This window comes from Rothia sp. HMSC078H08 (assembly GCF_001808955.1).
Lineage (GTDB): Bacteria > Actinomycetota > Actinomycetes > Actinomycetales > Micrococcaceae > Rothia.
The window spans coordinates 76,944-134,614 of record NZ_KV795253.1; the positions used below are offsets into that span (position 1 = coordinate 76,944).

Genomic DNA, 57,671 nt, shown 5'->3' on the forward strand with positions numbered 1-57,671 from the left:
GGGGGGGGGGGAAACATTTAATAAATATTTTTTGTATTTAATTGAAATTCAACTCATAGAAGTTTATTTTTACTCAAATGATTCACTAAGTGAAAATATGCTGATACTTGAGTGTGTTATATATGATAATTTAACTTGTTTTGGGTAGGGTCCATAGACCCTACCCAAAACAAGTTTTGATAGTTATATATCTATGAGGCTCTATGCATTAGAGAGCTCGGATTGCACTCTCCAGCTCCTTCAGACTGGTCTCCAGGCGGATCATAGAAGTATCAAACCAATGGATGACACCGCGCAAGCCGACAGTGGCATTGCCATAGCGAGCCTTAGCGAGGTCGCCCTGGCGAACAAAAGGCTCATCAAAAATTGCATTCATCGCATTCTTAGCCGCGCGGTAGATAACCTCTTCTTCGTTCACTTCTGCCGGGGGACGATAAATCGTAATTGCCGGACCACCGTTGTACGACCAAATGGTGTCGTGCGGATTAATAGAAATACCATTATGGCCAGCGTTGCAATGGATAATCGTGTCGTGGTCATCATAGAAAATGCCGGTGTGACCAGCTGCACCGTTGGTGTATCCACGGCGACCCCAGATAAACACGTCACCACGTCGTGCCGGGTAATTACCCGATGCATCCGGTCGAACCTGAGTCCAGCCGTTACTCTCCAAATCGTGGAAGAGCGTTTCGGTATTACCAATAGCAATATTCTGCGGGAGCAGGCCAGCATCTCGCAGTGCAAAGTAAACCGCAGATGAGCAGTCATAAGAATGCGGGCCAGTTCGATAATTCATCGAATAGGTCACCTTGCCCTTACGCTGCTCCATCCATGCAATCGCCTGATCAATCTTGGACATAATAAAATCCTTTCGGAAAGGCAGTAGCCCCGCACTATGAACCTCCCGGGAAGTCCATAGTGCGGGGCTACCGCAAATGAATTGGACACTAAAAACGCCGACCAGCTTTATCTTGGTCGGCGTGACTGCTCGGTAGGCACACTCCTGCCGAGGTGATATTCACTTTACGTGGGTTGGGTGCGAAAGTCCTGTCGCGCATTTTTGAAATTACAAATTTCTTTATCGCTTATGAACTGACTGGGGTTGGTGCTGGAGGTGTCCGTCCGCTATTACTACTTCAAACCTTGGGAACTTAGGTAACCCTATGGAAAACAGGCGGTCCGCTCCCTACACTGGAAGGGCACATTAATGACCGAGGGGTTGCCCGCCCCGCACCACCCGCCAGGTGTACCACCGAAGGAGCCGCGCATGAGCCGCCGCACCGACGCGCCCGCCCGATCACCACGACGAGCTGCCCTCGCCAGCTGGATAGGCTCCGCCCTCGAATACTACGACTTCGCCGTCTACGGCACCGCCGCAGCCATTGTGCTCAACCGCATCTTTTTCTCCGAGGACACCGCCGCCATCGGCATCCTCAAGTCCATGGTGGTTGTGGGCGTCGCCTACGTTGTGCGCCCCTTCGGCGCCATGATCGTTGGACCCCTCGGTGACCGTTACGGCCGCCGATTCGTCCTGATGCTCACGCTCTTCCTGATGGGTAGCGCGACCTTTGCCATCGGCTGCCTGCCGACCTATAGCCAGGCGGGTATTCTTGCACCCATCCTGCTGGTGGCCTGCCGTATGCTTCAGGGCCTTTCCGCCGCCGGCGAGCAGGCAAGCTCCATCTCCATTTCTTTGGAGCACGCCCACAAGCACCAGCGCGCCTTCACCACCAGCTGGACCCTGCAGGGCACCCAGTTCGGATCTCTGCTGGCGACCGCCGTGTTCATCCCCTTCGCGGCCCTGCCGGATGAGCACCTGCTCACCTGGGGCTGGCGCGTGCCCTTCTGGCTCTCCGCATTCGTGGTGATTACCGCCTGGCTGATTCGCCGCACCCTCTCCGAGCCGCCCGCCTACCTGCAGCGCGAGAAGCTCACCGAGTCCCCGCTCGTGCTGGTCTTCAAGCACCACAAGCGTGCCGTGCTCACCATTGCCGTGTGCGCCATGGTTAACACCGTGAACATGGTCTTCACGACCTTTGCGCTGTCCTTCGCCACCAAGGGTTACGGCCTTGACCGCAGCACCATGCTGTTGGTGCCGGTCGCCTCCAACACCCTCGGTCTGATTGCGATTCCGCTCGCCGCCATGCTTGCCGACCGGATCGGTCGTAAGCCCGTGTTCATTACCGGTGCGGTTGCTTCGTCCCTGGTGATGTTCCCGTACCTCGGCGCGATTACCGAGGGTAACTGGGTGGGTATCTTCACCTACGGCGTGCTCATGCACGGTGCGCTGTACTCCATGGCGAACGGCGTGTGGCCCGCCTTCTACGCGGAGATGTTCCCGACCCGCGTGCGCGTGACCGGCCTGGCGTTGGGCACCCAGATTGGCTTCGCAATTTCTGGAGGCGTTGCCCCCGCCGTGGCGACGAGCCTCGCCGGTGCCGACCTGCATAACGCGGTACTACCCGCCGTGTTTACGGTCGCCATGTGCGTGCTCGTGGCGCTGGGCGCGCTGACCGCTCGCGAGGGTTACAAGAAGTCCCTGACCGAGCTGGATGCATAGCCCACGCAATATATTCTGTATATAGAATAAATACGGGTGGGGCTGGATAGTTAGCTATCCAGCCCCACCCGTATTCTATGTTCTGGCGTTTCAGGCGTTAGTTACCCCCTGCTGGGCTGCAATCAGCGCCTCAAAATGCGCCGCCATACGCTCGGCGTTCGGTTCCAGTCCGGTGAAGAGGCGGAACGCATCCACCGCCTGACCGACCGCCATGTAGCCACCCGTCAGCATCTCGCACCCGGCGGCACGCGCCACGCGCACCAGCTGCGTCTCTTGCGGCAGGTAGATGACATCCGCGACCCACAGACCTTCGCGCAGCACCCCGGCGCTCAGTGCCGACTCGCTCAGCGGCATGCCCGGATGCACGTGCATGCCCACCGGGGTTGCGTTCACCAAACCCTGAGCTTGTAGTAGAGCTTCAATCAAGCGCTCATCGTCGGTCAGCACCTCGATTTGAGTCTGCGGGAAGAGCCCGCCCAGCTGCTCCGCCAGCCCCTGAGCCTTCGCCGCGTCATGCTCGAAGAGGCTCAGGCGGCGCACCCCCAGGCGGCACAGAGCGTACGCCGTGGCGCTACCGGCACCGCCGGCACCCAGCTGCACCACGTGCTCCAGGCGCGCCGGATCCTCCGCCACCTGCGGTAGGCCGCGCTTCAGCCCCGCAATGAATCCCGAATAGTCCGTGTTGTCCCCGTAGAACGTACCGTCCTCGCGAATCACCACGCAATTGACCGCGCCCAGGGCGCGCGCCGCATCCGAAAGTTCGTGCAGGTGCTCCATGACGGACTGCTTGCACGGGTGCGTGATGTTGAAAGCGTTAAAGCCGAGCAGTGCCGCCGCATCCAGAAGCGCCGGTGCGGATGCGCCGTCCAGGTTCAGAGCGTCCAGGTCGACGGGGCGGTACAGGTAGCGCACTCCGTGCGCGTCGGCCTCGGCCTCGTGCATGGGCGGGGTGAGGGAAGAGGTGATGCCATCGCCGATGAGGCCCACCAGGAAAGATTCAGTACGTAAACTCATGGTTTCACTCTACGAGTCGGCGCCGGGGGAGGGGAACCGGGGGCCGGACAATTTCACGGGTAACCCCGCCGAACAAATTCAACGGGTAACCCCGTCTAGCCGCCCCGTCGAGCCGTCGGGCGAGGGGGCAGAGGTGCGGAGCGAGTATTTTTCGATAAGATTTTGGGCCCGTCGAGCGAATATGGCGAATATATCTGACATCTTCACCGTAAGGGTATAAGCTGGATATAACCCATTTGGGTGGTGCCGTCCGCGCGACCCGCGTGGAGTTGCACAGACACCGTCACAGTGAAGTGATACCTACCTTCGGAGGATAGATTGTCAACGACTGACAAGGCTATGGCACGCTTCGCTGGCGCCGATGCATGGATCGAGCAGTATTTTCTGAACAGTCCTGACGATGAGCGTGAAGAATTCACCTCGGCAGAATTAGAGGATTTGGCTCGCACCCATCGTGCGCTAGCTGAAATCCGCGCCCCCAAGACGTCCGTCGTTGCCGCGCGCAATGATGACTACAACACCACGCTGTACGTCGCCACGGACGACATGCCCCATATCGTAAGCTCCCTGACCGCCTACCTTTCGGCGCATTTCGGCGGATTCCTCGCGATTTTCCACCCCATCTTCCTTGCCGAACGCAATACGGATGGCAAGCTCATCAGCCTGCGCGGCACCGGCACCCGAGCCAACCTGGCCAGCGGCGACACCGCCGCCGTCGGTATGCCCTCCCTGCAGCTTTCCGAGGGCGCTCCCGAGGGGTCCACGGTCACCATTGAATCCTGGATTGCGATTCGCCTGACCCGCTACCTGAACGAAGACGACCTGCGCCTGCTGGAGCACGATGTGCGTCGCGTGCTCGCCGATGTGCGCGCCTGCTACACCGACCTGGAGGGCATGGTCACCGCGGTCTTCGACATCTCCCAGGCCATGTACGAGTTGCGCGGCGCCACCCTCGGCCACGGCGAGGAATCCTACGCCGCCAACCCGCGCGGTGTGGAGCCCGCCTCCCGCGTGGAGGTTGCGCAGGACTTCCTGCGCTGGCTCACCCGAGGCAACTTCGTGTTCATGGGCGTTAAGGAGCGCGTGCTTGACGGCACCTCCGGCGCTATCGCCCTGGTGGACCGCCCCGGTTCGGCGCTCGGCATCCTGCGTTCGACCGAGGGCAAGAGCCGCATCCCGCTTTCCGGCGACACCCTGGACCGAGCTCTCTTCCCCCGCCCCGTGTACATCACGAAGGCTAACTCCCGTTCCACGGTGGCCCGCAACGACTACCTGGACTACATTGGTGTGCGCCGCTTCGATATGAGCGGCCGCGTCATCGGTGAGTACGTGATTCTGGGCCTGTTTACCCGGCAGGCCTACTCGCTACCCGCTATTGAGACTCCCCTGGTGCGTGAGCGAATCGCCATGGTGCGCCGCCGCCTGGGTTACCACCCCGGTTCCTACTCGGATAAGGCCCTGCTCGGGGCGCTGGAAGATTACCCGCGCTTGGAGCTGCTGCAGGCCTCGGTCAACGAGCTGACCGAGACGTTCAGCGGCATCATGGGCCTGGAGGAGCGCCGCAAGACCCGTCTCTTCCTGCGCGCGGATCGATTTAATCGGTTCATTACCGCCGTGGTGTACCTGCCCCGCGATCACTACAACACTGACGTGCGGTACCGCATCGAGCGGGTGTTCCGACAGGAATTTGATTTGAGTGCCATCGACTACGAGGTGTACCTGTCCTCCTCGTCGCTGGCCCGCCTATTCTTCCGTATTCGGCTCACCAACCCCAACGATGTGCCGACCACGGATCATCAAGCTCTCGAAAAGCAGATGCAGCAGGTCACTCGCTCCTGGGTGGAATCCACCGCAGCTGCCATTGAGGCATGGAAACCCGGTGCGGAAGGCCGCCGACTCGCGTCAGCCTGGGCCGACGCAAGCAGCGCAGCTTACCGAGCCGATTACACAGTAGAACAAGCAATCGAGGATATCGTGATTCTTGAATCTCTCTCGGGCAAGAAGCCCGCCGCAATCAAGGTTGAAGCCGGCGAAGCCAACACTACCCGACTGAAGACCTACCTGTCCGCACCTCACACTCTCACCGAGCTCCTGCCGGTGATGCAGAACATGGGCCTGGTCGTTGTGGATCAGAAGCCCTACGAGTTCAAGCCTGAGGACGGCGAAGAGTACGGCTACCTCTACGACTTCGGGGTCGAGTTCCCCGAGGGCGTGGACCCCAACGCCGTCGCATCCCTCTACGAGGACGCCCTGAACGCCTACCTGCTCGGTGAGCGCGAGTCCGATACTCTGGACCGCCTGATTCTCTCCGAGGGCCTCACCTGGCAGGATGTACGCCTGTTCCGCGCCCTGAACCACTACCTGATTCAGCTGGGCCTGGGCTACACCCCCTCGTTCATGTCGAACACCCTGCTCGCCAACCCCGGCATCACCAAGCACCTGGTGGAGTTCTTCAACGTCAGCTTCGACCCGAACAACGGCCTGAACGACGAGCAGCGCAACGCACGCCGCGAAGAGATTGAGGTGGCCCTGGTTGAGGAACTGAACAAGATTCCCACCCTGGACGCCGACCGCTACCTGCGCTCCCTGAGCAAGGTTATTCGCGCCATCCTGCGCACCAACGCCTACCTGGGCCGCGAGGCATTCGCCATCAAGGTTGCACCGCAGCAGATTGATTTCGCACCCCTGCCCCGCCCCAAGTTCGAGATTTTCGTATACTCCCCGCGCGTCGAGGGTGTCCACCTGCGCTTCGGCGACGTCGCACGAGGCGGCCTGCGCTGGTCCGACCGCCGCGACGACTTCCGCACCGAGGTTCTGGGCCTGGTCAAGGCTCAGATGGTGAAGAACGCTGTCATCATCCCCACCGGCGCAAAGGGCGGTTTCTACCCCAAGCAGCTGCCCGACCCCGCTGTGGATCGCGACGCCTGGATCACCGAGGGCCGCGAGTCCTACAAGGTCTTCATCCGCTCCCTGCTGGATGTCACCGATAACCTTGAGGTTGGCACCGACGGCTCCGAGACCGTCGTTCGCCCCGAGGGCGTCATCGCACGCGACGAGAACGACTACTACCTGGTGGTCGCAGCGGACAAGGGTACCGCCGCATTCTCCGACACCGCGAACGCTATCAGCCTCGAGCGCGGCTTCTGGCTGGGCGACGCCTTCGCATCCGGCGGCTCCGTCGGTTACGACCACAAGGCAATGGGCATCACCGCACGCGGTGCCTGGGAGTCCGTCAAGCGTCACTTCGCCGAGCTCGGCCACGACGCTCAGACCGAAGAGTTCACCGCCGTCGGTATCGGCGACATGTCCGGTGACGTGTTCGGCAACGGTCTGCTCCGTTCCAAGGCAACCCGCCTGGTCGCAGCGTTCGACCACCGCGACATCTTCCTGGACCCGAACCCGGACGCAGCCGTCTCCTTCGAGGAGCGTCAGCGCCTGTACAACCTGCCCCGTTCCTCCTGGCAGGACTACAACCGCGAGCTAATTTCCGCCGGTGGTGGCGTGTACTCCCGCGGCCTGAAGTCCATCGAAATCACCCCCGAGGTGCGCGAGGTTCTGGACCTGGACGAGTCCGTCACCGAGCTCGCACCGACCGAGCTGATTGCCGCCATCCTCAAGGCACCGGTCGACCTGATTTACAACGGCGGTATCGGTACCTACGTGAAGGCCTCCACCGAGACCAACGCACAGGTTGGCGATAAGGCTAACGACGCCCTGCGCGTCAACGGCAAGGATTTGCGCGCCAAGATTGTGGGCGAGGGCGGTAACCTCGGCTTCACCCAGCTGGGCCGCATCGAGGCCGCACGTAACGGCGTCATCCTCAACACCGACGCTATCGACAACTCCGCAGGTGTGGAGACCAGTGACCGCGAGGTCAACATCAAGATCCTGGTGGACCGCCTCGTGGCTCGCGGTGAGCTCTCCAGCGAGGAGCGCGCCTCCTTCATCGAGTCCCTGCAGGACGAGGTTGGCGGCAAGGTCCTCGAGACCAACGTCAACCAGAACGTACTGCTGCAGGGCGAGTTCCACGGTTCCTTCCTGGGCACCAACCTGTACAAGCGCCTCATGCACGACCTGGAGGAGCACGCCGGCCTGAACCGCGCCGTCGAGTTCCTGCCCACCGACGAGGAGCTGGACGAGCGCCTGGAGACCACCGGTGACCGCCTGACCCGCCCCGAGCTGGCTGTCCTGGCTGCGTACGTGAAGATTTACCTCACCCACGCCCTGGAGCAGACCGACTTCGCGGACGACCCCTACCTGGAGGGCGTGCTGCGCAGCTACTTCCCGGCAGCACTCGTCGAGCGCTTCGGTCAGCACCTGGACTCGCACCCGCTGCGTAAGGAAATCATCTGCACCCGCGTGGCCAACGAGCTGGTCAACATTGGTGGCATCACCTTCGCGTACCGCATCATGGAGGAGTTCAACGTCGGTATCGACTCCGTCGCCCGCGCCTTCATCGTGGCCCGCGAGCTCTTCGAGCTCGGCACCGCCGCTAAGCTGCACAGCGAGCTGTCCCCGAAGACCCCGCTGGATGCATGGTTCACCGTGCTGCGCGACAACCAGCGCGTTCTGGATCGTGCGGTCCGTTGGTTCATCACCGAGCGTGGCGTGGTTGCCGGCACAACCATCTCCGAGCTGCTCGAGAACTTCGGTTCCGTCGTCGAGATGCGTCGCAACCTGCCCGAGTACCTTTCCGGCATCTCTCGCGCTCGCGTCCGTGCAAAGCGCGACGCAGGCGAGGCATGGGGCCTGCCCGAGGATCTCATTGTCATCTGGATCCGCGGCTTCGAGGGCTACGCCCTGCTGGACGTGATTCGTTCGGCCGCCGATCACGACTTCGAGGCAACCTCGCTGGCACCGGTCTACTTCGCCACCTACGACCGCTTCAAGGTGGACGAGCTGCTCGGCCTCATCACCGAGTTGCCCCGTAGCGACCGCTGGGAGATTCTGGCACGCCAGGCAATGCGCGGTGCCCTCTACGAGACCGCCGCAGAGCTGGCACTGTCCGTGGCTGAGGGCGCGAAGGGTGACTTCTCCACCGTGGACGGTGCACAGCAGGCTCTGGCTGAGTGGATTGAGGAGCACCCGACCCGCGTGGGTAACATCGACCGCATCCTCGACGAGATTGCTGAGGCAGCTCCGGATGCAACCGGTCACCCGCGACTGGCTGTGGTCTCCGTGGCCCTGCGCACCCTCGCTAGCGCATCCTAAACGCGAGGCGGTAGCCGCGCCGTACCGTCGCACAGCGGTGAATGCGGTACGGTAACCGTACATTGAGCATCCCGGCTTCCTCCTGCTGGAGGGGCCGGGATGCCTTGCATATGCACCTAACGGCATATGAACATGAGAGCAAAATGTGTTCCAAATCGCCTAAAATTCAAGTTAGGGTTGAATAAAAGTTCAACATTTTGCTTGACGCGTACAGTATATTGATGACGGCAGCATCGTTGCGTGCGCAAGCCCCGCGCTATATTAGGCGTAGGGGAGGGGCTCCACACGCGATGTCTTGGATGCTTGCCCGGCCAAATAACCCCCTCGGGTGGATGAGGCTGATCCGGCTTGCATTGACGGTACGAATCCGATGGCCCACCTGGCCGCCGCGAGGGGTGCCATCTCTGTACGACATAACGCACGACACCATCACTCACTCAACGTTAATCTCCGGCCCGTTTGCGGGCCGGGCCCGCATACTCTCTATTTCGACTGAAAGTCTTCAACGTTGTCCACCAACCACGGTAGCGAGGAACAGCGCGCTAGCGCGTGGCGCCTCCTCATTAACTTTCTGCTATACGTTTCCCCGGTCGCGCTGCTGACCACTGTCTTCCCCATCGTCACGCCCACCATCAACAGGTACAACTTGGGTGGCGTGCCCCTGATTCAGGTGATTCTGGCTGCATCCATCACCGTGCCCTGGCTTAGCCAGGCCGCCTGCCTGCCGCTCTATCGAGCCATTCAGATGGAGCATAAGAAGATTGCGGATGCCCGCGAAACCCTGCGCATCCAGGCTGAGACGCTCGAGAATCAGCTCAAGCGTGCCGAGGCGAAGGCTACCCGCGAGCGTCTGAACGAACCCCAGTTCCAGGACATTACCGACCTGGCCGCGTTCAGCCGCAACTGGATTTACCTCTTCTTCGTGACCATGCCGCTGGTGTTGCTTTTCGCAATTCCGGTTGCCCTCGTACTGAAGTGGAACGCGACTGCCGTCGGTGCCTTCTTCGTACTCGGCGTGCTCAACATTGCCTTCGCGCAGCTGCTGGTCATCCCCAACCTCGCGAAGAACCGCGTTATCTGGTTCATCGCCTGGCTCGGCTACACCCTGGCCCTGTACTTCTTCCCCATCATCTGGTTCCTGCCGCCGCTCGTTGGCTCGCTTATCCTGCTGATTGGCCTGGGTAAGAACTTTGTGCACCTCTTCCGCTTTGCGCATATTCCGCTCAAGGACGTCGCAAAGGATGCTCTGCGTGGCTTCCTGACCGGCTCCATCATCTGGGCCGATAAGTACATGCTCTTCCTGGCCACCTCCGGTGAGATTAACGTCGTGGCCATTTACATGAGCCTGATTCCCGCCGTGATCGCTTACAACTACTTCTTCGTGGTAGAGGCCGATCGCGTCAACGACGCAATTCAGTACCTGTGGACCGTGTTCGAGCGCCTGCCCTACAACCGCGTTCGCGAAGAGGCTCATAAGGCCACCCGTGCCTCCGACCGTTCGATTCGCAACTCGCTACTCGTCTACATCGGTAGCGGCATCATTACCGGCATCCTGATGTTTATCTTCATGCCGGATTCCTTCCCGCTGGCGCTGATGGGTCTGGTCGTCGCGTTCCTCTTCGTGGCCGTCGCCCTGCTTATCTACCAGATTGAGTACATGACCATGTTCAAGACCGTGCAGGTGCTCTCCGCGGCGCACCTCATTCTGCTCATGATCTGCTTCGCAATCCTGCCGAACGAGACCGGATACCTGCCCATCATCGTGGGCGAGGCAGTCCTTGCGTACGCCTGCTACCGGGTGTACCGTCAGGCTTGGCAATCACCCGAATACTCTCTCTTCTGGCGCCGCGCACTCGCCTGGTAACGCCTGCCCGCACACCGGGTCCGCAGACATCGTTCTGCGGGCCCGGCCAAGAACACACCACGTAGCACGGCCCGCGAAAGACACAACCAATGACTGAACAGATGTACCGAAACCACTATGCTCCCCTGCAGCTTCCGGAGCCCGGAGAGCACTACACCGATCCCGAGTACCCGGATGTCGATGTCGCCATCATCATGGAGTCCACCTACCCCTACCTCAAGGGTGGCGTCTCCGCGGTGGTGCACGATATCGTCTCTGAGAACCCCGACCTTTCCTTCGGCATTATCCACATCGCGTGGGATAAGAACTCGCCGCACGAGGATCTCTACGGCATGCCCAAGAACGTCAAGTGGGTTAAGGTGATCTACCTGAGCCTCGACGTCAACCGTGCTGCCTTCGCCGCCGAGTGCGATCCCGACAGCCTGCACATGAAGATGCCGCAGCGTCGAGAGCTGGCTGATCGACTCATCCAGGGCTTCAACGCGCTCATCGCCGGCGACGTCAACCCCCTCTGGAAGCTCTACGACGAAGGCATCAACCCCGCCACCCGCACCTACAACCTCTTTGGGCTCTTCGGTACCCGCGAGTTCATGCAGGTTATCGCCAACCTCGGGTTCTTCAGCGAGGTTCCCTTCGGCGAGCTCTTCTGGAAGGTGCGCGACTTCGTCTCCATCCTCTTCGCGCTGCTGCACGAGCGGATGCCCCACGCCCGCGTGTACCACGCCCACACCACCGGCTACGCGGCTCTCATCGCTGCCGCTGCCGCCCGTGACCACGGCACCAGCTTCCTGCTGACCGAGCACAACCTGTACATTCGCGACACCATCAACACCAAGCTCGAGCGCAACATGGCGAAGCCGATTACCACCGACTACGCTTTCCTCGCTGAGGAGCGTGAGCACCCGGGCCTGGGCCCCATCACCCTTGACGAGCGAGCCTGGTCCGTCTGGTTCCTGGAGATGGGTCGCTTCTGCTACCCGAGCGCCGACATGGCCACCTACCTGTACCCCAAGGCACTGGAGGAGGCGCGCGGCATCGGTGCGCCCATCGACCAGATGAACGAGGGCGAGAAGGACCGCGCCATCATCCTGCCCAACGGCATGCTCATCGAGTCCGTGGCTGAAGCCTACTACGCCCGCCAGGCGGCGCGTGCGCGCATCCTCGCCGAGGGACGCGGCCACGTGTGGCGCTTCGTGTTTATCGCCCGCGTGGTGCCCATTAAGGGCCTCACCGACCTGATTCGCTCCCTCGCGGTGCTGCGCGATCAGGGCCTCGTGAACTTCCACCTGGATGTGCTCGGCCCCAAGGACCACCTGCCCGAGTACTACGAGCTGTGCCTGCGCACCATCGAAGAGCTCAACATGGGCGAGTACATCACCTTCCACGGAACCGTGAATGTGCGCGCCATGCTGGACCGCTTCGACCTGCTGCTCATGCCCAGCTACAATGAGGGTCAGCCGATTGTGGCGCTCGAGGCGATGGCTGCGTCCATCCCGCTGGTCAGCACCGACGTGGGCGGTATGTCCCAGCTCATCGACGATGTGCTGGTCGCCCCCGACGGCCACGAAATCGGTAACTGCGGTATCTTGACCATCCCCGGCGATATTCACGGCTTCGCGGCGGCGCTGCGCACCCTCATGGAGGAGCCCAGCATCTACGAACGTTACTGCGTGAACGCCTACGACCGTATCGTCAGCTTCTTCCAGCTGCGCCTGGTCATGGACCGCTACAACACGATCTACCGTGAGCTGGGCAAGCTGCCCCCTCGCGCCCCCGAATTCGACCCGGAGTACGATGGCGACGAGTAAGTTCGAACGGCTCGGCGGCCCGGGAAAGTTTGGTGCCTGGGTCCGCTACGGCGGAAAACCCATCACCCAGCAGCAGCTCGACTTTGCGGTCAAGAATTACTCCGTGGCGATTCTGCAGCCCTGGGAGCTGGAGGCTGCCCGCTACCTCAAGAAGCACGCCCCGCAGATGGTGGTCCTGGCCTATAAGTGCCTGTCCTCCACCCGCTCCTACGAGCCGGGTCCCATCTACTCCTCGGGTCTGTCTTTCGCGCAGGCCGTCTCGCTGGCGAATTCCGGTAAGGATTTCTTTGCGCATCGCCTCAACGGCGACCGCATCGAGTGGAAGGGTTATTCCAAGCACTATCAGATGCAGGTGTGGAACCCCGGCTACCGCTGGTACTGGGTGGATTCAGTGGTGCGCGAGATGCGCGACTCGCCCTTCGACGGCGTTATGGGTGATAACGACGTGGAGAACGACTACTACGGTCTGAATCTGCCCATTCAGGGCGTGCAGTCTATGACCACGATTCGTGAGGGCCTGGACCGCCTGGTGGCTTCTGCCGGCGCCGAACTAAATGGCATCGGCAAGATTCTGGTGCCCAATATTGCCGAGTCGCGCCTGCGCTGGGGCAAGTGGGAACGCCACAGTGCCTACGGCGGCGGTTTCGAGGAGGTGTGGCTTGGCTGGGGCCCGAACGATTACCTGGCTTCGCCCTACGCCGTGATGCAAGGCCGCGATATTGCGCGCGGTTCCGGTGGCGACGTGTCGCTCGGGGTGTACCTCACCGGCCTGAAGCGCGGTGCCTCCACGCAGAAGAAGGTGACGATTCTGCGCACCCCCCTGAGCGGCCGGAAGTCGCCTCTGACCGGTACGGACGAGAACTTCCTCTACGGCCTGGCCGGCTTCTGGGTCTTTGGCGGGGGAAACTTCACCGGCATTAGCGCGACCCACCATGACGCCTACGATGAGATTCCGCACGCCCCCGAGCTCACCTTTGATCTGGGGGACGCCGCGGGTGGCATCGTGGTTCAGGGAACGGTTCAGACCCGCACCTTTACGCGCGGCTGGGCGGCGCTGAATACCGGCTCGAAGGATGTGACCGTGAAGGTTCCCTCTAATCTGGTGGATGCGGCAAACCGCCCGGTGCCTTCGAGCTTCACGCTGCGGGCGCATCAGGGTGTGGTGTACCGCCGTAAGGCGTAATTTACCGTAAGCGGTAATTTTAAGGGCTGATTCACAGCGTAGTAGCCCTGTACTATGAAACAAGCGGCTGGAATATAGCCAACCGTTCTCGCGGTGTTGAGTTTAAGGAGTGAACTACAGTGAATATTCTTTTGATTGACGGCGGTAAAGCATTCGCCCACTCGGCGGGTCGCCTGAACCACACCCTGCATCAAGTAGCCCGTGATACGTTATCGGCGCTCGGTCATCATGTGCGAGAAACTGTGATTGACGACGGGTACGATATTCACCAGGAAGTAGAAAAATTCCAGTGGATGGATGCGGTCATCTGGCAGATGCCCGGTTGGTGGATGCACGAGCCGTGGACCGTGAAAAAATATATGGACGAGGTGTTTACCGCGGGCGCGGGTACCCTGTACGCTAATGATGGTCGCCACAGGGTCAGCCCCACTGAAGGATACGGCACGGGCGGTCTTCTTCAGGGTCGTCGGCATATGCTGTCGCTGACGTGGAACGCGCCTCGCGAAGCTTTTACCCGGGAGGGCGACTTCTTTGAGGGACTCGGGGTAGATGCCCTCTATATGCACTTTCATAAGGCCCATGAGTTCATGGGTACTACCCAGTTGCCCACCTTTATTTGCTATGACGTGATTAAAAATCCGCAGGTCGAACAGTATCTCGCTGACTATACTGCCCGCCTCAACGAGGTCTTCGGTCAGGCGTAAGGGTTTTAAGCCTGCATGCCTTCATAAGCATGTCTGAGGTGGATGCGGCAAACCGCCTGGTGCCCTCGAGCTTCACGCTGCGGGCGCATCAGGGTGTGGTGTACCGCCGTAAGGCGTAATTCACCGCTCGCGTAGCTCTTCTGAGCTTCTGTGCGACACCCCTTATTTGCGCATATAACCTCATAAACAAACCCACCGGCAATATAACCAAATGGCTATATGTACCGGTGGGTTTGTTATATGCGTGCTAGATGAGCTGGGGTAGCTTACTTAGCGGGGTAGGAGGGCACGTCGTAGCCGCCCATACGCTCCAGAACGCGAATCACCTGGCAGGAGTAACCGAACTCGTTGTCGTACCAGACGTAGACAATTGCGGAGTCATCGGTCACCACGGTAGCCAGCGAGTCCACAACACCTGCGGTGCGGGAACCCACGAAGTCGGTGGAAACAGCCTCGGGGGAATCCGAGTAGCCCACCTGGCGGCGCAGCTCGCCATCAATGGACTCGCGGCGGAACAGCTCGTTCAGCTCCTCAGCGGAACCTGCGGGCTTGGTCAGCTTCACGTTCAGGATCGCCATGGAGACATCCGGGGTGGGAACGCGGATCGCGTTACCGGTCAGCTTGCCCTCCAGCTGCGGCAGAGCCTTCGAAACAGCCTTAGCGGCACCGGTCTCGGTGATGACCATGTTCAGCACAGCGGAGCGGCCGCGGCGGTCACCCTTGTGGAAGTTGTCGATCAGGTTCTGATCGTTGGTGAACGCGTGAACGGTCTCAACGTGGCCACGCTCAACACCGTAGGCGTCATCCAGAACCTTCAGCGCCGGAGTAATCGCGTTGGTGGTGCAGGAAGCGGCGGAGAGAATCTTGTCCTCATCGGTGATGACGTCGTCGTTTACGCCGAACACGATGTTCTTCATGTCGCCCTTGCCGGGAGCGGTCAGCAGAACACGAGAGATACCGGGGCGGTTCAGGTGCTGCTCCAGGCCCGGAACGTCGCGCCAACGGCCGGTGTTGTCCACCAGCAGGGCGTCCTTAATGCCGTACTCGGTGTAGTCGACAGTGTTCGGGTCCGAGGAGTAAATGAAGCGGACCGGAACACCGTTAGCGATGATGGTGCTGTTCTCCTCATCCACCTCAATAACGCCCTTGAAGGGGCCGTGAACCGAGTCGCGCTCCAGCAGGGAGGCGCGCTTAACCAGATCCTTATCACCGTTCTTACGCACCACCACGGCGCGCAGGTTCAGGCCGGAACCCAGCGGCGAGGAGGAACGCTCCAGCAGGATGCGGGCCAGCAGGCGGCCAATACGACCGAAGCCGTACAGCACAACGTCCTGCTCCTTCGGCTGGTCACCCTGGTGGTTCACGGAGGAACCCAGCTGCTCGGGCAGCCACATGGACAGCTCGGGGGAGCCAGCCTCACGGTGTGCCTTGTGCAGGGCAGCGATGTTAATCGAGCAAGCGCCCAGGTTCAGCTCGGTCAGAGCACGAACCAGCTCGAGGGAGTGCGCGGGGTTCAGGGGCGCACCATCAATGTGGGATACGAAATCGTGCAGCTTCAGCAGCTCAATGACGGACTTGTTGACCAGGCTGCGGCCGTGAATGCTCAGCACCACGCCGTTCTCGCGGTGCAGCTTACCGATGAGGGGGATCAGCTCCTCTGCGGTAGCCTCACGGTTAACCCAGGTAGCGGTTGCAGTCGTCACGTATGACCTTCTTCCTAACTTCGTTGTCGGAGGGTAGGCGCGACGATGCTGTCGCGTCAATACCGGGCCGGGCGTAAGACCCGGCGTCGGTTTAAGTCTAACCCGTACAAACCCTTCCAGAGCCTCAAAATCAGCGATATTGAGGCTAAAAGTCAGAAGAGACCGAAGGCAGTTTGTGAACCCACACGGCAAGCCAACAGAACCCGTCAGAAGGGAAAGCAAAACCACTTTAAATCCCCACAAAAACGCACTCTCCCGAACGGGCTGGCCGAGTAGAATTGAAACCATGTTGACTGTAATCGGTGAAGCACTCGTAGACGTCGTCCACCAGCACGGCGGAGAAACCCACGCCTACCCCGGCGGATCCCCCATGAACGTCGCCGTTGGCGCATGCCGCCTCGGCCACCCCACCAACTTTGTCGGCCACTACGGCCCGGACGCCTACGGTGAAAGCATCAACGCGCACCTGAACGCCTCCTCGGTGCAGCTGCCCTTCGAACCCACCGCGGAGCGAACCTCCGTCGCCCAGGCCACCATTGGCGCCGACGGTGCGGCGGAATACGAATTCGATATCGAGTGGGCCCTGGACGCTATCGCCGAGGAGCTGGCTGAACTGGCCCGCACCTCCGACGCGGTGCACACCGGTTCTATCGCCGCCATGCTTGAGCCCGGCGCACACGTTGTCGCGGCCGCCTTCGAGGCCGCCCGCGACAGCGCCCTGCTCAGCTACGATCCCAACTGCCGCCCCACCCTCATTCACGACGTGGAGCAGGCACGACAGTGGGCCGAAAAGTTCGTCTCCCTCTCCAGCGTGGTCAAGGCCTCCGACGAGGATCTGCAGTGGCTCTACCCCGAGCGTTCCCTCGAAGACACCGCCCGCGCTTGGCTGGACCTCGGTGCCGAGCTGATGGTCATTACCCGTGGTGAGGACGGCCCCATCGCCTACAGCAAGAAGTACCCCGAGGGTATTTCCCAGCCCGCCTACCGCGTTGAGGTTGCGGACACCGTCGGTGCCGGTGACTCCCTCATGGCGGCACTCATCGCGGGCCTGCTCGACCGCGGTATCGTCGGTGCTGAGGCGCGTGCCAAGGTCGCTGCACTGACCGCCGAAGACATCGCCGACCTGCTGCGTTTCTCCGCAACCGCAGCCGGCATCACCGTCTCCCGCGCGGGCGCTAACCCGCCCACCCGCGAAGAACTTGACGCCGTACTCGACGGCTAAATAATCTACGCCTCGCCGGCGGATAGCTCACTCTGTCCGCCGGCGTCGCCATATCCACCCGAACCCCACCATTGAGGAACATCATGACCAACATCGGCACCGCACCCCTGCCCCGCGAACCCTACGCGGGCCTGCCCGACCTGCCCGAATTCACCCTGACCTCCACCGACATTCAGGACGGCGGCACCGCCCCCGAATGGATGCTCTCCGCCCTTTTCGGCGTGGCGGGCGGTCAGGACCGCTCCCCGCAGCTGTCCTGGAGCGGCTTCCCCGAGGGCACCAAGTCCTTCGTGCTGACCTGCTTCGACCCGGACGCACCGGTCCCTAGCGGCTTCTGGCACTGGACTGTCTCCAACATTCCCGCCAACGTGACCAGCATTGACACTGGCGCGGATGCACCCGCCGGCGCTCTGACGCACCGCAACGACGCCGGTGTGGCGGGCTTCCTGGGTGCTGCCCCTCCGGCTGGTCACGGCCCGCATCGCTACATCTTCTGCGTCACCGCCGTGGACGTGGAGAAGCTCGATATTGACGAGAACGCCAGCCCCGCCGTCGTGAACTTTAACCTGCTCGGCCACGGTCTGGGTCGCGCGTTCCTGACCGTCACCTACGCGGAACCGGCGGCATAGCGGCACACCGGCACAGTCTCACCAGGACCCGCACCCTAACCAGCCCTATACCCTGACCAGCACCGTACACTGCCCAGCACCGATACACCCCACCACTGAAGGCAAACACTGCATGATTAAACTCATCGCCAGCGACCTGGATGGCACCCTCATCGGGCACGATTTCCGGTTCCGTCCGCGGACCCTGCGCGCCCTTGAGGCTGCCCGCGCCGCCGGGATCGATATCGTCTTCGTTACCGGCCGCCCGAGCCGCTGGCTCACGCCCCTGCGCGAGCAGACCGACTTCGACTCCTACGCCATCTGCTCCAACGGTGCCGTGGTGTACCACCTGGGCGCGAACGAGGTAGAAGAGATCAACGGCGCAGATCCCGCGGTGATTGCCCGCACCCACGAACTCCTAGAACCCATGTTCCCCGACGCCACCTACACCCTGGAAACCGTAGACACCGTCTATATTCAGGGGCCTCACGACGGCGGTGAGGTGCTTGAGGGCGCCCGCGTTATTGAGTCGAGTATTGCTGATTCCCTGGAACGAATTGGCTCAACCCCGGTCATTAAGTACCTGATCCGTGTGCCCGGCATGGACCCGGATATTCTGCAGGCGCGCGTGCATCAGGCGGTGGGTTCGCTGGTGTCGGTGACCCGCGGCGTAGTTGGTGAACCGCTCGTTGAGATGGGCTCTAAGACCGTGAATAAGGGACGGATCCTGGAGAAGTTCGCGGCACGCCACGGCATTGAGGCGCACGAGGTGATGGCGTTCGGTGACATGCCGAACGATGCTGAGATGCTCTGCTGGGCGGGGGAAGGCTTCGCTATGGCCTCGGGTCAGCCGGCGCTCATTGCGAAGGTGGGGCGCACCTGCCCGGCCTTCCATGAGGACGGTGTGGCGCAGACGATTGAGGCGATGCTCGCCGAACGGTCCTAGCCGCCTAGCACTGCTATCCAGCACTAGCGGCTGGGTCAGCCTCCGCAGACATAACTCAGACATAAACTTTTATGTCTACACATAAAAAATTTGAGTCTAGACATAAAAATTTATGTCTAGACTCAAATTTTTGTGTCTGATTTACATCTGATTTGTGTCTAGACTAAAATTTTTGTATGAACAACGTGGAATGGACCCCCGAATGGCTTACTGAAACCATCAAACTACTGCGTACTCACGGTAGCGATACGCAGTTTATCGAGGTTAAAAAAGCCCACGGAGGCTACCCCGGAAGCCTAGACGCAACCCTTAGTAGCTTCTCCAATAGTTCCACGGGCGGAATCATTATCTGTGGACTCGATGAGAATAATGACTTTGCACCTGTAGGCGTATACGACCCTGCAGACCTAGAAAAAACCCTCGGTAACAAGCTCCGCAGGGGCCTCAAGCCTCCGAACACCATGGAATCTGGCACTATCCTCTATGAAGGCACCAAAATCTTTGTTGCCACAATTCCTCCGCTGCCTCCCTACGAACGACCCGCCTACATTGGCGGTAAAGCGTACGTGCGTTCCGGCGACGGTGACCACGAAATGAGCCGCCACGAAACCGACCTGATGGTGGCTCAGCGGACACGCACCGGATTCGATGAGGAGCCGGTGGAATACACCTCCATAGCTGACCTAGACGAAGGCCTCAAAACTGCTTATCTGCGAGACGTACGCGCTAAATCACGCCGCCTTGCTGGAAGCTCCGATGAAGAAGTGCTCCGCCGCAAGGGAATTATTGCCCTCGGAACCGACAACCTTTCCCTTGCCGGCCTGTACGCCTTGGGTTCTTACCCCCAAGAGTTCAGGCCCTCGCTCAAAGTCACTGGAGTCGTCATCGACCCAAACGGTAAAGCTCGCAACCTCGACAAATTCGAGGCGGACGGCCCCATCCCCGCCATGCTCGAAGAGACTCTGGCATGGATCAATCGGAACCTGGCACACCCGGTTGTCGAGCTGTCCAATGGGCATCTCATCAACGGGCAGGAAGTACCCGATATTGCCCTTCGTGAGATTCTGTCGAATGCACTCGTACACCGCAGCCTCAACCCCAAAGCAGATACCGAAGAGGTGCGCGTCAGGATTTTCCCCGACCGAATCTCTGTAGAGAACCCTGGTGGTCTATACGGAATCACTCTCCAGCGCCTGCAAGAGTATGGAGAACGTTCCCGCGTGAACGACCGCCTGTATGACGTCTGCACGCACGTAACAACCCCCGACGACGGATACCGAGTCATCGAGGGCGAGGGTAGCGGCATCTACACTGCCCAGGAGGCGGTGCGTCAGGCAGGGCTGAAACCCATCCAATTCATTGATGGGGTCATTCGTTTTACCGCGATTATTAGCCGGGAGCCTCTGGTTGGTGCTCGTGCCGCCGACGTCGGTTCACCGAAGCAGAAGTCGGAAGCAGGCCCGCGCCAATCGTCACCTACGGTTCCCAGCAGCCGTCAGGAGGCGGTGCTCCTCGCTCTGCGCTCGCTACGTCACCCCGCCGGTATCGACGACATCATGGGTGCTCTTCCCGGGCCTTTTGCTGAGCTGCGGAAGCCGCAGGTCCGGTACGTTCTGACAAAGCTTCTTCAAGAGGGCGTAATCGTGCGTGAAGGTGGTCGAGGCAACCGCAATACGACATACCGCCTGGCCTAATCGAACATCGGGCTAACAACAAAAGCGGCCCGGATGGATTGGTTTCCATCCGGGCCGCTTTTCTGCAGCCTACGCCTCAGGAGTATTACTCCAACGGGCGGTCAGGCGCCTAGTGCACCTCAGTGCTCTTCTCAGGATCGAAGGGTTCCAACGGGTCGCCAGCAGCCTTCGTGTACTTCGCGATGAAGGTCATCAGGTGGAAGATAATCAGGGTCGCAGCGGTACCCAGAGCAATACCGGCGAAGGACAGCTCACCGAAGGTCCAGGTGTAGTCCGCGATACCCACGATCAGCGCCACAGCGGCGGTGGTCAGGTTGATCTGGTTCGAGAAGTTCACGCGGTTCTCGCTCCAAATACGAACGCCGAGCATACCAATCATGCCGTACAGTACGGTTGCGGCACCGCCCAGAACACCCGCGGGAACGGATGCAATAGCCGCGCCGAAGCCCGGGAAGAGAGACAGGACAATCGCGAAGATAGCCGCCACCCAGTACGCCGCGGTGGAGTACACCTTGGTCGCAGCCATCACGCCGATGTTCTCAGCGTAGGTGGTGGTACCCGAACCGCCACCCATGCCTGCGATGGTGGTTGCCAGGCCGTCCGCCATGAGGGCGCGGCCGGAGTAGTCGTCCAGGTTTTCGCCGCTCATCTGAGCCACCGACTTCACGTGACCGATGTTCTCAGCCACGAGCACCAGAATCACGGGGATAAACAGGCCGGCGAGCTCCCAGTGGAACTCGGGGGTCTGGAACTGCGGCAGGCCAATGAAGCCCTGAGCCTGTACGGTCTCTTGAATCTTCTCGAATTTCACCTCGCCGCGAATCACAGCGGTGATGTAGCCGATACCCACACCCAGCAGAATGGACAGACGACCAATGATGCCCTTGAAAAGCACCGAAATCAGGATGATGGAGCACAGGGTCACCAGCGCGGTCACCGGTGCCACCATGAAGTTGTCCTTAGCGCTCTTTGCCAGGTTGAAACCAATCAGCGCCACAATCGAGCCGGTGACAACCGGCGGCATGAGCTTGGTGAGCCAGCCGGTGCCAGCAAACTGAACGATCAAGCCGACCAGGAACAGGGCGATACCCGCCATAACGATGCCGCCGAGGGCGCCAGCGGGGCCGTGCGAGTTCATGGCAGCCGCCAGAGGCGCAATGAACGCAAACGAAGAACCCAAGTAGGAGGGGACGCGTCCGCGAGTAATGAGCAGGAACAGGACCGTGCCGAGACCCGAGAAGAACAGGGTGGTTGCCGGCGGGAAGCCGGTAATAATCGGCACGAGGAAGGTTGCGCCGAACATTGCAACCACGTGCTGCGCGCCAATGCCGATAGTAATCGGCCAGGCGAGGCGCTCGTTCGGGGCGACGAAGGAACCGGGCTGAATGCTTCGACCGTCGCCGTGAATCGACCAGTCAAAGCCGAGAAGTTTAGAGATGCTCAAAGGGAGCTCCTGAGGTGAATGTGGTGGTGTATAAAATTCCACATAATTCTACGCGCATATGGGTGTAGGTCACAGCTAAACGCCTATAAATATGAGCAGAGATACGTTAATTAGGGCATAGTCTTCTTTTATTGTGGGCTCCATATCCCGTATATAGCCCAGAATGCATCAATACCCCGTATATGCAATTCAAAGCACATACGGGGTATTGATGCAAAGAGCGAATAAAAACACTCGCTATACGTAGCTCATTAGCTTAGAGAGCGTCACGCAGGTTCTCCAGGTGATCGTAACGCGCCAACTCATATCGCAGGTGACCTTCGGTCGGCGACTGAACCGGCAGGAACGACGCCTCACGCAGGCGACGAGCAGTCGGGGAAGTAGCCACGTAACCGGCGCCTCCAACAACCTGCAGCTCAAAGTGAGTAGCAATGGTCGCAAAGTGCGAAACACCCAAACGCAAGCTCAGCAGGTCACGACGCTCAGCACGCTCCGGCTCAGACGCCAGACGAATCAGTTCCTCACGCAGGCTCTGGTACTCGGTCAGAATCAGCGGGAACTCAGGGCGGAACACGCCCTGAGAGACGTCCAGGTGCTTAGCAGCCTCCTGCAGGGCGCCAGCGGCAAGACCCAGGCAGAACGACGACTGAACCAGCAGGAACGGCGCGGTCACATCGTGCAGGAACGCCTCAATATTGTCGCTCAGAATGTCCTCGCTCGGAACGAAAACGTCCTCGAACTTCAGAGTGCCAGACTCGGTGCCGTTCAGTGCCAGCAGGTTGCGGTGGTAGTCAACGCTCAGACCCTCAACGTTCTGGCGAACCGTCACGATGTAGCGGTTCGGGTGGCTCTCCGGGGCGTTCTGCACAGCCACCGGAAGAACAATCACGCCGCCCGGGTACAGGTTCGACGCCCACGACACGGAACCGTTCAGCTTCAGACCGCCCTCAACGAGAGTGCCCTCAACCTTAATCGGTGCCAGGCCCGAAGCCTCCTTGTACGCTGCCGCCATCGCGGTGGTGCCGCTGACGGTTGCATCCGCCAGACCCTCGGGCAGCTCGCGGCCCACAGCGTCAAAGAACGCGATGGTGGAGCGGTGAGCCCACAGGGAGAACGCCGTGGAGGCATCCTCGGTGGCAAGGTCGAACGCTACCGAAACCTGGGGGACCAGGGAGCCGCCGTCACGGCCCAGGGTAATCAGGCCGTCCTTAGCGATTTCGCGCAGGTTCTCGAAGGGGGAACGCTCGCCACGGTCAACCGCGCTAGCGTGGGTTCGGGCGAGTGCGAGCACCTGCTCGCGCTGGGGGTAGTCGTAGAGGGGTTCGAGAGTGAACTCGGACATGGGGTTTCTCCTAAGCGGGGAGTGTCACATCTATGCGTGCAGCTTGAACAGTCGGTCAATGGGGGTGCTGACGGCCTTACGGGCGCGAACAACAGCTTCTTCGTCGGGTGCGTCGTAGAAGCAGAGGCACTTTGCGGTGTCTTCGCGAACGTAGGTGCGCAGGAAGGAAACCTCGGGTACTTCAGCGTACTTGGGGGCGTTTGCCTTCTTGCGGGTCAGGTACTGTTCCATGGTGATTTCTGCGGGGATGTCCCACTCAACCAGGTAGTCTGCGTCCTTCTTGAGCTTCTTGATGTCTTCGAGCTCTGCGCCGACCAGGCGGACTGCGTCGGGGCCTGCGACGGCTGCGCGCTCACCGATGGCTGCGGTGAGGTCGGGGCCGAATGCGGTGCTCTCAGCTTCGACGATGACGAAGACAATCTTGTGGTCTGCGGAGACCTGGGTTTCGATGAGCTCTGCGCCGTGGCTCAGGGACGAGTTGACGGTCTCGATGAGTGCGGTTGCTTCGTCCTTGGACGGCTGCGCGGGGGTCAGTTCTACCAGGTAAAGTGCCATGATGTTCTCCTCGGCTTAGGGTTGAAGGGTTGTTCCGGAAGGGGCCTTCCGGTTTGTTATGGATTCACCTTAGACCCGTGGTTGAGGGCTGTCTAGTAGATTTCTGTTCGTGGCTTAATACGTCCTTTTTGACTCTAATGTTCGTCATGTGTGTTCATGCGGAGACATAAATCGTCACAGTTCCGTGCATGGGAACCCGCCTACAGCCGCAGAATTTTCGCGTGGGTTATCGAACCCGGAGGCGCATCTATCCGCGCCGTCCCGCTCGTGCTGCAAAGTCGTCGAGGGCGCGGTTGAGAGCGGGGACAGTCCACACTTTTTGCCCCTGAATTTTGACGCGTTCTTCACGCAGAATTTGCAACTCCACCATGCGGTTGAGGAGGCGATACACACTAGCCCGGGACCCCCGCGTGTGTTCCTCCACCATGCGTGCGGTGAAGGCGGGCTCGGTACAGCACAGGTCGGTGAGGGAACGCAGGAGAGGGGTTTTACGCTGGGCAATGGACAGCACCTCATCGCGCAGGGTTTCAATGTCTTGCGCCAGGATTTCTGCGTTGGTAATTGCCTTCTGTGTGGCGTCGATGAAGAGCTCGATGATGGGCTCGGCATCGCCTGCACGGTAGTCGGTGAGCGCCTGAATGTACCCATCGGTATCGTGCAACAGCCCGGAGGAGACGGGCAGAATCACGTGGCGGGTGACGCCGCAGGCGAGCAGGAGCGCGGAGATGAGGGCTCGCCCGGTTCTGCCGTTGCCGTCAGTGAAAGGGTGAATCGTTTCAAATTGGGCGTGCGCGATAGCCGCCTGCGCGAGGGGGTCAATATCGCGGCGGTTCATGAAGGCTACAAGGTCTTCGAGGGCGGCAGGAACCCTCTCGTGATGCGGCGCCACATAGTCGGCGGTTACCGGCGAATCGCCCTTAATCCACACCCACTGGGTGCGGAGTACGCCGGAGTCCTGCTGTAGGCCGCGGGTCAGTTCGCGGTGCATCGCGAGGATGTTATCGACGCTAATGTTTTCTGCGGTGTTCAAGGCTGCACGCATGGCGTGAACGTTGCGTGCCACCAGCTCGGCGTTAACGCCAACTTTCGACCCGCTTGCACCCAGGACAGCCAGTGAGAGCTTGCGGGCACTAACGGTGAGGTTTTCGATCTGCGAGCTGGAGGCGGATTCGCCACGCAGAAGAACCGCAGAGAAGGGGATGCCGCCGATGTGGTGGAGCCGCTCATCGAAGCGGGTCATTGCGGTGGCGTTCTCCTGGAGGCGCGCTCGCAGTGCGGGGCTGAGTTCGACGTTGAGTGCGGCAATGGAAGCGGGTACGGCGCTGGAGAAGGTGCCGGAGTTGCGGCGCGTTGCGCGTCGGGAGGCGAGGGCGTCCCGGTGAACCCAGGGGGTTTGCGGCTCCCATGTGAGGGCGGGCCAGGTGGTGGCTGAGGGCATGGTTCCTCCTCCTGGGTGTCGTTAATGCTGGTCGTGCTTGAGGGGTCTTAATAAGACAATACACTTCAATTTTCTTATTAAGGCGCTTAATAAGAAAATCTGCGCGGATTGTCTCATTAAGGAACATGCTCCGAACGCCCCTCCTGAACCCCCCTCGACATTCCGGGGCTCCGACTGCCGGGAGCATACACCGGGGCATACACTGGAGCATGTACCAGGGCGTACAGCAAGGGCCCCGAACCCTTGGTAATTCAAGGATTCTGGGCCCTCACATCTACACGCTCACGCTGCCCGAAGCAGCGAGTTGGCAGTGTAGATAAGCAACTTTGTGGCTACTTCACGCCGCGCATCATCTTCTGAACCGGCTTGTGCACCAGGAACAGCAGCACACCGGTCGCGATGGTGATAATACCCATCCAGGTGAAGTAGGGAACTTCAGTTTCCATGCTGTAGAACTGAGCCAACCAACCCGACAGCACGGTACCCATTGCCACGGAGGTGAAGTACAGCGCCATCATGTTCACGCGGTGCGCCTTCGGTGCGAGCTTGGTCGCCAGCGAAATGCCCACCGGGGAAATAATCAGCTCAGCGATGGTGCAGACGAATAGAATCAGCACAATCCAGCCGACGTTCACGCTCTGAACACCCGCCTGAGCGAGGAAGATCCAGAACGCCAGGCCGATGATAATCAGCGCTGCGGAGAACTTCAGGGTGGTGACCGGCTGGCGGTCACCCCATTTGGTCCACAGGGCGGAGAACATCATGCCGAAGACGATGATGAAGATCGGGTTGATGGAGTTGACCAGGTTCGGGCTCAGCTCCATGCCCAGAATGTTCCAGTTAAGACGCTCATCCGAGTACACCGCCATGACGGTGAACTGCTGCTGGTACAGTGCCCAGAACACGGCGTTTGCAATCCACAGGGGAATGAATGCGGTGACGCGGGAACGCTCATCCGCGGTGACGTCCTTAGCGGTCAGCAGCTGAGCGAACAGGGCGATAGCGCCGATGAAGATGAAGCCCATGACCCAGTTCTTGAGGTTGTCTGCGGTCATCAGGCCGGTTGCCAGCAGGATACCGAGAACGACCACGATACCGACCAGTGCCAGGAAGAAGTTACGCTTCTGAGCGCTGGTGAAGGGGGTGCCCACGTGGTGTACGGAGGCGGGCAGGTTCTTGCGGGTCAGCGAGTACTGAATCAGGCCGGCAGCCATACCGATAGCAGCCAGGCCAAATCCGAGGTGGAAACCGCCGGTGCTCCAGCCCCAACCGGTCAGAATCGGGCCGATGAGTGCACCGGTGTTCACGCCGATGTAGAAGATGGTGAAGCCCGCGTCGCGGCGGTGGTCGTTGTCCGAGTAGAGGGAGCCGACCAGCACGGATGCGTTACTCTTCAGACCGCCGGAGCCGATAGCGACCAGCAGCAGACCAATCACCACGCCGGGGACGCCGGGGATGAGGGAGAGGGAGACGTGACCCGCCATGATGCCTATGGCGGAGTAGAATAGGGTACGCTCGGGGCCGAGGATGCGGTCACCGAGGATACCGCCGAGGATTGCCATGAGGTACACGACTGCACCGTACGCGCCGATAACGCCGGTGGCGAGGTCCTTGTCGAGGCCCAGGCCGCCCTTGTCGGCGGTGTAGTACAGGTAGTAGATCATGATGCCCTGCATGCCGTAGAAGGAGAAGCGCTCCCACATTTCTACGGTGAACAGGTTCGCGAGCATGCTCGGGTGGCCGAAGAAGGTCTTGGTGTCCTTGGGTTCGGCACCTGTGATGGTGTTGGACATGGTGGTAATTCTTTTCTGTGCAAGCCCGGGGTTCTGTGTGACCCGGGCAATATGTGTATAAGTGTATACCCTTGCCCATGCATATGTATACATGGCACGCACCTATATTTCACAGAATAAACTCTTATTCAGTGCATGAAAAACCATTTCGATTTTTTCGTATGCACTGCTTCCGAATCTCGCAAACCCCCAAATACCGGGCTAGATGCGCCACGCACCCCCAAAGCGCTAGAGTGGAACCATAACTATGCCCACCCGGCACCCCGCCGTGCCGACCGGCTCATTTTTAACCATTTCAAAGGAGAACCCCATGACCGCTGTACCCCAGGTTGACCCCCGCGACGTTCCCGAAGGCGCAACCATCATCGACGTGCGTGAAGACTACGAGTGGGAGGGTGGCCACGCGACCGGCGCCAAGCACATCACCCTCGGCACCATCGCTGAGCGTCTGGCTGAGCTGCCCGCACCCGGTGAGGACTTCTACGTCATCTGCCACGGTGGCGGCCGTTCGAACCGCGCGGCAACCTTCCTGCGTGAGCACGGCTACGCCGCACACAACATTGCAGGCGGCACCAGTGCGTGGTTTGCTGCCGGCCTGCCGATGACCAGCGAAAACGGCGAAGCACCCGCAGTCGTTCACTAAACCGCCAATTCGTCTGCACGCCATACAATGGAGTCCGTGACTAAAACTTCCGCGGACCGTATTTTTTCTACCCCGAACGCTCCCGCATCTGCCTCCCCGAATGCCCTGCCGAGTACTCTGCAGAGCATCCCGTGGGATGCGCAGACGCGGGAGCTTATCGTGCGCCCGCTTCCTTTCGCGGCGAACTGCGAGGAGGCGTACCCGCTGCTGAGCGGTGGCGCTGAGTATTCCTTCTGGCTGGATTCCGCGCGCGAGGAGTCGCCCATGTCGGTTGCCTCGTATGTGGGTGTGGTTCCGGCGCAGCTGTCGCCCCTGCGCGTGGATTCGGCGCGTGCGGCGGCTGAGTCCGGCGGGGAAGACCCCTTCGCCCAGCTGGAGGCGGCGCTCGCCTGCGCACCGCGCGTGCACCCGGATGCCGCGGCGGCGACCGGTCTGCCCGCGGGTTTGCGTGGCGGTTACGTGGGCTATTTCGGCTATGAGGCGCGTGCCGCCATGGGTCTGGAGCACGGTTACCCGGTGCCCGGCTACCTGCCGGCGCATGAGGCGCCGACCCCGGATTCTCTGTGGTTGCCGGCGGTCCGCTACCTGGTGCACGAGCATGCGCGCCCGGGTCGTGCGGCGCGTAGCTGGCTGGTGGGCGATGAGCCGTGGTGTGAGGCGGCGGAGCGGCTGCTGAGTGCGGCGCTGACCCCGGTGCTGAATGCGGTACTGAATACGGCGGGGGAGTGCGCCTCCGAAAATGCTCCCGTCAACGCCCCCGTCAATGCCCCTGAGCTTGCCGAGCTCCTGCTCTTCCCGGCACCCGCCGCGGAAGCCTACATGGACTCCGTTCGTGCTAGTCAGCACGAAATCTACGAGGGTAACAGCTATGAGGTGTGCCTGACCGCGCAGACGAACGCGCGCATCCCCAACCCGAGCCCGGAGCTTTTCTTTGAGCTGTACCGCCGCCAGCGCGCCCACAATTCGGCGCCGTATGCGGCGTATTTGCGGTGCGGTGATTTTTCGGTGCTTTCTTCCTCGCCGGAGCGTTTTTTGAGCGTGGATGAGCAGCGTAATGCCCAGACGAAGCCGATTAAGGGCACGGTGCCGCGCGGGGCCACCCCGGAGGAAGACGCCGCGGCCGCAGCTTGGTTGCGTACCGATGAGAAGACCCGCGCCGAGAACCTCATGATCGTGGATTTGCTGCGTAATGACCTGTCCACGGTGTCTGACCCGGCGTCCGTGCGCGTGCCGGTACTCATGGGCGTGGAGAGCTATTCGACGGTGCACCAGCTGGTGTCTACGGTCAGCTCGCGTCTGCGTGAGGGTGTGAGCGCGGTGGCTGCCGCGCGGGCGTGCTTCCCGGGTGGTTCGATGACTGGCGCGCCGAAGCCCTCAACCATGCAGATCATTGAGCGCCTGGAGGGTCGCGCTCGCGGCGTGTATTCGGGTGCTCTAGGCTTTGTGTCGGCGGATGGTTCGGCGAACCTGTCGATTGTGATTCGCACGCTTGTGGCGCACGATGACGGCGCGGTGACTCTTGCCGCGGGTGGCGCTATCGTGGCTGATTCCGACCCGACCGCCGAGTATGAGGAGATGCTGACGAAGCTGCGCGCCGCGTTGCCGCCGTCGGTGGGTCGTGTGGTGGAATAACCTAGCGCTGGAATAGCACAGGGAATAGCCTGCGCCGCCTGCACGTGAGCCGCTACACTGGAACTATGACTAAGCTTTCTGAAAACCTCCCCATTGAAGAAGCCCGTGAACGCCTGCGCCAGCTGATTATGGAGCTGGCTGTGGTGCGCGGGCACGTGGTCCTCGCCTCCGGCAAGGAAGCCGACTACTACGTTGACCTGCGCCGCATTACCCTGCACCACGAGGCTTCTCGCCTGGTCGGTCAGGTCATGCTGGACCTGCTGGATAAGAACGGCATCGAATTTGAGGCTGCTGGCGGCCTGACCATGGGTGCTGACCCGGTGGGTACCGCGATTATGCGTGCTGCTGGTGATCAGGACCGTGCGATTGACGCGTTTGTGGTGCGTAAGGCTCAGAAGTCTTACGGCATGGGCCGTCAGGTGGAGGGCCCGAGCGTTGAGGGTCGCCGCGTGGTTGCTGTGGAGGACACCTCCACTACCGGTGGTTCTGCGCTGACTGCTGTTGAGGCGCTGCGTAAGGCTGGCGCTGAGGTTGTGGCGGTTGCTGTGATTGTTGACCGTGCGACCGGCGCTAAGGAGCATGTGGAAGAGGTTGCGGGCGTTCCGTGCCTGTACGCGTACTCGAAGGATGAGCTGGGCCTGGACTAGTCTCTACTGGCTTGGACTAGGATCTCGTGAATTTTTAAGACGTTCCCGTTGCGGCGGGTGAACCCGTGCCGCTGGCTACTGTGTGTGGCTGGTGGTGCGGGTTTTTGTCTGTAAGATGGCTCTGTGGGCGCCGGAGTGGCGCTGGTTGTTGGCGTGAAGGTGGTTGTGATGGTTGAGAATCGTGATGCGGCTGAGGCTGTACCTGCTGAGGCTGTGCCTGCGGAGGCGGCTGTAGCTGAGGCTGTTGAGGGTACTGAGCAGGGTACTGCCCGTTTTGAGGTGGGTGTGGGCCCGTGGGAGGGCCCGTGGCCTGAGGGTGACCATTGGGATGAGGAGCTGCTGCGTGAGGGTGACCGCCGTAACGTGGTGGATAAGTACCGTTACTGGTCGATGGACGCGATTATTGCTGACCTGGATACGCGCCGCCATGATTTTCATGTGGCGATTGAGAATTGGCAGCATGATTTGAATATTGGCACGGTGGTACGCACGGCGAATGCGATGTTGGCGAAGGAGGTCCATATTATTGGGCGTCGCCGCTGGAATCGTCGTGGTGCGATGGTAACGGATCGTTATCAGCATGTGCGTCATCATCCGACGATTGAGGATTTTGTGGCGTGGGCGCAGGCTGAGGGTCTGGAGATTATTGGTATTGATATTTTTCCGGATTCGGTGCCCCTGGAGACCTATGACCTGCCGAAGAAGTGTGTGCTGGTCTTTGGTCAGGAGGGCCCGGGCTTGTCGGAGGAGTTGCATGCAGCGGCTAGGGATACTCTGTCGATTGAGCAGTTTGGGTCAACGCGTTCGATGAATGCGGCGACGGCTGCGGGTATTGCGATGCATGCGTGGGTTCGCCGCCATGTGTTTGGCCAGATTCCGTCGTAGCCTGGCGGCTGTTTATGAGGTGTTTAAAGGTTCCGATGCGTTGTGTGCGCGTCGGAACCTTTTTTGTTGGGGGTTGGGGTGGCTTAAACCACGCATGGAATTACCTAGGCGTGTTAGTGTTAACGCAAATCACAGGAGATGTGAGAATCGCACTCTCAATTTCGGTTTAGGGTATGCGATGGATTTCCTGGCTTCGGCTCGCCAATGGTTGCGGGTTGTGCATATGAATGACCGCGACGTCATTCCCCTGAAAGGAGTCGGTAACAATGAAGAAATCTTCTGCCCTACTCGCCTGCTTTGCTTTAGCTTTAAGTTCCTGTGCCGCTGCGCCTAAAGATACTAGCCTCAAAGCCCAGCTGGATTTTGAAAATAACTATATTACTCTTCCGCTCGATGAATATGACATGAGTGACCAGGCCCAAGATATAACATATAGGGCGCATTTGTTGATTCGTAAAGAGTGCTATGCGAAAAAAGGATACGATTTTGAAATTCTAGAAAACGGCTGGGTTTCTGGCAAGGCCGCCCAGTATGGCCTCTGGAATGTGAAGCATGTGGCGAATCATTTTACGTTCCTCAAAGTCGGAGAAGAGCAGGATAGGATTTATAAGAGCATCCCTGAAGACGTCAGGGCCAGCTGCCGCGAAGAGCATCGGGAAGAACTGGATATGCTCTATTTTGATGTGGCTGATGAGGAAAAGTACCGCCCTGTCGGTCGTATCCGTAGTGAAGCATACCTGCGTGCGCAGGGTGACCCTGAATGGAAGAAAGCCCGCTCAGAATGGTGGGACTGCCAGCGTGAGAAAGGGTTGACGCCTCGCACCGGGGACGGTGAATGGACGAGTAAAGAATTGGCCAGTCTGAATGCTGATGATCCCAAAGTGTTGGAGGAGGTTATCCGCCTGGCAACCATTGAAGCTCAATGTAGCGAGAAGGTGAGGCTGGCTCAGCGCCTGGGTGATATTGAGGCGTCCTATCAGGGGCCTTTGATTGAGAAGAATCAGGCGTTGCTGAATGAGTTGAAGGCCTATCGTGACGCGAAGGTAGCGAAGGCGCGCGAAATTATTGCCACCCGCCAGTAGATGAGGTCAATGGCTATAAATGTAAAGCCTGGAAATGGATAATTCCATTTCCAGGCTTTGTATTAGATATCTGGTAAAAATAGGTTCCTTCCAGCATAACCGACGCGGATATGGAATTTAGAACATTGAACATATAGGTTACAATTACCAAGAATGTAAATTTTCCAATTTTGTGGGTAGTATGTTTATCCTTCATAGAATCACCATCCATCATATATACATATAGGATATTGAAAAATACAGCGATAACCACAATCCATATCCTCGGGGGAGTTGAACCCCCGCTGGAGAACCCAAAAATATTAGAAACTCTGGAAGAAATCTAAAATTACCAAATAACTGCCTTAATTATACCAGCATAAGTGAGAGGTGTATATCGTGTCTGGATATGCGGTGAGGTTGGTGTTCCTAATGGGACCCGCAGCATCTACTTATGTCTTTAATAAAGGAGCCGGGGAGTATCACCACTCCCCGGCCCTCACTTTATTCACTCTCAACCTCGCAGCCCATGCTGGCGCACCTACAGGCCCGCCAGCTCAAGGCCACTCAGCGTCAGGCTGCTTAGTCCTTTAGCCCACCGGAACGTTAACGTTCACCAGCGAGTACAGATCCTTCGGATCATCCGGGCTAGCAACCAGGTCAATGAACTGCTGCAGGTCGGTGTCCTGCGTGGCCGCACGGGCATAACGCAGACCCGAGAAGTCAGCAATCGCGAAGCCCACCGAATCAAACAGGGTAATCTGCTCATCCGACACGCGGCCCGGCTCCTCACCGGTCAGAACCTTCCAGAACTCCACCACCGGGAAGTCCGGGTCCTTCTGCTGAATCTCGCCCTCAATGCGGGTCTGCGGCGGGAACTCAACAAACACGGTGGAGCGGTCCAGAATTTCGCTTTCCAGCTCAGTCTTGCCGGGGCAGTCGCCACCAATAGCGTTCAGGTGCACGCCGGGCTTCACCTGGCGGTCCAGCAGAACCTTCGCCTGCTGCTTATCGGCGGTGCAGGTGGTAATAATGTCTGCACCCTCAACAGCCTCGTCCACGTCCTTAGCCAGGTGGATGCGGAAGCCCAGCGGCTCCAGGTTACGGCGGAACTTCTCCATCGCGTGCGGATCAACGTCGTAGACGGACAGGTCCTCAATGCCGAGCACAGCGCGCATACCCAGCGCCTGGAACTCAGACTGCGAGCCGGTACCAATCATTGCCATCTTCTTCGAATCCTTGCGTGCCAGGTGCTTAGCAACCATGGCGGACACGCCAGCGGTACGCAGCGCGGTCAGCAGGGTCATCTCAGCCAGGAACACCGGGTAGCCGTTGTCCACGTCAGCGAGCAGACCGAATGCGGTCACGGTCTGGAAGCCGCGTGCCGGGTTCGACGGGTGGCCGTTCACGTACTTGAAGGAGTAGGTGATGTTGTCGGAGGTGGGCATCAGCTCAATCACACCGAAGGGGGTGTGGGAGGCGACGCGCGGAATCTTGTCGAAGCTCTGCCACTTCTTGAAGTCTTCTTCGAGGAAGTCGACCATGCCGGCAATGATGTTGCCTACGCCGTCCTTCTGAATCCACTTCGCCATCGAGGCGACGTCAACAAATTCCACCGCGTGTGCGCTAGGACGTTCAGTCATGATTTTCTCCTTTGAATATCTGCACAAAACTTCTTTGTGCATCTGGTGGTCACTGCGGATATCTATTATCTCAAAATATATTGCAGGACACACCGTATTAGAAATGCTGTAGATATGTACTTTGCTTTATGTATTACACGGATGTAATACGGAACGAACACGAAAAGACGTGCAGGGAGGGGGCCCTAGAGCTCCTGGAACCTACGGGCTAGGGTCTAGAACCCCCTCATCGCCTTCACCGGGATTCCACCGGGGTATCACCGGGACTGGAAGCAACCGGTCGGGTTAGTTGCCCTTCGGCTTGTCCTCGTCCTCAGCGTCCAGTTCACCCAGGTCAATGTGGGTACGAGGCTCCGACACGAGCTTCTTCACCACGGGGCGGGCAGCAATCACAGGCACGGAACCGGTGTAGCCTTCACGGACGCGAGCAATCTCGTTGACGCGGTCACGAACCGTGTACCAGCCGATAATCAGCAGCGGGATAACCAGCAACAGCGATGCCAGGGTGTAGGTGCCGACCGGGTAATCCAGTGCCATCAGCACCAGCACAACAGCGAGGAACACCATCACAGCCCAGTCGCTGAAGCGACCGCCGGGTGCGCGGTAGTTGGGGCGCTTGTACTTGCCCTCGCCGACCAGCTTCAGGTACTTCTGGTGCGACATTGCGATAGCCGCCCAGCTAGCCATGGTGCCCACGGATGCGATGTTCAGCACGACCTCGAACGCCTGCTCGGGAACGAAGAAGTTCAGCACAACGCCGAAGAGGCCAATCACACCGGTCAGCAGAATACCTGCCACCGGAACGCCGGAGCGGGACACCTTGGTGGTGAACTTCGGTGCCGAACCTGCAACACCCATCGAGTGGAGGATACGGCCGGTGGAGTACAGGCCAGCGTTCAGCGAGGAAGCAGCCGCGGTAATAACGACCAGCTGCATAATCGGTGCGGTACCGTCAATGCCGATAGCGTCGAAGAAGGTCACGAACGGCGACTCTGCGTCCTTGTATGCGGTGTAGGGCATGAGCAGGCAGAGCAGAACCACGGAGCCAACGTAGAAGATCGCGATACGCCAGATCACGGTGTTGATAGCGCGAGGGATAACCTTCTCAACGTTCTTGGTTTCACCACTGGTGGTGCCGACCAGCTCAATACCGGCGTAGGCGAACACAACGCCCTGAACCACGATAAGAGCGGGAAGAATGCCGTTGGGGAAGAAGCCGTCATTGGCTGCAATAAGGCTCAGGCCGGGGGTGACGCCGTTGATGGGCTCACCGAAGACCAGGTACCAGATACCTACCGCCATGAAGGACAGCAGGGCAAGAATCTTAATGAGTGCGAACCAGAATTCCAGCTCACCGAAGAGCTTCACGGAGATGAGGTTTAGAGCCACGGTGATGATAACGACGATGAATGCGCTAAGCCACTGGGGAATGTCTGCGAAGAACTGGTTGTATCGACCGAACCAGCTGATGTAGATGGCGATAGCGGTGGCGTCTGCAACGGCGGTCATTGCCCAGTTCAGCCAGTACAGCCATCCGGATACGAATGCGGCCTTTTCGCCGTAGAATTCGCGGGTGTAGGAGACGAAGGAGCCCGAGGAGGGGCGGTGAAGGATCAGCTCGCCGAGGGCTCGAAGGATCAGGTAGCCGAAGAAGCCGATGACGGCGTAGATGACGGCGAGCATGGGGCCTGCGTCCTGCAGGCGGCTACCGGTGCCCAGGAACAGGCCGGTACCAATAGCGGAACCGATGGCAATCATCTGGAGCTGACGTGCGCCAAGCCCCTTGTGGAAGCCTTCCTGTTCGTGTGCGAACGGGTCGTCTGTGGGGGGCTTAGTGTATTGATCCGCTGCAGAAGTCTGCGGGTTCTTGTTCGGTGAGGTGCTCACGCTATGCCTCCTTGGATAGTTACGTCTAAAGCACGTGCTACACGAAATGTGGTTGGGAACACGTCTGCGGGTTGTAACGACTATAGCACGGTAATTTAGGTAAATATAACCCGCATCACGTAATAATTTATATACATATAATGCATATCTTATGAATATATTTGGTTCATGTTGTATTGTGTGGTTTTCATTGTTGTGTGAAATAGATTAATTGAACTCTGAGTCCAAAAAATCAATTCCTCCACCAGTACACAGCACAAGAGCACCCACAACGGGGTGCTCTCACAACCTATTCAAAACGGGGGCTTAGCCCTCCATCAGGCGATCAATCTTCGCCCGCAATGCACGCTCGCGACGATTCAACCACCACCAGCTCGGCCAACGCATCAACGACTTACGGCCCACCTGCACGACCGAGGGGAGCTTCGCCTCCGCAAGCGCCACATCAATCTCGTGGTCACTCGCGCCCTCATCACGCATTTTCTCCATCAACTCAAGGGATTTCGCCATATCGCCGTGCCCCAAAACATGCCGACTCTTACGCTCCAGAACCTCATCCAACTGCGCGCGCACCGGGGCAATAGCCGCCGCATTCGGATGCTCACGCTCAGCACGACGCTGCGCCTGGCGGGCACGCTTCTCACGTTTCGCGTCGAGCTGTTTTGGATTATTTTTAGCGCTCGCCTTGCTCATGGGAGGTTCCTTTCATCGCGTCCGGGTGATGTGTACGCTGCCCTGCACGCACAGAAGACATCAAGTCATTAACACCTCTACTTTACCGCGGTAATTCGCGGAAATTTCGCTGCAGTAAACCCAAAAAAACCCACAAAAAATTAACGATAAATAAGTCGTATCTTGGTAAAATAGTGCGAGTAGGAGGCGTCTCGCGCGCCAACAAAATATGGTGAACCGGCCCAGCATCGGTAACCGGTCGCATCTATCCAAGGAGTCAGCATATGGCTATTGCAACCCCCGAAGTTTACGCAGAAATGCTGCAGACCGCGAAGGAAAAGGGCTTCGCGTACCCCGCAGTGAACGTGACCTCCTCCCAGACCCTGAATGCTGCAATCCGCGGCTTCGCAGAGGCTGGCTCGGACGGCATCATCCAGGCATCCACCGGTGGTGCAGCATACTGGTCCGGCGCTTCCAAGAAGGACATGGTCGTTGGCTCCCTGGCCTTCGCAGCATACGCACGCGAAGTTGCTAAGCAGTACGACGTGAACATTGCACTGCACACCGACCACTGCCCCAAGGACAAGCTGGAAGGCTTCGTCCTGCCCCTGCTGGCAGAGTCCGAGAAGGCTGTTGCTCGCGGTGAAGACCCCATCTTCAACTCCCACATGTGGGACGGCTCCGCAATCGACCTGGACGAGAACCTGAAGATTGCTGCTGAGCTGATCGAGCGTACCTCCAAGGCAAAGCTCGTTCTCGAGGTTGAGATTGGTGCCGTTGGTGGCGAGGAAGACGGCGTTGAAGGCGCTATCGACGACTCCCTGTACACCACCGTTGCAGACGCAATCAAGACCGTTGAGGCAATCGGCCTGGGCGAGAAGGGCACCTACATGGCTGCTCTGACCTTCGGTAACGTTCACGGCGTGTACAAGCCCGGTAACGTTCACCTGCGCCCCGAGCTGCTCAAGGAAATCCAGACCGAGGTCGGCGCTAAGTACGGCAAGGGCGACAAGCCCTTCTACCTGGTCTTCCACGGTGGCTCCGGCTCCACCGAGCAGGAGATTGCAGACGCAGTGTCCTACGGTGTTATCAAGATGAACATCGACACCGACACCCAGTACGCATTCACCCGCCCCGTTGCTGGCCACATGTTCAGCAACTACGACGGTGTGCTGAAGGTTGACGGCGAGGTCGGCAACAAGAAGACCTACGACCCCCGCGTTTGGGGTGCAGCTGCAGAGGCAGGCATGGCCGCACGCGTGGTCGAGGCTTGCCAGCAGCTCGGTTCCGTCGGTACCTCCATCAAGTAAGGTGCTGTTCGCCCGCCGCAGCTCCCGTAGGTGCTGCCGGGTGTGAACCTAAGCTTCGTTAAGCGAAAGCGGTGCCCGCTTCCTCATCACGAGGAGGCGGGCACCGCTCTTTGCTTATGTAGTTTTAGAACCGGGCGAGTTAGAACCGGGTGAGCCAGGCGCTCGTTGCCGACAGGGGCGGGTTTACTTGCCGCCGCAGCCGCAACCACCGCATCCGCAGCCGCCGGACTTCACAGCCACCGAACCGGAGGTGGGGATACCGTCGCCGGTGTCGCCACCCATGAGGTTCACGCGGTTGCCAATCTCGGGGCCGCCGACCGGCTGGGGTGCCTTACCCGCCAGGGTTGCCGCGAAACCGGCGGGTTCGCCGCTCAGGTTCGGGATCATCGACGCCGCCGGGGAACCGGACGGGCCGCACGCAGCAGCTGCCGCGTTAGCCTTCGGCTGGGCGACCAGGTGGGCGCGCGCAAAACGCATAATCTGCTCGGCGGTCGGGTAGGAGAAGGACACCTTCACCTCACCGTTGACGAGCATGAGCGGCAGAACCTCGCGGCCGTTCATCTCAATCTGCTCCGCCACGGGGGCGCACTCTTCAAATGCGGAAGGGTAGGAGTCGGTGGAGTACACCTCAATGTCCACGCCCGAATCCAGCGCCTCCTGCGCGGCACCCAGGAACTCGGAGCGCTCCATATCCTGCGGATCCTCCGGGTTCTCGCCGGGACCCGGAATAAATACTTCAAGAACGGTCTCAGCCGCTTCAGTCATCAGTTTCAGCCTTTTCTCTCTTATGGGCACCGGCTCGGGGGGAGGGGTGCCAGTCCTTCACTAAGTGTACTCGCGACCTCAAGAGTGCAGAAGTGTGAGTTGAAGTTCCAGATTTGCGGAATATTTGCAGAATTCGAGTCGAATGACCCTCAGCTCGTGAGCTACGGGTTTAGGTGTTGTATTCTGAGTGCATATGCACCGGAGTGTGCGAACCCTGCAATTCAGGCAGGCGCCGCCCGGTGTGAGACCAAGAAGGCAACGACGCCCGCATCCGACGCGGACGCATCAGCGCTACAAATACACGCTATTCATAGCGCAACACGACCAGAAGGAGCATACATGTTCGGTTTCGGCAAGAAGAAGAAGGAAGCTGCCGCACAGGAAGCATCGTCCGCAGACGTCTACGTCGCACCTGCTACCGGCGAGTACCTGCCGCTGAGCGAAGTCTCCGACCCCGTTTTCTCTCAGGGCGTTATGGGCGACGGCTACGCAGTGAACCCCACCGCAGGCACCATCGTCGCACCCGTTGCAGGCACCATTGCACTGATTCAGGACACCCTGCACGCATTCATGCTCCGCACTGAAAACGGCGGTGAGGTACTGGTCCACATCGGTATCGACACCGTTGAGCTCGGCGGCGACGGCTTCACCAAGCTCGCTAACGTAGGTGACAAGGTTGAGGCAGGCGCACCCATTATCGAGGTCGACTGGGCAGCTATCGAGGGTCGCATCCCCTCCAAGGAAACCATGGTGATGATTACCAACACCGCAAAGTTCAACATCTCCAAGGACTCTGAGTCCCGCCGCCCCGTTGCAGCCGGTGACCGCGTCGCTCAGGCATCCAAGAAGTAAGCTGAACCAGCGAAAATAGCTCAGCTTCAACAGCGGTGAAAACCCGCGAAAATACTTAACGCAAAAGGTCGCGTCCTGCAGGCTCAATCGGGCTACAGGCGCGGCTTTTTTCGTTACACGAGAAATTTTTTAACGCCGCATGAAATGCCGCTATTAAAAGCGGCGGAAAAGGAGGAACACATTCACCCGCATTGCACAGCGGGTAAGAATGAGGCGCACATAATACCCTATTTGCTTGTGAACGCAGTGAATCACCGATAAAAAATCGTTATCCTACATAGAAGTTGCAGTTTGAGTTGAGAGAATCCGGACCCTCAGCTATAAACCAAAACTTCAATGACCAACCACACACATTACGCTCAACTCATAAACGAAAAAAGGACCACTACGGTGACTGCATTCCCGAAGATCTCCAAGAATCTGAGCCGCCGCGGCTTCATTGGCGCCTCCACTCTGGCGCCCGCCGCCCTCATGCTCCAGGCAGGCGAAGCCCACGCCGCAGCCAACACCCGCGCACAGCTCGCGGCAGTACACAGCGGCTCCCCCGCACATCAGCTGCTCTACAAGACCGATGAATTCTTCATCGCCCACCGCGGTGCCGGCAACATCAGCCCCGAGCACACCGCCTACGCCTACGCAGAGTCCGTACGCCGCGGCGCCCTCGCCGTCGAAATTTCCGTACGCACCACCAGCGACGGCCAGTTCGTCTGCATGCACGACACCAACATCAAGCGCACCACCGGCGCATCCATGGACGTGCGCGGCCACACCCTCGCCGAACTGCGCCAGCACAAGGTCAACATGCGCAAGAACCTGGGCGAAAAGACCGACCTGTACAACATCCCCACCCTCGAAGAAGCCATCGCAGCCGTTGACGCCGTACCCGCAGGCGGCGAATATGCCTCCGTCGGCGGCAAGAAGGTCGTACTGTTCCTCGAAGCGAAGGACGGCCCCGCACAGGCAGGCCTCGTCAAGTTCATCACCGAACGCGGCCTGCAGCGCCGCACCGTCATCAAGATGTACCGTGACGGCAGCGGCGGCTTCAAGCCCACCTCCCGCTACCTGAAGCTTGCCAACTCCGCAGGCTGTGCCACCTGGTGCTACTTCGACGGCGGCGACCCCATCGATAAGATTTCCGCAATGGCACGCCACGAAAACGTGGACGCCATCGGCGTACCCTACTACGAGAAGCCGACCGGCGCTTCCCAGGGCTCCATGAGCGAAGAGAACGTACGCGCCCTCACCGGCCTCGGCAAGGCAGTCATCGTCTGGGAAATCCACCGCCGCTCCGCCTACGAAAAGTACAAGGCACTGGGCGTGAAGGGCTTCATGTGCCCCGACCCCTACTGGGTAATCGGTGACCCCTTCGACTCCAGCGTCAAGATCAAGACCGGCAAGCGTCCCCACGGCATGCTGCCCGCCGACCCCTCCGTCGCAGCGGACATGCCCGACCTGACCGGCGTAGCCATCGTGCACAACCAGCGCTACGACGAATCCGTACTGCTCGGCCCGCTGGCGAACTACACCACCCGCGAAAAGTACACCCTCGACTTCTCCATGAAGTGGACCGGTGCACTGCCGCAGCAGGACGGCCACTACGGCTACGTCGCTTTCGGTCGCGAACACGACGGCCCCTTCGGCATCGGCAAGAAGTTCGCCGCAAACCAGGAAGACGGCACCTACGTGCTCGCCATCCGCCCCAACTACCGCGGCGGCTCCGTAGCGCAGATTCTCTGCTTCGAACCCAACCAGGCAAGCCCGCGCGTGCTGCACACCATGAAGCTGCGCCAGAAGGTCACCACCGGCCAGGCACTGAACTGCAAGATTGTGGTGAACAAGAACAGCTTCTACTACACGGTCAACGGCCAATACTCCAGCCCCATCAACCACAGCGCCTACCGCGGCCCGTACGTACACTTCGGCCGCTTCCACGGCACCAACGATGGCGGTCCTCTGGAGCTGACTCGAATCGAGGCACGTCAGTCCTGGATTTGAGAGGACCGGTGGGCCTAGTCCACCTAGGGGCCCGCCTCACCGCCGCTCAGCGGTGAGAACACGGGTACCGGGCAGAGCGGATGCAACACCGAGCATCCCTTCCGGGCAACGCTTTCCATAATCCCCAGCTCCATAATTCTCAGATAGGCGCTCGCACACCGAGTGAGAATCAACCTGAAGAATCCACCCGAAGGGGGTCGTATCCACAGCGGATGCGGCCCCCTTCGGCGTGCCCGCGGCCTTTTCAGGGTCGGGCGAGGGGGAAAGGTGGGGGAGGGCGGACTGGGACGTGTAGGTGGGGGACGTGTAGGCGCGCGGGGCAGGGGAGAGAACCGCAGGGTTGGTTCGAGGCGCGCAAGGACGTATAGGCGCGCGGGGCAGGTTCGAGGGGTAGGGGAGCGTGCAGGACTAGAATTAAAAGCGTCAGAGTCGACCGCACCGGCCGCCCCAACCCGAAAGGCACGCCATGACCACCTCGCCCGAAAACCCCGCCGCAAACACGGCACCAGAGAGCCCCACTTCCGAAAAGCCCGCCGCAAAGTCCGCCGAACTGCGGGGGCGCACCGAACCGCACATGCAAAGCATCAACATGCCGCAGCGCGAACCCATCGACCCCTACGAACGGCCCTCCTACCCCTTCTTCTACGTGCCCACCGACCTGCTCATCGGCGGCACCTGGGTCACCGGTGACAACGGCTCCTTCCCCGTGCACAACCCCTCCTGTGGCCAAATCCTCGCGCACGTCGCCGACGCCAGCATCGAACAGGGCATCGAAGCACTCGACGCCGCCTGCGACGCCCGCACCTCATGGGCGGCAACCAGCCCCCGCGAACGCGCCGACATCCTCAACCGCGCCTACACGCTCATGACGCAGCGCACCGAGGTCATCGCCCGGCTCATGACCCTCGAAATGGGCAAGCCCCTCGACCAGTCCCGCGGCGAGGTCGCCTACGCCGCGAACTACCTGCGCTGGTACGCCGAAGAAGCCGCCCGTAGCTTCGGCCGCACCGCGGTCGCCCCCGAATCCGGCCTGCAGATCACCACCGTGCGCCGCCCCGTGGGCCCCTGCCTGCTCATCACCCCCTGGAACTTCCCGCTCGCCATGGCGGCACGCAAGGTCGCCCCGGCGCTCGCGGCGGGTTGCACCGCGGTGCTCAAGCCCGCCTCCCTGACTCCGCTCAGCTCCCTGTACTTCGCGTCCCTGATGCGTGAGGCGGGCCTGCCGGACGGCGTGCTGAACGTGGTGACCACCTCCCGCACCAGCGAGGTTGTCTCCGCGCTGATGGCTGATGAGCGCCTGCGGAAGGTCTCGTTCACCGGCTCCACCGCCGTGGGCCGCACCCTGCTCGCGCAGGCCTCGCAGAACGTTCTGCGCACCTCCATGGAGCTGGGTGGCAACGCCCCGTTCATCGTCTTTGAGGACGCGGACATCCCCGCCGCTGTGGAGGGTGCCTACGCGGCGAAGATGAGGAATATGGGCGAGGCCTGCACCGCCGCCAACCGATTCATTGTGCACGAGGACGTGGCAGAAGAGTTCACGCGCGCCTTCGTGGAACGTATGGAGGCGACCGTCGTGGGTGACGGAGCTATCGACGGAACCGAATGTGGGCCGCTAATTCAACCTTCAGCGGTTGAATCCATGCTTTTTATGGTGGAAGACGCCCTGGGCAAGGGCGCGCTCCTCGCCTGCGGCGGAGACATTCCCGAGCTGGAGGAGAACGTTCCGAGCGATACCGGCGGCATGCCCAAGAACCTGAACAAGGGCAACTTCGTGACACCCACCGTGCTGACCGGCGTGACCGATTCGATGCGCGTGTGGCGTGAAGAAATCTTCGGCCCCGTCGCCCCGATTGCCACGTTCGGCGGCTACGGCGAGGAAGGCGAACGCACCGCCCTGAAGCTCGCCAACGACACTGAGTACGGCCTGGCGGCGTACGTGTACACGAGCAACCACCCGCGCTTTACGCGCATGGCGGCTGGTCTGGAGTTCGGCCTGATCGGTTACAACTCCGGCGTTATCTCGAACGCGGCGGCACCCTTTGGCGGTGTGAAGCAGTCCGGCATGGGCCGCGAGGGCGGCCCGGAGGGCCTGGAAGAGTACACCGAGCTGCAGTACATCGGCGCACCGAACCCGTTCGCCGGGTAGGCGAGCGGCCGTCGGGTTGGTGGTTAGCTATATCCGGCGTGTAGCTGGGCGCAGAGAGTCCTGAATACGGCGAAGCCCCGGTGGGTACCCGAGAAGGTGCCCGCCGGGGCTTCGCGCTGTCTACATCATGCGCGGGTGCTAGAGCTGGCGCTGCCTAGCACTGACTCTGCCTAGAGCTGACGCAGCGCGAGCAGCTCGCGGCTGAAAGCATCTGCGGGACCCTTGCCGCACGAGTTGGGGCGCGGCTCAAGGGTGACCCGCTCGAAGAAGGTGACCCAGGTGCGTCCGTCGGTGTGGGAGGTGAGTGCCGCCTCCAGGGTGAGGTGTTCGGCGGTGTCTACCGCGGGGTCGATGCCCGCCTCGAGGAGTGTACTCATTGCCTCCGTTACCGATGTTTCACGTGAAACCAAACCTCCAGAGGTTACTTCTTCACCCTTTTTCTCCAGCTCGAGGCGTACGGCAACCTCCGCCGCCTGCTCCACCGGGGTATCCGTGCTGCGGCCTCGCAGGCCGTGCAGCGACGGAATGGCACGGCCCGCCAGCGACAGGTACGCCGCCAGCGCCGAAGGCTCCGAGAGGCGACCGTAGGTGTAGCCGGTGGGCAGCATAATGCCGACCGGGGCAAAGCGGTGACCGCCCGTATGCGAGCACTCCCAGACCGCATTACCCGGCAGGATATCCGCCAGGTGCGCCGCAATGGGGCGACCGCGCAGGGCGCAGCAGCGGTCACGCTTGGAGTGGGTGCACACGAGAATAACGGGGGAGTCCATGAGCTCCGCGCCGGTCGCCTGAATCAACTCCTGGGGGTTGCCCAGGGGTAGGTCGAGGAGCTGTTCGGGGGTGCTCACACTGAACGAGTAGAGCTTCTCCTCACCCGGGGTGCAGAGCGCGTAGAGCACCCGGTGGGTCGGATTGCCGGATGCATCCGGTGCGCCGTGCAGTACACGCCCCGCCCTGCCCACCTGGCGGATCAGCAGGAACTTCAAACCCGCCTGCGAGACTGCCTCGCCCAACGCCTCCGAAAGCTCCTCGCCGAGGGCGGTGCCGTCCAGCACGTCGCGGCCCCAGTGACCCACGTGCTCGAGCGCCAGCCATGCGGTGGCGCGTCCGGCGGTGCCGCCGAGAGCCTCGTCGTCGTAGAGGGAGCAGGAGTCTGCGGGAATCGTGGTGGCGCGGGTACGCGAGGAGAGTTCGTCGGCGTGTGCGGCACGCAGATTGTTCAGCTCGGCGGGGTTGGTGGCGCGCGGCTCGGGGGTTGCGGGGGTGCAGGATTCAGTCATGGTTTCTCGATTCTACGCCTGCAGGATGTGAATGACCTATGTTGCCCCTGTATGGTCTAAATGCTGAAAAACAACCGATCAAGGGTGATTTTTGGGGACTATCGGGCGGTCAACTACTCAGGAAGAAGTGCTGAGGCGACGCGGTAGAGGCGGTCCTTTTCCTTGGGGGTGCCGAAGAAGGAGCGGAGCATGTACCCCTGGAAGACCATCATGAAGGCGTCTGCAGTGTCGCGGGCGTAGTCGGCGATGAGCGCCTCCTGTTCGGGGGTGCGCTGCGCTGAATTGGGGTTGATTTCGTGTAGAACGCTGAGCTGTTCGGCTGCCCAGGGGGTGAGGGTCTTTACGATGATGCCCTGCAATAGAGGCATGGTGTCTGCGGTTGCCCTGGCGATTTCGGGTGCGTGGAGCGATCCGGCGCGGATGCGCAGCATGGCGGAGAAATTGTCGTTTACCAGCTGGTTCGTGTGGATGGTTTCGAGAATATCCTGGGGGCCTGCGCCTTCGGGGAGTGTTTCGTAGAGCTCCTTGACGTTGTTGAGGCGCTCGTTGATGGCGGTGATGAGGATGTCTTCTTTGCCGGAGAAGTGCGAGTAGATGGACCCGGAGGACAGTCCGGAGGCTTTGATGATGTCGCTCATGGAGGTGTTGGTGTAGCCGCGCTCGAGGAAGCAGTCGATGGCGGCTTCGATGATTTGGGCTCGGCGTGCGGCTTTGGTGGCGTCTGTTAGTCGGGGCATGGTTCCAGTCTAGGGGTTTGGGGCTCAGAAGGTATAAACACAATGCTGATTCTTTTTGTGACCTTGCAAACAAAATAGCTATTTCGTTTGCGCGTGCCAAAAATCGGAGTAGAGTTCTAGCTCGTAAACGAAATAAGCATTTTGTTTGGAGATTGCCGTGAACAACGAAACCACCACCGCAGTCACCGCAGAATCGGTGACCGCAGCAGAAACCAGCGCCGCAAGCCCTGAGCGCTCCTCCTGGATCAAGGTCATCAGCACCTCCCTGCTGGCATCCCTGATTGTCGCGGTCGTCATCCTCGCCTTCACCTGGCCCACCAAGACCATGGAAGCAAAGAACCTGCCCGTCTCTATCGCAGGCCCCGAGGTGACCGTCAGTCAGTTTGAACAGTCCCTCAAAGACCAAGGTATTGAAACCTTCGACTTGAAGCAGGCATCCTCCCGCAAAGAGGCTGAACAGCAAATCAAGCAGCGCGAAACCTACGGCGCAATCATCTTCACCGAAGGCGCCGCCCCCGAAGTGCTGACCGCACCAGCCGCAAACGCCGCAGCAACCCAGATGCTCAACGGTGTTGCCACCCAGCTGAACGCGCAGATTCAGCAGAAGGCACTCGCCGCTAAGACGGAAGCCCTCACCCAGGCGGTGCAGACGGGCGGTGAACAGGGTGCGCAGGCCGCCGCCCAGCTGGAGCAGATGAAGGTGCAGGCCGAGCAGGCATCCGCAATGGCGGTGAAGACCACCGTCGTGGTACCCCTGAGTGAGAATGACTCCTCCGGTTCCGGTATCGCTATCTCCGCATTTCCGCTGGTCATTGGCGGTATTCTCGGCGGTTCCTTCTCCGTACTGCGCGTGAACGGCACCTGGCGCCGCTTCGCCACCGCAACCCTGTACTCCGTCATCGGTGGTGCACTGACCGCCCTGATTCTGAACGTCTGGTTCGGCATCATCCCCGGCGACTTCGCAACCCTGTGGGCTGCGTTCGGCGCTACCTACCTGGCGACCGCCTTCTTCATTGTGGGTGTGGGTGCACTGTCTTCGCCGCTGATTGGTCTCGCAGTAGGCGCGGTCATCACCATGTTCATTGGTAACCCGATTTCGGGCGCAAGTATGCCGAGCGTGTTCCTGCCCGGTGTGTGGGGGCAGATTGGTCAGATGTTGGTGCCGGGTGCCTCCTCGACTCTGCTGCGTTCGATTGCGTACTTCCCGGAGGTTGCAACGAGTGACCAGTGGCTGGTGCTTGGTTCCTGGATTGCGTTCGGTCTGCTGACCGGCGTGATTGGCTGGGGTCTCAAGGAGCGCCGCACCGCAACGGTGGAGGCATAACCACCGCGGGTTGGATAACCGGCGCAACGTAGCCGGCACAATATGGCCGGTACAAGGTAAGAAGGGTGTGCGCCGCGTTCACTGAACACGGCACACACCCTTTCGGCACACCGACTATTACCGGCTGTTATTCGCTGTTACTGGTTGTCGAGCACGTACTGCTTGAACTGCTCGTCCCGGCGCTTGAATTCTTTGAGCTCATTCTCCAGGGCTGCCTGGTTCTTGGCGACGAGCGGCTTCTGGTACTGCGCCTCCAGGTCGTAGAGCTTCTGCGAACGGCCTACATCCTGATTGCATTGCGCCTGGATGACGGCGATTCGAATTTCCTCTTCTGAGGGGGTGGTGCTATGAGGAATGTTCTTTTCTTCCTTGACGGTCATCTCACTATCGGGGGTGAGGCCCTTGTCCTTGACGCATCGCTTCCACTCGTCGTCGAGGGATTTTTTGAGCTGCCTATCGCCAGCGGCGTTTCGAGCATCGGTCTCCACACGCCTATACGTGGCGGAGCCGAATGGTGACTCTCCAATTTGCTTCATCTCATTGTGGGCGCGCTGATAGCATTCGGTGCTGACATCCTTCCCGGGGTCGGAGGAGGGTGCAGGGGCGGAGAGGTCCAGCGTATTCGATTCATTGGGCTCGTGGAGGCCGTATTTTTGGGCGCGCTCAACATTCCAGATTCCGTAGGTCCTACCGAAGTTCCTTCCGGATCCCTCGGCGCGGACAAACATCTTGTAGTGCTGCCCGTGTTCGACAAAGCACTTTTTGCGGGCGAGCTCAAGGGCTTTGGTGTAGTATTCGTCCTTGCCGTCGGTGTTGTAAGCGTCCAGGGGTAGGATTACCTGGTCATTTTCTACGTCGAAAATCGCGCGGGCACTTTCGTCCTTCTCCAGAGAAGGGCCGAAGGAGCAAGAGGACAGCGCAGTGCTGATGAGGGCAGCCGCCATAAGCTTTTTCAAAGCTGACATGGTGTATATCCAATCTGTTACGGGGAGCCCGTGGCGTCGCGGCCACAACCCCCCCGTAGACCACGCGAACGATGTGGCCTTGAGAACACTTCTTGAGAAGGTGACTTAACAATACCCCTAGTGGAGGCTAGTTTGCCCCCAATAGGCTGGTGCGTGCAATAGAAAATTTTCTGCCGCGTGGCGGGTTCGGTGTCGGTTGCGGATTTGCCCGGTGAGATTGCGCAGGATAGGTGGGCGCACCTGATTTGGTGCCCCGCCCGCCTCGCGCCACAATGAACACATGACCGCAGAAGACACCAACACACTAACCAGCGCCAGGCTCGACCTCTGGCTCTGGTCGGTGCGCATCTTTAAAACCCGCTCCCTCGCCGCCGACGAATGTAAAGGCGGCCACGTGCGCGTCAACGACGCCCCCGCCAAACCCTCCCAAAAACTCAAAAAAGGCGACGTGGTGCGTGTGCGCTACCCCGGCTGGGAACGCGTCTTCAAAGTTGAAAAACTCCTCGTCAAACGCGTAGGCGCCCCCATCGCCGTCACCTGCTACGAAGACCTTTCCGGCCCGCGCCCCGCCTACCTCTCCATGCCCCCGGTCGCCAAACGCGAACGAGGCAGCGGCCGCCCCACCAAGAAGGAACGCCGCGCCCTCGACGAACTACGCGGCCGAGGCGCCTAACCGCGCATCTCGCGCGCCTATCTCGCAGAGTGCACCCCGCCCCGCGCGCAGGCACCCGCCGCCGCGGCGGGGAGTAGCCTAGAAGGATGAGCACACAGAAGCACCCTATTGCTGAACCCAGCGGCACCGAACCCGGCGCGCCCGCTAAAAATGCCGCGAATACCGCCGCGAGCCCCAGCACCAATGCCGGTACCAACACCGCCGAGTCTTCGCTGAACCGGCGCATCCTCGCGCTCGCCGTACCCGCCTTCGGCGCGCTCATCGCCGAACCCATCTTCGTGCTCACCGACTCCGCCCTCATCGGCCAACTCGGCAAGGCAGAACTCGCGGGCATGAGCATCGCCGCCACGCTCGTCACCACGGTCGTGGGCCTCATGAACTTCCTCGCCTACTCCGTCACGCCCGCCGTGGCGCGCGCCTTCGGCGAGAAGAACCTGCGCCGCTCCTGGCAGATTGGCGTGGACGGCGTGTGGGTCGCCTTCGGCCTCGGCATGCTTCTCATGATCGCCGGATACGCCTTCGCAGACCCGCTGCTGCGCGGCCTCGGCGCGACCGACGAAACCATGAGCTACGCCCTGGACTACCTGCACCATTCGCTGTGGGGTATTCCGCCGATGATGATTATCCTCGCGCAGGTCGGCACGCTCCGCGGGCTCCAAGACACCGTCACCCCGCTCAAAGTCGCCACGGTCGGCACGCTCGTAAACATTGTGCTGAACTGGCTGCTCATCTACCCGGTCGGCTGGGGCGTTGCCGGTTCGGCGACCGGCACCTCCCTCACCCAGTGGGGCATGGCTGCCGCGCTCGGTGTGGTCATGATGCGCGGCACCCGCGAACACGCCGTCCCCTGGGCACCTGACGTCGCCGGCATGCGCTCTGTGCTCTCGCTCGGCTCCTGGCTTATGCTGCGCACCCTGTCCATGCGTATCGCCTCCCTGCTGACCGTGTTCGTCGTGGCACGATTCGGCACCGAACACACCGCCGCCTACCAGCTCGGTATGGGCGTATTTAACCTCTTCCTCTACGCCCTGGACTCCCTCGCCATCGCCGCCCAGGCGCTACTCGGCAAGGAACTCGGCGAACGCGACCTCAACGTAGAATCCGAACGTGCAAAGGTGCGCCAGCTGAAAAACCGGCTGCTCCGCATGAGCCTCATCTACGGCGTCATCACCGGCCTGATCTGCCCGCTCATCGGCTTCTTCGGCTCCTGGATTTTCACGCAGGACGCGCAGGTGGCGTTCCTCTTCACCATCGCCACCGTCATCATTGCCCTCGGCCAGCCCATCGCCGCGTACGTGTTCGCCCTGGACGGCATCCTCATGGGTGCGCAGGACGTGAAATACCTGGCAATCGGCTGCTTCATCATGCTGGTTATGTACGTACCGGTCATGCTCGGCCTGCACTGGGCGGTCGGCGCCGGTGCCATGGATGCGCTCGCCGGGTATTGCGGCTTGTGGGCCGCGTATATTCTGTACTTCCAGGGAATCCGCGCGGTCATTTTCGGTCGCCGCGCCCGCTCGGATGTGTGGATGAAAGCCGGTGCCTAAACCCCTCGAGCCTGACTGCTTCGAACATACGTGCTTTGGGCGTAACTCGCCACATTTCGTACCGCCGGCACCCTCCGCAGGTGTAGCATGACAGGATATTGAAACCCTCATGCAAAGGATGAAACCGTGACCGTAACCCGCGAAGAAGCCCTCGAAATTTTCGCCCGCCGCCGCGCAACCCGCGCCTACGACCCCGACCGCCGCATCAGCGACGAAGACTTTGCCGCAATCCTCGAATTTGCGCGCCTGTCGCCCAGCTCCGTCGGCACCGAGCCGTGGAAGTTCCTGGTCATCCAGGACCCCGAACTGCGCGAAAAGCTCAAGCCGATCGCCTGGGGCATGGCGGGCGCCCTCGACGACGCAAGCCACCTGGTTGTTCTGCTGGCGAAGAAGGGCCTGCGCTACGACACCCCGTGGATGCGCCGCACCCTCGAAAGCCGCAACCTCACCGAGGAGCAGATGGAGGCCGCACTCGAACGCTACGGTAACTTCCAGAAGAACGACATGAAGGTCCTGGAAAGCGACCGCGCGCTCTTCGACTGGGCATCCAAGCAGACCTACATCGCCCTGGGCAACATGATGACCGGCGCCGCAATGCTCGGCATCGACTCCTGCCCCATTGAGGGTATGAACTACGAGGCAGTGAACGAGCTGCTCACTTCTGCCGGCCTGTTCGACCCGGAGGAGTACGGCGTGTCCGTGGCTGTGACCTTCGGTTACCGTGCCCGCGAGATTGCCCCGAAGAGCCGCCGCTCCATCGAGGACCTGGTCACCTGGGCGTAAGGTTCTGCCGGGCTGTCGGCGAGATGTTCAAGCCGCCGCCCGTGAAAACTGAATATAAAGAAATGCACCGCCCTTACACAGGCGGTGCATTTCTTTATATCTTTACCGCGCGAAAGCACGGTGAGATGCGCTTTTGAATTTTTCGTTTGAAATCGCGCGGGGCGATTCGACCCGTATAACGGCGCCGGCCTGTGTGACCGGCCCGTATAGCGGCGGAACGCTACTTCCTAAACGCCGTCAGACGCATAGAATTCAGCACCACAAACACCGAACTGAACGCCATTGCCGCACCCGCAATCATCGGGTTCAGCAGGCCCGCCACGGCGACCGGAACGGCCACCGAATTGTAGGCGAACGCCCAGAACAGGTTCGACTTGATGGTGCGCAGCGTAGCCCGGGAGAGGCGCAGCGCCGTGACCACCGAGGCGACATCCGAGCGGGTCAGCACGATATCGGCGGCCTCCGCGGCAACGTCCGTGCCCGAACCCATCGCAATGCCCAGCTCAGCAAGAGCCAGCGCCGGGGCGTCATTCACGCCGTCGCCGACCATCGCCACGCGGTGACCGGCCTCCTGCAACTGGCGCACCACCTGCGACTTACCCTCGGGGGTCACGCCGGCGTACACGTTCTCAGCCGAAATGCCGACCTGCGAGGCAACCGCCTGCGCAACCTGCGGGGCGTCGCCGGTGAGCAGGATGGGCTCCAGACCGAGCTCGCGCAGCTGCGCCATGGTCTCGGCGGCCTCCGGCTTGGGGGTGTCGGCCACCGAAATCATGCCGACCGGCTGCGGGGCGGGAGCGTTTTCTGCGGCCTCGTTATTCGGGGCCTCGCCGCGGGCGACAACCACCGTCGTCAGACCCGCCCGGCGAGCCTGATCCAGCAGGGCCAACTGGGCCTCGCTCAGCTGCGCGCCGGCTGCCTGCAGGTACTCGGGAGTACCCACCACAACCAGCTGGGAGGCGCCACTCTCAGCACCTTCACCCGCGCCGCTCAGCACGCCGCGCACGCCTCCGGGAACACCCTCGAAGTCGCTCACGTTCGGCGCCGAAACGCCCTCCGCCAGCACGCCCTGTTCGCGGGCGAAACCGGCAATCGCGCGGGCAATCGGGTGCTCGCTCAGCGCCTCCACGGCGGCGGCATCACGCAGAACAGACAGAGAACGCTCGTTCTTGGAATCTGCGGATTCCGGCGAAATACCGGCCAGGTCACCCGCCGACTCGTAGTCACCGAAGGTGCCGTAGAACGCCACAGACATCTCACCGGTCGTCACCGTACCGGTCTTATCCAGCACCACGCGATCAACCGTGCTCGTCGCCTCCAGCACCTGAGCATTACGAATCAAAATGCCCAGCTGCCAGCCGCGGCCCGTACCCGCCAGCAGAGCCGTCGGGGTCGCCAGGCCCAGGGCGCACGGGCAGGCCACCACCAGCACCGACACCGCTGCGTTAAACGCCGCCGCACCGTCACCGGACACCAGCCACCAGCCGATCAGAGTCAGCGCCGAAATCGTCAAAATCACCGGCACAAACACCGCAGAAACACGGTCCGCCAGGCGGGCAATCGGAGCCTTCGTCTCCTGGGCGCTCGCCACCAGCTCACCCATTTTCGCCAGGGTCGTCTCGGTGCCCACGCGGGTGGCGCGCACCGTCAACGAACCCGAAGTGTTCACCGTGGCACCCGTGACCGTATCGCCCGGATGCACCTCCACCGGCACAGACTCGCCGGTCAGCAGGGACGCATCCACCGCGGAGGTACCCTCGACCACCACGCCGTCCGTGGCAATCTTCTCGCCCGGGCGCACCAGGAACAGGTCATCCGGCATGAGGTCCTCCACCGGAACCTGCACCTGCTTGGTCACGCCCTGCTTATCGGTGCGCAGCAGGGTCGCCTCCTTCGCGCCCATGCTCAGCAGGGTGCGCAGCGCATCCGAGGAGCGGTGGCGGGTGCGGTGCTCAATTGCGCGGCCAATCAGCAGGAACAGCGTCACCATGGACGCCGAATCGAAGTACAGCGGCGCATGGTGGCCGGTAAACATCGACCAGAAGCTGCCGCCCGCATGGTGCACGTGCGCCGTCAACGCCGGGTTCATGAGCAGCTGCGCCAGCGAATAGAAGTACGCCACGACCACGCCGAGGGACACGAGCGTATCCATCGTGGAGGAGCCGTGACGGGCATTGATGAGCGCGGCGCGGTGGAACGGCGCGGCGCACCAGAACGCGACCGGCGCGGTCAGAATCGCCACGACCCAGCCCCAGTTCGGGAACTGGAACGCCGGGAACATGGAAATCAGGAAGATGGGCACACCCAGAATCGTCGCGTAGATAATGCGGTCGGTGAAGCCGCCCTTCATGCTCGGGGTGGTGTGCTGACCGCCGCCGTCGGATGCGCTCGCATCAGTCGCGGCGCCCACGCGCGGGCCGTTTTTGAGGTGCGCCTTGTAGCCGGCGTTGTTGATGGTCTCAACAATCTGCTCGTCGCTCACGCCCTCGGGTACGATGACGCGCGCGGACTCCAGCGGCAGGTTCACCGCCGGGTCAACACCGGGGATTTTGCGGAGCTTACGCTCCACGCGACCCACGCAGGATGCGCAGGTCATACCCTGAATATCCACGTGGATGATTCGGGTTGACTCCGTTGATTTTACGGTCGTTCCGGCGGAATTAAAAAGAGAGCGCTCACTCTGTAACGAGGGCTCACGGGTGGTTAGTGAAGGCTGTGTAGAAGACACAATACTTCCTCAAAACTCAAAAACGGGAGGGTAGAAAAAGGTACACACCAAGCCGGGGGAGGGGCCTCGAAGGACCCCGCCCCGGACGGTGTATGGTGCAGTATCAGGGCGCACCGTCGAGGGTGCGCGAGGGCGAAAGCTGCGAGTAAAACCGCGAGGCTGTAAACGCGGCGGCGGGAGTATGGTTGCGGCTGTGAAAGCGGCGGCTCAGTGGTCGCCGGGCAGCCCATCCGGCCTGCTCGTATGCGGGCGAATACCGGTCACCTTCGCGCCACGATCAGACACACCGTAGGCACGCTTCACGGCAGCCCGCGGGAACGGCGAAGCGTTCGCCTTCTCACGCGCCTTCACGCCCTGCTCGTGCTCGGCGGAACGCTTATTCGCGCTCGTGCCGCTACGTCGCGCGGCGCCGGGCGCATCCTCACGCGCCGTATATTCGGGGCTCTGCTTCACCCACGAATCGACCAGTGCTGCATCCAGATTCATCTGCCTGGCCACGCGGGTGATCGCGTCGCGCAGGTGCATGTTTTCGGTGCCGACAAGGGTGCGGACCGCGCCAACAACCATCGCAATGTACTGCGGAGGGTAAGCCATGATGACTCCTAATCGAGCCGGCTGCCGTGCTAGACGGCGGGGGTGAAGCCAGCCTCTACGATAGCGTCTGCGACAGCCTGGGTGTTGAGGGTGCCCTCGTGCTCGATGGTCACGGTGGAGACGCCGTCCTTGACGACGTCCACGTTCACGCCGGTCACGCCGGGAACTTCGCTGACCTCTTCGCTGACGCTCATAGCGCAGTGGTTGCAGGTCAGGCCGGTTGCCTTAACGGTGGTGGTGCTCATGATGATTTCCTTTCGGTAATGGGTTGAAAACTTGGGTCCGCCCGGTGTTTAGATGCAGCGCGTTTAGCTACGCATGAGGCGGGAGATCGCGGCGGTTGCCTCTTTAACCTTGGCCTCTGCGATGGTCGGGTCGCCGGTGCGTTCGGATTCGACGGCAGCGCCGGTCACGCAGTGGCCGATGTGCTCTTCGAGCAGGTTCAGGGAGACGGCGTGGAGCGCCTTGGAGACCGCAGCAACCTGGGTGAGGATGTCGATGCAGTATTTATCTTCGTCGACCATGCGGGCGATGCCGCGGACCTGCCCTTCGATGCGGCGCAGGCGCTTGAGGTGCGCCTCTTTGTTGGAGGTGTAGCCGTGCTGGGTTTCGGGTGCCTCGCCGCTGCAGCATGCGCCGGTGTGCGCCTCGGTGGGTGTGCCGGAGGCGGTGCTGACCTGGTTGGATGTGCTGTGGCAGCACTGGTTGCTAGTGGTTTCCATGACTCCAGTATATACCCTAGGGGGGTATCACGCAAGGGGGTGTTACGGGTTGTGACGCGGTATGGGTTTTCATGCCGAGACTTTTTACGCCGAGAATTTTCGCTATGGGGCTGTAACCCGTACAGAATTTGTGCCATGGTTTAGTATCTTCTGCCATGGCTTTTAGCTACGACCAAAGACGCTAACCTATGGCACAAATCCGTAAACCCATGACCGGATCTCCGGCTGCGCCAGGTAGGTGAGAGCCGGTTATTGGTTATGACTTAGCCTTTTCGTCGATAGGTTAGTGTCTTCACTGCGGGTTAAAGACCCACGGCGAAGGCACTAACCTATCGAAAACCTCTGTCTAAAAAGCAAGCGGCCCCGAACACTTGCGCATCCGGGGCCGCCTGCTGCGGTTATTTATATGTTGGGTTAGAAGTGGTTTACATGTCGGGCCAGTCACGGTGCAGTGAATACTCCGTGTCCCCGTCACCGTTATCGTTCAGGTGCCAACGCTGACCGGTGCGAATATCGGCCTTGCGCAGGCGCGGGTTCGGGTTATCTTTTTTACCCATGGTGGGGTCGTTCTTGCAGCCCCAACGGGTGTCGTCTTCATCGCAGGTGCCGCCGACGCGTCCCACATCAACCCACCACACACGCACCAGCAACGGATCACTGGTCGCCTGCGGAGTCACCTCCATCATTTGCCAGGGGCCGCCGTCCACACGGAAACGAGCCGTGTAATGCACGGTCGCATACGCATGGAAATTACCGGAACGCTGGTAAGCGTAGCTGGTATCCGTCTGCCGCGGACGCTCACGAGGGTAGGTGGTGACCGGTTTGCCCGCAGTGTAGTTGGTATCTGTATCGCCGTTGCCGTACTCGATGACATAGGAGGAGGGCATGAGCTCAATTTCGACGTGTCCGGCGAGCATGTCTGCTTCGAGGCGGTAGGGGCCTCCGTCGTCGACGTAGAAGTTGATCTGGTCGCCCTTGTAGACGTTGGGGTCGCCTTCTGCTCGGCCGGTTCCTGCGGGGTTGTTGTAGGACTGGTGCAGGGTCGGCTTGCCCGGCTCTAGGGACTCTGCAGCATGGCGGATTTCCTCCATGACTTCTTCGTAGGTCGGACCGGTGGGACCCGGACTGTCGGCACTGGTGAAGGTGCGGGTATCCTCGGGAACACAGGTTTCTGAGGTGCGGCTATACTTGCCAAAGCCACCATCAATGTAGGTCCCATCGTCACGAACAATAAGATTGTTGAGTTTTACGTTTCCAATCTTTCCGCCCTTACCTACGCAGCCAAGGATACGAGAGTCACTCTTGGAGCGAATTACGGTCATGCCGTTAGCGCCTTTGGAGGCGTAGGTGTTAGGTTCTGAATTTGATGACTGAGATGGGTAATTTCCGTCATTTATATTTTCTGAGGTATGACCTGTGTTTCTATTGCCTCCGCTTTTGTCTTTATATTTTGTATTCTTAGTGGTTTGACATACTTTGGCGCTATTTTCAGATGAACATTCTTTTGTCGAGTCGCTACCTAATGCCGGAGCGATTGATGAGCATACAATATTTATTCCAATAATTATCAATGAAATATTTTTAATATTCTGTCTCATGTTTAGTCCTCAACACTTACATAATCAATGATTTCCCATTTTTGACCGTTGTGCTTCAGTTCAAATTTGAAGGTATCATCAGTTTTGTCATCATTGGTCCAGCTAACCCAGCTCCCATCAGACTCAACAAAGATCTCACGATCCCATTCGCGATAGGCTTTCCAGAAGTAGGTTTCACCGTCTTCGGACCAAGGGTTTCCATCGGCTAGAAAATGGTCGATTCCACCAATAATCCATCCACCGCTTTGATAAAGCTCTTCTGCATTTTTATACTCTTCCAATTCACGTTTGAAATTTGGCGAGATGAACTTGCGAGCCATCGAGTAATCGCCAGTTTGAGTGCCGTAATTTGCCCACAAAATCCAGGCATCCATTGTCTTGCGCATGCCCTCCAAAGACTTTTCGTTGTAGCCGTCCTCCGGAACGTTAGGCTTCGGTACATTCTGTGCCGGACCGTACTTATCAGCAGGGCGGTATTCCCCATCCGGCGCCTTGGAACCGCCAGAGTAGCCTCGGACAGTAGAGGGGGTTGCTGAAGCTGATGCAGATTCAGATGCCGCAGCAGAAGTAGATGCCGATTCGCTTGGTGCGGCAGTTGCGGTGGCTGCCGCCTCGTTATTTGCCTGCTGGCCGCATGCCGCAAGCAGGGCCCCCAGGCCCGCAAGTGCGCCGCCGCCCAGCAAGGTACGGCGGTTGAAAATGGTCGAATCCATAGAAGATACGCTCCTATCGTCGGTGATGGTGTGTTGTTTAGTTACTAGTCGGACCGTTTTTCGCAGGTCAAACTGACCACCGGAAGGAAAACAGCCCCGTAGCTCGCCCAACAATCGCATCAATGCGCTATTGAGTACTACAGTTACCACCCTACCGCATGTTTGCCGTCGTTTGCATTCTTTTGAGGATGATGACGGTGGTTGGTCATTATTCGAGCTTCTCAATGCTTTATGCATCAAATATCTCTGCACCCGCGGTGGCGCCGTCTCTGCAGAATTTGTGCCATGGTTTAGTGTCTTCTGCCATGGTTTTTAACTACGACCAAAGACACTAACCTATGGCACAATTTTTCGGCACGGCACGGTAAAACAAAAACGGCCCCGGACACACGCATCTGGGGCCGCCTGCTGCGGTTATTCACTCCCTACGAAGCAATCTTCGCGATCTGGAATATGGACGCCGGCATCGGCCGGTCCAACGACCAGCGAATATGCATCGGCTTAGAGCCCTCGTGAGAAATGTATTTCACGGTGCCCAGGCACATGTATGGACTGGTGCCTAGATCGTCTGTCTTGACGTGGCGAACAAAAAGAACGATGCGGCGCCCCAACTCTTCATGATGTTGGAGGACCTGCCCTATCTCAGTATTAGCAGAGGTCTTGTTATCCGAGTCCCATGCGAATTCAGACCTGCTGATGGCATAGTCCTTGTACATGGTGGCCGGTGAAAAGTGCTTCTCGGATTTCTCCAACGTCACCAGTAGTGCTGTAGTGCTTGAC

The 57,671-nt window shown here is 60.2% G+C and carries 45 protein-coding genes (1 of these 45 only partly in view); 23 read left to right on the forward strand and 22 right to left on the reverse strand.

Going from position 1 to position 57,671, the window contains the following annotated elements:
* Positions 1 to 208: 208 nt before the first annotated feature.
* Entirely contained in the window at positions 209 to 859 is a 651-nt protein-coding gene (locus tag HMPREF2528_RS03215) for a peptidoglycan amidohydrolase family protein (protein WP_070542336.1), read from the reverse strand.
* 408 nt (positions 860 to 1,267) lie between these two features.
* Here HMPREF2528_RS03215 and HMPREF2528_RS03220 point away from each other — a divergent pair, with 408 nt between their 5' ends.
* Complete coding sequence (locus HMPREF2528_RS03220) at positions 1,268 to 2,560, forward strand: MFS transporter (protein WP_070542341.1); 1,293 nt, start codon at positions 1,268 to 1,270, stop codon at positions 2,558 to 2,560.
* 90 nt (positions 2,561 to 2,650) lie between these two features.
* Here HMPREF2528_RS03220 and HMPREF2528_RS03225 read toward each other — a convergent pair whose 3' ends face one another.
* Positions 2,651 to 3,574 (reverse strand): shikimate dehydrogenase, encoded by a 924-nt coding sequence (locus HMPREF2528_RS03225; RefSeq protein WP_070542344.1) that lies wholly within the window; start codon positions 3,572 to 3,574, stop codon positions 2,651 to 2,653.
* Positions 3,575 to 3,913: 339 nt separating this feature from the next.
* Between HMPREF2528_RS03225 and HMPREF2528_RS03235 the strand changes: the two genes are divergently transcribed.
* From HMPREF2528_RS03235 to HMPREF2528_RS03255, 5 genes are all read left to right on the forward strand, one after another.
* Entirely contained in the window at positions 3,914 to 8,785 is a 4,872-nt protein-coding gene (locus HMPREF2528_RS03235; RefSeq protein ID WP_070542351.1) for an NAD-glutamate dehydrogenase, read from the forward strand.
* Positions 8,786 to 9,293: 508 nt separating this feature from the next.
* Positions 9,294 to 10,649 carry a membrane protein gene (locus HMPREF2528_RS03240; RefSeq protein WP_049344570.1) on the forward strand — a complete coding sequence of 452 codons (1,356 nt, stop codon included), beginning with the start codon at positions 9,294 to 9,296 and terminating at the stop codon, positions 10,647 to 10,649.
* Positions 10,650 to 10,738: 89 nt separating this feature from the next.
* Entirely contained in the window at positions 10,739 to 12,457 is a 1,719-nt protein-coding gene (pelF, locus tag HMPREF2528_RS03245; protein ID WP_070483136.1) for a GT4 family glycosyltransferase PelF, read from the forward strand.
* Positions 12,444 to 13,640, forward strand: a complete 1,197-nt coding sequence (locus HMPREF2528_RS03250) for a putative glycoside hydrolase (protein ID WP_070542354.1) — start codon at positions 12,444 to 12,446, stop codon at positions 13,638 to 13,640. Before pelF ends, HMPREF2528_RS03250 begins: the two co-directional genes overlap by 14 nt.
* Positions 13,641 to 13,759: 119 nt before the next feature.
* A complete protein-coding gene (locus HMPREF2528_RS03255) occupies positions 13,760 to 14,344 on the forward strand; it encodes an NAD(P)H-dependent oxidoreductase (protein WP_070542357.1) in 585 nt (194 codons plus the stop codon).
* Between the two features lie 266 nt (positions 14,345 to 14,610).
* On the opposite strand, the gene HMPREF2528_RS03260 is transcribed toward HMPREF2528_RS03255, so the two are convergent.
* Complete coding sequence (locus tag HMPREF2528_RS03260) at positions 14,611 to 16,047, reverse strand: glyceraldehyde-3-phosphate dehydrogenase (protein ID WP_070542360.1); 1,437 nt, start codon at positions 16,045 to 16,047, stop codon at positions 14,611 to 14,613.
* A gap of 286 nt (positions 16,048 to 16,333) precedes the next feature.
* On the opposite strand from HMPREF2528_RS03260, the gene HMPREF2528_RS03265 reads away from it, so the two are divergent.
* From HMPREF2528_RS03265 to HMPREF2528_RS03280, 4 genes are all read left to right on the forward strand, one after another.
* The gene (locus tag HMPREF2528_RS03265; RefSeq protein ID WP_070542363.1) at positions 16,334 to 17,269 is read left to right on the forward strand and encodes a carbohydrate kinase family protein; all 936 of its coding nucleotides are present in this window, start codon (positions 16,334 to 16,336) and stop codon (positions 17,267 to 17,269) included.
* Positions 17,270 to 17,352: 83 nt separating this feature from the next.
* Positions 17,353 to 17,898, forward strand: a complete 546-nt coding sequence (locus tag HMPREF2528_RS03270) for a YbhB/YbcL family Raf kinase inhibitor-like protein (RefSeq protein WP_005504213.1) — start codon at positions 17,353 to 17,355, stop codon at positions 17,896 to 17,898.
* A 112-nt stretch (positions 17,899 to 18,010) separates the two neighbouring features.
* A complete protein-coding gene (locus HMPREF2528_RS03275) occupies positions 18,011 to 18,823 on the forward strand; it encodes an HAD-IIB family hydrolase (RefSeq protein WP_049362455.1) in 813 nt (270 codons plus the stop codon).
* 176 nt (positions 18,824 to 18,999) lie between these two features.
* On the forward strand, positions 19,000 to 20,517 hold the full coding sequence (locus HMPREF2528_RS03280) for an ATP-binding protein (RefSeq protein ID WP_070542366.1): 1,518 nt from the start codon (positions 19,000 to 19,002) through the stop codon (positions 20,515 to 20,517).
* A 109-nt stretch (positions 20,518 to 20,626) separates the two neighbouring features.
* On the opposite strand, the gene HMPREF2528_RS03285 is transcribed toward HMPREF2528_RS03280, so the two are convergent.
* The 5 genes from HMPREF2528_RS03285 to HMPREF2528_RS03305 all read right to left on the reverse strand — a co-directional run bounded on the left by HMPREF2528_RS03285 (position 20,627) and on the right by HMPREF2528_RS03305 (position 27,089).
* Complete coding sequence (locus HMPREF2528_RS03285; RefSeq protein WP_070542369.1) at positions 20,627 to 21,961, reverse strand: uracil-xanthine permease family protein; 1,335 nt, start codon at positions 21,959 to 21,961, stop codon at positions 20,627 to 20,629.
* Positions 21,962 to 22,217: 256 nt separating this feature from the next.
* Positions 22,218 to 23,303 (reverse strand): acyl-CoA dehydrogenase family protein, encoded by a 1,086-nt coding sequence (locus HMPREF2528_RS03290; protein WP_070542372.1) that lies wholly within the window; start codon positions 23,301 to 23,303, stop codon positions 22,218 to 22,220.
* A 30-nt stretch (positions 23,304 to 23,333) separates the two neighbouring features.
* Positions 23,334 to 23,858, reverse strand: a complete 525-nt coding sequence (locus tag HMPREF2528_RS03295; RefSeq protein ID WP_049326806.1) for a DUF4242 domain-containing protein — start codon at positions 23,856 to 23,858, stop codon at positions 23,334 to 23,336.
* A 247-nt stretch (positions 23,859 to 24,105) separates the two neighbouring features.
* Positions 24,106 to 25,296: a Fic family protein gene (locus tag HMPREF2528_RS03300; RefSeq protein ID WP_070507411.1), complete on the reverse strand. Its 1,191-nt coding sequence runs from the start codon at positions 25,294 to 25,296 to the stop codon at positions 24,106 to 24,108.
* Positions 25,297 to 25,628: 332 nt separating this feature from the next.
* Entirely contained in the window at positions 25,629 to 27,089 is a 1,461-nt protein-coding gene (locus HMPREF2528_RS03305; RefSeq protein WP_070542376.1) for a peptide MFS transporter, read from the reverse strand.
* A gap of 310 nt (positions 27,090 to 27,399) precedes the next feature.
* On the opposite strand from HMPREF2528_RS03305, the gene HMPREF2528_RS03310 reads away from it, so the two are divergent.
* The 5 genes from HMPREF2528_RS03310 (at position 27,400) to HMPREF2528_RS03330 (ending at position 31,978) form a co-directional block, all read left to right on the forward strand.
* On the forward strand, positions 27,400 to 27,732 hold the full coding sequence (locus HMPREF2528_RS03310) for a rhodanese-like domain-containing protein (protein WP_070542379.1): 333 nt from the start codon (positions 27,400 to 27,402) through the stop codon (positions 27,730 to 27,732).
* A 27-nt stretch (positions 27,733 to 27,759) separates the two neighbouring features.
* Positions 27,760 to 29,364, forward strand: coding sequence for an anthranilate synthase component I family protein (locus tag HMPREF2528_RS03315; RefSeq protein ID WP_070542382.1), 1,605 nt, complete (start codon positions 27,760 to 27,762; stop codon positions 29,362 to 29,364).
* Between the two features lie 65 nt (positions 29,365 to 29,429).
* Positions 29,430 to 30,011 (forward strand): orotate phosphoribosyltransferase, encoded by a 582-nt coding sequence (gene pyrE / locus HMPREF2528_RS03320; protein ID WP_005504234.1) that lies wholly within the window; start codon positions 29,430 to 29,432, stop codon positions 30,009 to 30,011.
* A 123-nt stretch (positions 30,012 to 30,134) separates the two neighbouring features.
* Positions 30,135 to 30,896 (forward strand): TrmH family RNA methyltransferase, encoded by a 762-nt coding sequence (locus tag HMPREF2528_RS03325; protein ID WP_246823864.1) that lies wholly within the window; start codon positions 30,135 to 30,137, stop codon positions 30,894 to 30,896.
* Positions 30,897 to 31,162: 266 nt separating this feature from the next.
* Entirely contained in the window at positions 31,163 to 31,978 is an 816-nt protein-coding gene (locus HMPREF2528_RS03330; RefSeq protein WP_070542386.1) for a hypothetical protein, read from the forward strand.
* 569 nt (positions 31,979 to 32,547) lie between these two features.
* Here the strand turns inward: HMPREF2528_RS03330 and HMPREF2528_RS03340 are convergent.
* The 3 genes from HMPREF2528_RS03340 to HMPREF2528_RS03350 all read right to left on the reverse strand — a co-directional run bounded on the left by HMPREF2528_RS03340 (position 32,548) and on the right by HMPREF2528_RS03350 (position 36,180).
* Complete coding sequence (locus HMPREF2528_RS03340; protein WP_005504242.1) at positions 32,548 to 33,600, reverse strand: ornithine cyclodeaminase; 1,053 nt, start codon at positions 33,598 to 33,600, stop codon at positions 32,548 to 32,550.
* A 285-nt stretch (positions 33,601 to 33,885) separates the two neighbouring features.
* Positions 33,886 to 35,487 (reverse strand): amino acid permease, encoded by a 1,602-nt coding sequence (locus tag HMPREF2528_RS03345; protein WP_070542393.1) that lies wholly within the window; start codon positions 35,485 to 35,487, stop codon positions 33,886 to 33,888.
* A gap of 306 nt (positions 35,488 to 35,793) precedes the next feature.
* Positions 35,794 to 36,180 carry a hypothetical protein gene (locus tag HMPREF2528_RS03350; protein WP_049342000.1) on the reverse strand — a complete coding sequence of 129 codons (387 nt, stop codon included), beginning with the start codon at positions 36,178 to 36,180 and terminating at the stop codon, positions 35,794 to 35,796.
* Between the two features lie 263 nt (positions 36,181 to 36,443).
* Here HMPREF2528_RS03350 and fbaA point away from each other — a divergent pair, with 263 nt between their 5' ends.
* The gene (gene fbaA / locus HMPREF2528_RS03355; RefSeq protein ID WP_012902702.1) at positions 36,444 to 37,469 is read left to right on the forward strand and encodes a class II fructose-bisphosphate aldolase; all 1,026 of its coding nucleotides are present in this window, start codon (positions 36,444 to 36,446) and stop codon (positions 37,467 to 37,469) included.
* 183 nt (positions 37,470 to 37,652) lie between these two features.
* Here fbaA and HMPREF2528_RS03360 read toward each other — a convergent pair whose 3' ends face one another.
* The gene (locus HMPREF2528_RS03360) at positions 37,653 to 38,234 is read right to left on the reverse strand and encodes an arsenic metallochaperone ArsD family protein (RefSeq protein WP_070542396.1); all 582 of its coding nucleotides are present in this window, start codon (positions 38,232 to 38,234) and stop codon (positions 37,653 to 37,655) included.
* A gap of 339 nt (positions 38,235 to 38,573) precedes the next feature.
* On the opposite strand from HMPREF2528_RS03360, the gene HMPREF2528_RS03365 reads away from it, so the two are divergent.
* The 3 genes from HMPREF2528_RS03365 to HMPREF2528_RS03375 all read left to right on the forward strand — a co-directional run bounded on the left by HMPREF2528_RS03365 (position 38,574) and on the right by HMPREF2528_RS03375 (position 43,227).
* The gene (locus HMPREF2528_RS03365) at positions 38,574 to 39,086 is read left to right on the forward strand and encodes a PTS sugar transporter subunit IIA (protein WP_044150002.1); all 513 of its coding nucleotides are present in this window, start codon (positions 38,574 to 38,576) and stop codon (positions 39,084 to 39,086) included.
* 390 nt (positions 39,087 to 39,476) lie between these two features.
* Positions 39,477 to 41,081: a glycerophosphodiester phosphodiesterase gene (locus tag HMPREF2528_RS03370; RefSeq protein WP_070542399.1), complete on the forward strand. Its 1,605-nt coding sequence runs from the start codon at positions 39,477 to 39,479 to the stop codon at positions 41,079 to 41,081.
* 466 nt (positions 41,082 to 41,547) lie between these two features.
* A complete protein-coding gene (locus HMPREF2528_RS03375) occupies positions 41,548 to 43,227 on the forward strand; it encodes an NAD-dependent succinate-semialdehyde dehydrogenase (RefSeq protein ID WP_070542402.1) in 1,680 nt (559 codons plus the stop codon).
* A 170-nt stretch (positions 43,228 to 43,397) separates the two neighbouring features.
* Here the strand turns inward: HMPREF2528_RS03375 and HMPREF2528_RS03380 are convergent, their stop codons facing one another.
* Together HMPREF2528_RS03380 and HMPREF2528_RS03385 are read right to left on the reverse strand one after the other, a co-directional pair.
* Positions 43,398 to 44,507: a sucrase ferredoxin gene (locus HMPREF2528_RS03380; RefSeq protein ID WP_070542405.1), complete on the reverse strand. Its 1,110-nt coding sequence runs from the start codon at positions 44,505 to 44,507 to the stop codon at positions 43,398 to 43,400.
* A 113-nt stretch (positions 44,508 to 44,620) separates the two neighbouring features.
* Positions 44,621 to 45,244 carry a TetR/AcrR family transcriptional regulator gene (locus HMPREF2528_RS03385; RefSeq protein WP_070542409.1) on the reverse strand — a complete coding sequence of 208 codons (624 nt, stop codon included), beginning with the start codon at positions 45,242 to 45,244 and terminating at the stop codon, positions 44,621 to 44,623.
* A 157-nt stretch (positions 45,245 to 45,401) separates the two neighbouring features.
* Here HMPREF2528_RS03385 and HMPREF2528_RS03390 point away from each other — a divergent pair, with 157 nt between their 5' ends.
* Positions 45,402 to 46,568: an ABC transporter permease gene (locus tag HMPREF2528_RS03390; RefSeq protein WP_246823866.1), complete on the forward strand. Its 1,167-nt coding sequence runs from the start codon at positions 45,402 to 45,404 to the stop codon at positions 46,566 to 46,568.
* Positions 46,569 to 46,705: 137 nt separating this feature from the next.
* On the opposite strand, the gene HMPREF2528_RS03395 is transcribed toward HMPREF2528_RS03390, so the two are convergent.
* Entirely contained in the window at positions 46,706 to 47,533 is an 828-nt protein-coding gene (locus tag HMPREF2528_RS03395) for a UDP pyrophosphate synthase (RefSeq protein WP_070542416.1), read from the reverse strand.
* Between the two features lie 280 nt (positions 47,534 to 47,813).
* On the opposite strand from HMPREF2528_RS03395, the gene HMPREF2528_RS03400 reads away from it, so the two are divergent.
* From HMPREF2528_RS03400 to HMPREF2528_RS03410, 3 genes are all read left to right on the forward strand, one after another.
* Positions 47,814 to 48,206 (forward strand): RNA-binding S4 domain-containing protein, encoded by a 393-nt coding sequence (locus HMPREF2528_RS03400; protein WP_049332365.1) that lies wholly within the window; start codon positions 47,814 to 47,816, stop codon positions 48,204 to 48,206.
* An 86-nt stretch (positions 48,207 to 48,292) separates the two neighbouring features.
* A complete protein-coding gene (locus HMPREF2528_RS03405; protein WP_083297870.1) occupies positions 48,293 to 49,753 on the forward strand; it encodes an MATE family efflux transporter in 1,461 nt (486 codons plus the stop codon).
* 126 nt (positions 49,754 to 49,879) lie between these two features.
* Entirely contained in the window at positions 49,880 to 50,536 is a 657-nt protein-coding gene (locus HMPREF2528_RS03410) for an NAD(P)H-dependent oxidoreductase (RefSeq protein WP_049332370.1), read from the forward strand.
* A 220-nt stretch (positions 50,537 to 50,756) separates the two neighbouring features.
* Here HMPREF2528_RS03410 and HMPREF2528_RS03415 read toward each other — a convergent pair whose 3' ends face one another.
* The 7 genes from HMPREF2528_RS03415 to HMPREF2528_RS03445 all read right to left on the reverse strand — a co-directional run.
* A complete protein-coding gene (locus tag HMPREF2528_RS03415; RefSeq protein WP_070542419.1) occupies positions 50,757 to 53,267 on the reverse strand; it encodes a heavy metal translocating P-type ATPase in 2,511 nt (836 codons plus the stop codon).
* A gap of 204 nt (positions 53,268 to 53,471) precedes the next feature.
* Complete coding sequence (locus tag HMPREF2528_RS03420; protein WP_005504270.1) at positions 53,472 to 53,858, reverse strand: hypothetical protein; 387 nt, start codon at positions 53,856 to 53,858, stop codon at positions 53,472 to 53,474.
* A 29-nt stretch (positions 53,859 to 53,887) separates the two neighbouring features.
* A complete protein-coding gene (locus tag HMPREF2528_RS03425; RefSeq protein ID WP_049360056.1) occupies positions 53,888 to 54,103 on the reverse strand; it encodes a heavy-metal-associated domain-containing protein in 216 nt (71 codons plus the stop codon).
* 63 nt (positions 54,104 to 54,166) lie between these two features.
* Positions 54,167 to 54,580: a metal-sensitive transcriptional regulator gene (locus tag HMPREF2528_RS03430; protein ID WP_049354074.1), complete on the reverse strand. Its 414-nt coding sequence runs from the start codon at positions 54,578 to 54,580 to the stop codon at positions 54,167 to 54,169.
* Between the two features lie 425 nt (positions 54,581 to 55,005).
* The gene (locus tag HMPREF2528_RS03435) at positions 55,006 to 55,902 is read right to left on the reverse strand and encodes a peptide ABC transporter ATPase (protein ID WP_246823868.1); all 897 of its coding nucleotides are present in this window, start codon (positions 55,900 to 55,902) and stop codon (positions 55,006 to 55,008) included.
* 278 nt (positions 55,903 to 56,180) lie between these two features.
* On the reverse strand, positions 56,181 to 56,891 hold the full coding sequence (locus HMPREF2528_RS03440) for a DUF6318 family protein (RefSeq protein WP_070507381.1): 711 nt from the start codon (positions 56,889 to 56,891) through the stop codon (positions 56,181 to 56,183).
* 425 nt (positions 56,892 to 57,316) lie between these two features.
* A protein-coding gene (locus HMPREF2528_RS03445; protein WP_070542422.1) for a DEAD/DEAH box helicase crosses the window boundary here: on the reverse strand, positions 57,317 to 57,671 show its final stretch. It continues 2,876 nt past the right edge of the window; the window shows 355 of its 3,231 coding nt (coding positions 2,877-3,231); the start codon falls outside the window, past its right edge — the gene reads right to left on this strand; the stop codon is at positions 57,317 to 57,319.

Bases quoted from the DNA above. Each gene is read 5' to 3' on its own strand.
- HMPREF2528_RS03215 (WP_070542336.1), bottom strand. From the start codon at position 859: ATGTCCAAGATTGATCAGGCGATTGCATGGATGGAGCAGCGTAAGGGC.
- HMPREF2528_RS03220 (WP_070542341.1), top strand. From the start codon at position 1,268: ATGAGCCGCCGCACCGACGCGCCCGCCCGATCACCACGACGAGCTGCC.
- HMPREF2528_RS03225 (WP_070542344.1), bottom strand. From the start codon at position 3,574: ATGAGTTTACGTACTGAATCTTTCCTGGTGGGCCTCATCGGCGATGGC.
- HMPREF2528_RS03235 (WP_070542351.1), top strand. From the start codon at position 3,914: ATGGCACGCTTCGCTGGCGCCGATGCATGGATCGAGCAGTATTTTCTG.
- pelF (WP_070483136.1), top strand. From the start codon at position 10,739: ATGACTGAACAGATGTACCGAAACCACTATGCTCCCCTGCAGCTTCCG.
- HMPREF2528_RS03250 (WP_070542354.1), top strand. From the start codon at position 12,444: ATGGCGACGAGTAAGTTCGAACGGCTCGGCGGCCCGGGAAAGTTTGGT.
- HMPREF2528_RS03265 (WP_070542363.1), top strand. From the start codon at position 16,334: ATGTTGACTGTAATCGGTGAAGCACTCGTAGACGTCGTCCACCAGCAC.
- HMPREF2528_RS03270 (WP_005504213.1), top strand. From the start codon at position 17,353: ATGACCAACATCGGCACCGCACCCCTGCCCCGCGAACCCTACGCGGGC.
- HMPREF2528_RS03275 (WP_049362455.1), top strand. From the start codon at position 18,011: ATGATTAAACTCATCGCCAGCGACCTGGATGGCACCCTCATCGGGCAC.
- HMPREF2528_RS03280 (WP_070542366.1), top strand. From the start codon at position 19,000: ATGAACAACGTGGAATGGACCCCCGAATGGCTTACTGAAACCATCAAA.
- HMPREF2528_RS03290 (WP_070542372.1), bottom strand. From the start codon at position 23,303: ATGTCCGAGTTCACTCTCGAACCCCTCTACGACTACCCCCAGCGCGAG.
- HMPREF2528_RS03295 (WP_049326806.1), bottom strand. From the start codon at position 23,858: ATGGCACTTTACCTGGTAGAACTGACCCCCGCGCAGCCGTCCAAGGAC.
- HMPREF2528_RS03300 (WP_070507411.1), bottom strand. From the start codon at position 25,296: ATGCCCTCAGCCACCACCTGGCCCGCCCTCACATGGGAGCCGCAAACC.
- HMPREF2528_RS03305 (WP_070542376.1), bottom strand. From the start codon at position 27,089: ATGTCCAACACCATCACAGGTGCCGAACCCAAGGACACCAAGACCTTC.
- HMPREF2528_RS03310 (WP_070542379.1), top strand. From the start codon at position 27,400: ATGACCGCTGTACCCCAGGTTGACCCCCGCGACGTTCCCGAAGGCGCA.
- HMPREF2528_RS03315 (WP_070542382.1), top strand. From the start codon at position 27,760: ATGGAGTCCGTGACTAAAACTTCCGCGGACCGTATTTTTTCTACCCCG.
- pyrE (WP_005504234.1), top strand. From the start codon at position 29,430: ATGACTAAGCTTTCTGAAAACCTCCCCATTGAAGAAGCCCGTGAACGC.
- HMPREF2528_RS03330 (WP_070542386.1), top strand. From the start codon at position 31,163: ATGAAGAAATCTTCTGCCCTACTCGCCTGCTTTGCTTTAGCTTTAAGT.
- HMPREF2528_RS03340 (WP_005504242.1), bottom strand. From the start codon at position 33,600: ATGACTGAACGTCCTAGCGCACACGCGGTGGAATTTGTTGACGTCGCC.
- HMPREF2528_RS03350 (WP_049342000.1), bottom strand. From the start codon at position 36,180: ATGAGCAAGGCGAGCGCTAAAAATAATCCAAAACAGCTCGACGCGAAA.
- fbaA (WP_012902702.1), top strand. From the start codon at position 36,444: ATGGCTATTGCAACCCCCGAAGTTTACGCAGAAATGCTGCAGACCGCG.
- HMPREF2528_RS03360 (WP_070542396.1), bottom strand. From the start codon at position 38,234: ATGACTGAAGCGGCTGAGACCGTTCTTGAAGTATTTATTCCGGGTCCC.
- HMPREF2528_RS03365 (WP_044150002.1), top strand. From the start codon at position 38,574: ATGTTCGGTTTCGGCAAGAAGAAGAAGGAAGCTGCCGCACAGGAAGCA.
- HMPREF2528_RS03375 (WP_070542402.1), top strand. From the start codon at position 41,548: ATGACCACCTCGCCCGAAAACCCCGCCGCAAACACGGCACCAGAGAGC.
- HMPREF2528_RS03380 (WP_070542405.1), bottom strand. From the start codon at position 44,507: ATGACTGAATCCTGCACCCCCGCAACCCCCGAGCCGCGCGCCACCAAC.
- HMPREF2528_RS03385 (WP_070542409.1), bottom strand. From the start codon at position 45,244: ATGCCCCGACTAACAGACGCCACCAAAGCCGCACGCCGAGCCCAAATC.
- HMPREF2528_RS03395 (WP_070542416.1), bottom strand. From the start codon at position 47,533: ATGTCAGCTTTGAAAAAGCTTATGGCGGCTGCCCTCATCAGCACTGCG.
- HMPREF2528_RS03400 (WP_049332365.1), top strand. From the start codon at position 47,814: ATGACCGCAGAAGACACCAACACACTAACCAGCGCCAGGCTCGACCTC.
- HMPREF2528_RS03405 (WP_083297870.1), top strand. From the start codon at position 48,293: ATGAGCACACAGAAGCACCCTATTGCTGAACCCAGCGGCACCGAACCC.
- HMPREF2528_RS03420 (WP_005504270.1), bottom strand. From the start codon at position 53,858: ATGGCTTACCCTCCGCAGTACATTGCGATGGTTGTTGGCGCGGTCCGC.
- HMPREF2528_RS03425 (WP_049360056.1), bottom strand. From the start codon at position 54,103: ATGAGCACCACCACCGTTAAGGCAACCGGCCTGACCTGCAACCACTGC.
- HMPREF2528_RS03430 (WP_049354074.1), bottom strand. From the start codon at position 54,580: ATGGAAACCACTAGCAACCAGTGCTGCCACAGCACATCCAACCAGGTC.
- HMPREF2528_RS03435 (WP_246823868.1), bottom strand. From the start codon at position 55,902: ATGACCGTAATTCGCTCCAAGAGTGACTCTCGTATCCTTGGCTGCGTA.
- HMPREF2528_RS03440 (WP_070507381.1), bottom strand. From the start codon at position 56,891: ATGGATTCGACCATTTTCAACCGCCGTACCTTGCTGGGCGGCGGCGCA.